This window comes from Serratia sp. CY37869, assembly GCF_052168895.1.
Classification (GTDB): domain Bacteria; phylum Pseudomonadota; class Gammaproteobacteria; order Enterobacterales; family Enterobacteriaceae; genus Serratia; species Serratia ureilytica.
On sequence record NZ_JBJNLU010000003.1, the window covers coordinates 625,362 to 678,020 of the forward strand.

A 52,659-nucleotide genomic window follows, 5' to 3' on the forward strand; every position below is an offset into this window, starting at 1 on the left:
GCGACAGCCAGATGGTCATCGCATTCAGCGTCAACACCAGGCAGAACGAGATCAGCACCAGCACCACGAACAGCACCTTGGCCTCTTTCGCGCTCACCCGGCCGCTCGGCATCGGCCGCCCGGCGGTGCGCTTTACGTAGCCGTCCACCGCGCGATCGGCGTAATCATTCACCACGCAGCCGGCGGCGCGCATCAGGAACACGCCGAGCACGAACACCACCAGAATCGACAGCGGCGGCACGCCTTTCCCGGCCAGCCACAGCGCCCACAGCGTCGGCCACAGCAGCAACAGCGTGCCGATCGGTTTATCAATGCGCATCAAATGGCTGTAAGCCCGCCATTTACTTTGAGTCACGCTTCCCTCCAACGTCTTGCTCTCCTCTCTTATGCGGGAACCGCTGAATACAGCGGCGAAGCCGGTAAAAACAGTTCGGTCAGCAGCAGCGGCTTGCCCGCCAGCCGCAGCCGTGAACGACGCGCCCACAGCGCGTCCTGCCGGCCGATATGGATATAGTCGCGGGTCAGATCGCCGCTGCTGAACAGATAGCGCCCGAGCGGCAGCGTCCCCAGATCCACCAACGCCTGATCGGGGCCGGTCAGCGTATGTTCCGGGATCACCGTGCGCCCCAGCAGCCAGGGCTGGTCGTCGCCCAGCAGCACCACTTCGCGCAGCCAGTAGCGCGGGCTGTCGGGCAGGTGGTTCGCCTCGTCGCCCAGCGCCTCGCGCGTGACGAAGCATTCGCGCTGCGGTTCAACGCGCACCTGGGCGCAATGGCGTTCAAATCGGCGGGTCATGGAGCCTAACTCCATCAGCCAGTCGCTGACGACGGCGGGCGCCGGAGGATCCTGTTCGGATAACCACTCCAGCGGCGGCAGGATGGAATCCCTGATGCCAGACATTGCTTTACTCCTCGCCTGAACCGCAGCCGGTACGGCGCGCCAGACGATACAAACTGTTAACAGGCCCCCATTGTAGCGCAGAAATGCGAAAGCGGCAGGCTGATTCGTGGCGAAAACGGCAGGCCTATCGGCCGGAAAAACCGGGGTTCTGTCATCTTTTTGCCATCCGCATTCTCTATCTTCATTTCCCGGCGCGCTGACGATTCTGTGATCGCCCGCAAAGTTTCAGCTTCCTCGCGTTGTGTTATCTACGCGCGTAGATACCCTGATACAGCAGCGTTGAATCGCCATGCGTCCGACATGATTTGTCGGCACACCTTTGTTGCCGGCACCAGGGAAACCATCTTTAACCGCGCCCCTCCAGGCGCAGAACAAAAGAGGATAGCACTGCCATGAGCGAAACAACGCTTGCCCCTTCACAGACCGCCGACACCGCGCTGGCGGCCGATGAACGCCTGGCGACCAAAGAGGGGCGCAGCCAATTTTGGCGCGCCACCTTCTCCTGCTGGCTCGGCACCGCCATGGAATACGTCGACTTCGCGCTGTACGGCCTGGCGGCCGGCATGGTGTTCGGCGACGTGTTCTTCCCGGAAGCCACGCCGCTGGTGGCGCTGCTGGCCAGTTTCGCCACCTACTCCGTCGGCTTCGTCGCGCGGCCGATCGGCGCGCTGGTGTTCGGCTGGATCGGCGACCGCAAAGGCCGCCGCGTGGTGCTGATCACCACCGTGGCGCTGATGGGCCTCTCCACCACGCTGATCGGCCTGATCCCGTCCTATGCGCAAATCGGCGTCTGGGCGCCCGCCTGCCTGGTGATCCTGCGCTTCGCGCAGGGGTTCGGCGCCGGTGCGGAGCTGTCCGGCGGCGCGGTGATGCTGGCGGAATACGCGCCGGCCAAGCGGCGCGGGCTGGTGGCGTCGATCATCGCCATCGGCTCCAACAGCGGCACCCTGCTGGCGTCGCTGGTATGGCTGCTGGTGCTGCAGCTGGACAAGGAAGACCTGATGAGCTGGGGCTGGCGCATTCCGTTCCTCGCCAGCATTCTGATCGCCGGGGTGGCGCTGTACCTGCGCCGCCACGTGCGGGAAACGCCGGTGTTCGAACGCGAGCTGCAGCAAAACCACCAGCGCATGCTGGACGCCGCCCAGGCCGCGCCGGATACGCGCAGCTACCTGCAACGTACCAAAGCGTTCTGGGTGATGCTCGGCCTGCGCATCGGCGAAAACGGCCCTTCCTACCTGTGCCAGGGCTTTATCGTCGGCTATGTCGCCAAGGTGCTGATGGTCGATAAATCGGTGCCGGCGTTGGCGGTGTTGATCGCCTCGCTGTGCGGGTTCCTAGTGATCCCGCTGGCCGGCTGGCTGTCCGATCGCTTCGGCCGCCGCATCACCTACCGCTGGTTCTGCCTGCTGCTGGTGCTGTATGCCTTCCCGGCGTTCTGGCTGCTCGACAGCCGTGAACCGGCTATCGTCATCTCGGTGATCGTGGTCGGCATGTGCATCGCGTCGCTGGGGATCTTCGGCGTTCAGGCGGCCTACGGCGTCGAACTGTTCGGCGTGAAGAATCGCTACTCCAAGATGGCGTTCGCCAAAGAGCTCGGTTCGATCCTCTCGGGCGGCACCGCGCCGCTGATCGCCACCGCGCTGCTGTCCGGTTTCGGTCACTGGTGGCCTGTCGCCTGCTATTTTGTTGTAATGGCGGCCATCGGCTTAATCACCACCTTCTTTGCTCCCGAAACCCGCGGCCGCGATCTCAACCTGCCGCAGGATGCCGCGTAGCGAGAAGGCGAACAGGACCTCAATTTGGATAATCACTCCGCGCGACGCGTTACCCGCGCCGACGTGGCCCGCGTAGCGGGCACCTCCGTCGCCGTGGTCAGCTATGTGATCAACAACGGCCCGCGCCCGGTGGCGGAAGCCACCCGGCTGCGCGTGCTGGCGGCGATCGAGCAGACCGGCTACCGGCCGAACGACATCGCGCGGGCATTGGCCTCCGGCAGCACGCAAACCTACGGGCTGGTGGTGCCGGATATTTCCAACCCGTTCTTCGCCACGCTGGCGCGGGCGCTACAGCAGGAGGCCTTCAGCCGCGGCCGCGTGCTGCTGCTGGGCGACGCCGGCGATGACCGGCAGCGCGAGTATGAGCTGATCAATAACCTGCTGCGTCGCCAGGTCGACGGCCTGCTGTACACCAGCGTCGATCGCCATCCGTGGTTCGAGCTGATCCGCGCCTCCGGCACGCCCTGCGTGATGATAGACACTATCGACAGCCAGGCCGGCGTCTGCGCCATCCGCGTCGACGAGCGCGACGCCGCCTGCCAGGCGACCCGCCATCTGCTGCAGCACGGCTATCGCGACATCGGCATTTTTATCGGTCCGCTAACCATGCTCAACGCGCAGGATCGCCTGAACGGTTGGCGCGATGCGCTGCTGGAGGCGGGCATTGCGCCGCGCGACGAGTGGATTTTCGAGGCGCCTTACACCCGCCAGGGCGGCTACCAGGCCACCCAGCGCATGGTGCAAGGCCCGCGCCCGCGCGCCGTTTTCACCTCCAACGAGCAGCAGGCGCTCGGCTGCCTGTCGGCGCTGGCGGAGCATGGGTTGCGCGCGCCGGACGATCTGGCGCTGATCTGTTTTAACGGCACGCAGCAATCCGAATTCAGCGTGCCGCCGCTCAGCGCGGTCGAGCAGCCTATCGACGCCATGGCCAAGCGGGCCATCGCCATGCTGGCCGCCGGCGCCGCGCCCGCCGAGCTGCATGAATTCGCTTTTCAACTGCGCATCCGCCGCTCGTGCGGCTGTTAGCGGTTTTTCAGGACACCTTCTATGCGTTTGATCATTGATTGCGATCCCGGCAACGGCGTTCCCGGTGCCAACGTCGACGACGGCCTGGCGCTGGCCCTGGCGCTGGCGGCCAAACCGCAGCTGCAGCTGGAACTGATCAGCATCGTGGCCGGCAACACCCCGCGCGAAGTGGGCTTCGCCGTCGCCAGCGAGCTGCTGGCGCAAAGCGGCTACCAGGTGCCGGTCGCCCTCGGCGCGGCGCGCGCCCTGATCGAGCCGCCGGAGCCATGGCGCGCGCATCTGGACCGCCCGATCGCCGATCCGAAGCTGGCAGCGCTGTGGCGCGACTTGCCCGCGCCCTCACTCGCCAACGCGCCCGCACCGGACGCCGCCATCGCCATCGGCGAGCTGATCTGCCGCCATCCCGGCGAGATAACGCTGGCGGCGATCGGCCCGCTGACCAACGTTGCGCACGCCATGCAGCTGTACCCGCAGATGGCGCAGGCGGTGAAAGAGATCGTGATCATGGGCGGCGTGTTCAACGTCGAGGGATACATCAAGGACACCAATTTCGGCCTGGATCCGGAAGCTGCGCGGCTGGTGCTGAACAGCGGCGCCGCTATCACGCTGGCGCCGCTGGACGTCACCACCCAGACCATGCTGACCCAGGCGGATCTGGCCGCACTGACGCAGCCGGATACGCCGCTGTGCCGCTATTTGCGCGCCACCACGCAGCCGTGGATCGATTATTCGCGCCATACGCGGCGCCTGCCGGGCTGCTGGATCCATGATGCGCTGGTGATCGCCTGGCTGCTGGCACCGCAGCTGGTCACGACCGAGATGTTCCATGTGGATGTGGCGCTGGAAGGGGCGCTGACGCGCGGCAGCTCACGCCGTTGGCGGCCGGACAGCCTGCGCCTGACGGTCGGCATGCCGCCGCCGCAGGGCAAGCCGGTGCGCATCATGCAGCAGGTCGATAACGCCCGTCTGCTGGCATTGATCGGCGCAACGCTGGCCCGCGGATGAAAAAAGGTGCGCCAAGGCGCACCAATCATCGAGCCAGCATCGGCAGCGTCGGGTGTTACCCCTTGCCTTTTACGCTGCTGATAAACGTTTTACGCGCAGTGGTCGAGCCCAGTTTCTCGGCCTCATTCATCAGTTTCAGCGCCTTGTCGATATCGCCCGCCTTCACCGCCTGCTTGATGCCGTTATTGAAGTAGCTTTCGGTATCGTTGAGCATCGGCTCCGCCGGTTTCTCCGGCGTCGGTGCAGGCGCCGCCACGGTGGCCGGTGCGGTTGATCCCACCACCACCGGCGCCACGGTCGGCGCAGGCTGCAGCATGCCGATCATCACGTTGCCGGTGCCCTGTTCCGCGGTCACCTTGAGCTTCAGCGTGCCGGTCGTCGCGTGGCCGGCGATCGGATCCGGGATATCCGGCACTGCGTTGCCCACGCCCTGTGCGTAGGCCTTGGCCGGGTTAGTCAGCTGCGTGGTTTTCGCCAAATCCTGACGGGTGGTGTACACCAGCAGGTAAATCTGTTTTTGACCGAGCGCCGGCGTCAGTTTCAACGTGCCTTCGAGGCGATCGGAGGACATCGCCCCCGGCGGCTGGTAAGGGAAATAGCTGCTCGGGTAATACGCCGCCGGGCGCAGATGCTCGTCCAGCACCAGCACGCTCGGCGCGTACAGCGAATTGTTCTTGGCGAGGCTGCTCAGCGTCACTTCCAGCGAACCGCGATCGGCCGGCAGCGTATAGGCGGCGATCGCCCCCTGAATGTCGCCCTGATTGAGCTGCGGGCTAACGGCGTCGAGCTTCACTTCTTGCGACACCGGCGGTTGCAGCGGCTGCCACGGCAGGCTTTGCAGCGTGGCGGCGCTGATGGCCGGGGCGACGGAAACGTTGGCCGGCGTATCGGCGTTGGCCGCCAAAGGCGCGCCGACGGTCAGCGCCAGCGACAGGCAGAGTGACAGCAGATTCTTTTTCATCGTTATATCCTCTTTCAGCACCGCGGCGGATCAGGCAAGAGATCGGGCCGCGGCGAATGCGGTTGGGGGAGAGCCGGCGGCCCTCCCCGTCCTGTCGTTACCACCAAATTTCCATCTGGGCGCCGAAGGTGACTTCGTCATCCTTGCCGCGGCTGAAGGTATGCATGCTGGTGTCGTTGTAAGCGGTGCCGGCGTTATACCCGGTGTCATCGCCGGTGGCGTAGCCCCACTTCTCGTCCCACTTGGCGTAGGTGGCGAACAGGCGGATGGCCGGACGCGACCAAATGCTGTTGCCCGCCTGCCATTGCTGCGCCAGGGTCACTTTATACTGGCCGTTGCGATCGCCGGTGCGCTGAGATTTGACGTTGTCGTAGCCGGCTTCCAGCAGGGTGCTCATGATCGGCGTCCATTTGTACATCGGGCGCACGCCCACGGTGTACCAGGTGGTGCCGTTGTTGTTGTCGCGGTCAATGTCCTGGAACATGGCGACGTACATCAGCGCCCACTGATCGTTGAAGTCGATGGCGCCGTGATCCAGCACGCGGATCATCTTGCCGTTGTTATCGATGGTGGCGCCTTCGTTGCGGCCGTTGTTCTGCGAGGTCATCGAGTCGGTGGCGTACTGCAGCACGAATTTGTTGTAACCGTTCAGGATGCTTTGCGTGTGTTCGGCGGTGAACATCCAGCCGTCTTTGCTGGCGCCGTCGGCCAGGCGGTAGTTATCCTGCGCATTGGCTCGGCCGTAGTCCACGCCCAGCTCCAGGGTGCCGCCCGGGTTCAGCTCCAGCCCGGCCAAGCGCACGTCGAAGGTATCGTTGACGGTCGGACGCTGTTTCCATTCGTTATCCAGGTAGCCGTAAGAGCCGCCGGATTCCGAGTTGCGGGTCACGGCGGCGGACAGCTTGCCGAAGCCCAGATCGATGTTTTCCAGACCGGCGCCCGGGCCGGAGATATCCCAGTAGTAGAAGTCGATCATGTGAACGTCATGACGCTGATAGAAACGCTTACCGGCCCACAGCGTGGAGCCCGGCAGCCACTCGATCAGGTTTTTACCCTGCACGTTCACTTCGCGGAAGCCCGGGGTCACGTCTTCCCAGTCAGAACGCTGCGAGACCGAGTAGGCCAGGTTGGTGTCGAAATAGAAGCTCTTGTCGCCCTCTTTCCACACTTCCTGCCCCAGTTTCAGTTCGGCGTAGGTTTCGCACTCGTTGCCGAGACGGTATTTGCTCGCGGCGCCGGTGGCCTTGAAGCACTGTTGCTCACCGCCGCTGCCGGTCCAACCGATGCCGGAACGGGCGTAACCGTGGAAATCCACGGCCAGCGCCTGAGTAGAGAGAACACCGGCGGCGACAGCCAGTGCCAGAGGAAGTTTGCGCAGAGTAGTCATCATTATTCTCCTGTTATACCGACTTTGATGCTTTAAACGCCCGGCTCCTGGTGCAGCCGTTTACATGCCGTACCGTCTTCACGGAACAGGTGGCAGCGGTGAGGCGGCAGGCCGATGGCGAATGTGGCACCTTCTTCTACCAGCACCACGTCATTCTGGCGGTACACCAGGTTTTGACGGATGGCCGGGATTTGGATATGGATTTGCGTCTCGTTGCCGAGCTGCTCCACCACCTGCACGTCGCCGGTAAGCCGCACTTCAGAGGCTTCGCCGGGCAGCAGATGTTCAGGGCGAATGCCCAATGACAGGTTGGCGCCGGGTTGGACGCCCGCGCCTTCCACCGGCAGCCAGACCAGCTGGCGGTTGGGCAGTTCGACCTGCACCTGTCGCGGCTCCGCCGCGGTGACCTTGACCGGCAGGAAGTTCATCTTCGGTGAGCCGATAAACCCGGCGACGAAGCGGTTGGCCGGGTAGTGATACAGCTCCAGCGGCTTGCCGACCTGCGCCACGCGACCGGCGTCGAGCACCACGATCTTGTCGGCCAGCGTCATCGCTTCGACCTGATCGTGGGTGACGTAAATCATGGTACGCTGCAGGCGCTTGTGCAGACGGGAGATCTCGATGCGCATCTGCACCCGCAGCGCGGCGTCGAGGTTGGACAGCGGCTCGTCGAGCAGGAACACGTCCGGCTCGGCCACCAGCGTGCGGCCGATCGCCACGCGCTGACGCTGCCCGCCGGACAGCGCCTTCGGCCGCCGATCGAGCAGGTGCGCCAACTGCAGCACCTCGGAAACCTGGTTCACCCGTTGATTGATTTCCGCTTTCCTGGCGCCGGCCAGCTTCAGGCCGAACGACATGTTGTCCGCCACCGACAGGTGCGGATACAGCGCGTAAGACTGGAACACCATGCCGATGCCGCGCTCGGAAGGCGGCACTTCATTCATGCGTTTCTCGCCGATCAGCAGGTCGCCGGAGGTGATGTCCTCCAGCCCGGCGATCATGCGCAGCAGCGTCGATTTGCCGCAGCCCGACGGCCCGACAAACACCACAAACTCGCCGTCTTCGATGGTCAGATTGACGTCTTTGGAAATCACGGCCTCACCGAAGGCCTTATAAACGCTGCGCAGTGTCACGCTAGCCATGCGTTACTCCCCTGCTTTCGCAGTTAACATGTCGTGTGAAAATGGCGGAGGCAAAGCCCGCCAAAACCCATTGATGACCCTCTTGCTGCGCGCCGTGCTGCCATGCCAACGGCAAGGTCGCCTCAGACGGCGCGGCCGCCTGAGTATAAGGCTGCAGGTTTATCAGCGCTTCAAGGCATTGATCCTGATGGGTAATAAGTAAGCGCACCACGCCATCGCGCTGGCTGACCGCGCTCAGCTCGCCGCGCTGGAAAAGCGGCGAACGGCGCAGGGCCAGCAGCGTCTGGCAGTAACGCAAGGTGGAGTGGCTGTCGTGCTGTTGGCGACTGATGGCCAACGCGCGGTGTTCGATCGCCACCTGCTGATACCAGCTGACTTCGCCGGCGGTGACCTGTTCGGGCGCTTCATGCCACGGCATCGGCGTTTGCGCGCCGCGCGGATCCTGCAGGCCGGCGGCGTGCGGCAGCCCCAGCTCCTCGCCCTGGTACAGGCAGATCGGCGCCGGCAACATCGCCAGCAGCGTCAAAAAGGCGGCGCCGGAACGCAGGTCGCCCTGCCCCCAGCGGCTGACCACCCGAGGCTGATCGGCGTCGCCGGTGCTCCACAGGCTGTCCGCCAACGTGGCGCGGCGGGCGTGCAGCACCGCCACCAGCTTTTCCGCGCTGAACGGCATCACGTCGAGCGCCAGCGCGCCGTGGGCGAACCGCTGCACGTCGGCGGCATGACGAACGCGATGGGCTTCGTCGGCGTACCACAGCGTCAGCCCTTCGCCCGTCACCGCCGTTTCGGCCTCCGGCGCCAGCGTCTGCGGCAGCAACAGACCGTCGATCGACAGCGCTTTCAGGTACGGCAGCGCCGCCAGCATGCCGTGCGCGTCGCCCACGCCGTCCCCGTTTCCGTCACGGAAACTGGCCGGATGGATCCGGTACAGGGTGGGCTGAGTGGCGATAGGCATTGACGACATAAATCCGGTATCCCTGCTGCGCGTGGCGTTGAAAATCGATGGGCCGATAGTGCGGGAGTCGCCGGAAAGGGTAATCATCCGTAACAGGATTTTTCATGGGGGAGGAGACGGGAGGATGAGAGAACGACCGCGGCGATGAGAAGTTCCGCGCTTAAGGCAAATCTGTGATCAAGCCGGCAAAAATCGCCCCCCTATTTTGTGCCTGACGCCACAGAATAGAGCGCAACGTTAACTGGATCACACTCCTCATCTCAGGGGCGTAGAGGGGGGGAGGATGAGAATATGTCGCGTTGTGACCCACTATGATCGCGAAACGTCTCTCCTTGATTTATGTGCCCACAAAAAGAAGGACTGGATTATGACTCGCAGCATTACCCTCGCCCGTACGCTGGCGCTCTCGGCACTGGCTACTCTGGTGCTCTCTTCTTCCGCCTTCGCCAAGATAGAGGAAGGCAAACTGGTTATCTGGATCAACGGCGACAAGGGCTATAACGGCCTGGCCGAAGTCGGCAAGAAATTCGAAAAAGACACCGGCATCAAAGTCACCGTCGAGCATCCCGACAAGCTGGAAGAGAAATACCCGCAGGTGGCCGCCACCGGCGACGGCCCGGACATCATCCTCTGGGCCCACGATCGCTTCGGCGGCTATGCGCAGTCCGGCCTGCTGGCCGAAGTCCACCCGTCCAAAGCCTTCCAGGACAAGCTGTTCCCGTTCACCTGGGATGCCGTGCGCTATGACGGCAAGCTGATCGGCTACCCGATCGCCGTCGAAGCGCTGTCGCTGATTTACAATAAAGACCTGGTCAAACAGCCGCCGAAGACCTGGGAAGAGATCCCGGCGCTGGACAAACAGCTGCGCGCCAGCGGCAAAAGCGCCATCATGTGGAACCTGCAGGAACCCTACTTCACCTGGCCTATCATCGCCGCCGACGGCGGTTATGCCTTCAAGTATGAGAACGGCAAATACAACATCAAGGATGTCGGCGTCGCCAACGCCGGTTCGCAGGCCGGCCTGCAGTTCATCGTCGATCTGGTGAAAAACAAACACATCAACGCCGATACCGATTACTCGATCGCCGAAGCCGCGTTCAACAAAGGCCAGACCGCGATGACCATCAACGGCCCGTGGGCCTGGAACAACATCGAGCAGAGCAAAATCAACTACGGCGTGACGCTGCTACCGACCTTCAAAGGCAAACCGTCCAAACCGTTCGTCGGCGTACTGACCGCCGGCATCAACGCCGCCAGCCCGAATAAAGAACTGGCGACCGAGTTCCTCGAGAACTATCTGCTGACCAACGAAGGGCTGGCGAACGTCAACAAAGACAAACCGCTGGGCGCGGTGGCGCTGAAGTCCTATCAGGAAACGCTGGCCAAAGATCCGAAGATCGCCGCCACCATGCAGAACTCGCAAAACGGGGAGATCATGCCGAACATTCCGCAGATGAGCGCTTTCTGGTACGCCGAACGCAGCGCGGTGCTCAACGCCGTCAGCGGCCGCCAAACGGTGAAAGCCGCGTTGGACGATGTGCAGACCCGTATCACCAAGTAATGTCGTCGTGCGGGGCGCCGTGGCGCCCCGCCGTTGCTTCACAGAAAGGAACGCCCTATGCAATTCGCTCACGCCGGGACGCCCGCGCGTAAAAAATCGAAGTGGTGGCAAAGCGACGCGCTGAAATGGCTGGTGGTCGGCCTGTTCAGCCTGGTGACCTGCTACCTGATTGTGTTGATGTATGCACAGGGTGAATACCTGTTCGCCATCCTGACGCTGATCCTGGTCAGCGCCGGGCTTTACGTCTTCGCCAACCGCCGCGCCTACGCCTGGCGCTATGTGTATCCCGGCGTCGCCGGCATGGGATTGTTCGTCCTGTTCCCGCTGATCTGCACCATCGCCATCGCCTTTACCAACTACAGCAGCACCAACCAGCTGACGTTTGAGCGCGCGCAATCGGTATTGATGCAGCGTCAGTTCCAAAGCGGCAAAACGTTCACCTTCGGCCTCTACCCGGCGGAAAACCAGCGGTGGCGCCTGCAGCTGACCTCGCCGGACAGTGAACAGCCGCTGATTTCCGGGCCTTTCCGCCTCGACGCGACGCCGCCGCTCCCCCTGAAATTGACGGCCCAGAGCGCCGCGCCGCAGGGCGAACCCGCCACGCTGCGGGTGATCACCCAGAACCGGCAGGCGCTGAGCCAACTGGTGGCGCAGCTGCCGGACGGCGATGAATTGCGCATGAGCTCCCTGCGCCAGTTCTCCGGCACCCGTCCGCTGTATGCGCTGGACAAAGACGGCAGCACGCTGACCAATAACCAGACTCAGGTGCGCTACCGGCCGAACGGCGACATCGGCTTCTATCAGGCGATCAACGCCGACGGCGGCTGGGCGCAGGAAACCCTGAGCCCAGGCTATACCGTCACCACCGGCTGGAAAAACTTCCTGCGGGTGCTGCAGGACGAGGGCATCAAAAAACCGTTCGTGTCGATCTTCATCTGGACCCTCGTGTTCTCGGTGATGACGGTGATCCTTACCGTGGCGGTCGGCATGGTGCTTGCCTGCGTGGTGCAGTGGGAGGCGCTGAAAGGCAAGGCTATCTACCGCGTGCTGCTGATCCTGCCCTATGCGGTACCGTCGTTCATCTCGATCCTGATCTTCAAAGGCTTGTTCAACCAGAGCTTCGGCGAGATCAACATGATGCTCAGCCACCTGTTCGGCATCAAACCGGCCTGGTTCAGCGATCCGCTCACCGCCAAGAGCATGATCCTGATCGTCAACACCTGGCTCGGCTACCCGTACATGATGATCCTGTGCATGGGGCTGCTGAAGGCCATCCCGGACGATCTGTACGAGGCCTCGGCGATGGACGGCGCCAACCCGTGGCAAAACTTCTTCCGCATCACCTTCCCGCTGCTGATCAAGCCGCTGACGCCGCTGATGATCGCCAGCTTCGCCTTCAACTTTAACAACTTCGTGCTGATCCAGCTGCTGACCAACGGCGGCCCGGACATGATCGGCACCACCACGCCGGCCGGCTATACCGATCTGCTGGTCAGCTACACCTACCGCATCGCCTTCGAAGGCGGCGGCGGGCAAGACTTCGGGCTGGCGGCCGCCATCGCCACGCTGATCTTCCTGTTGGTGGGCGCGCTGGCGATCCTGAATTTGAAAGCCAGCAAGATGAACTTCGATTAGGGAGAATAACGATGGCCATGGTTCAACCCAAATCCCAGCGCCTGCGCCTGTGGATGACCCACATTTTGATGCTGTGCTTTATCGCCCTGATCATGTTCCCGCTGCTGATGGTGGTGGCCATCTCGCTGCGCGCCGGCAACTTCGCCACCGGCAGCCTGATACCGGAAACCCTCTCCTGGGATCACTGGCGGCTGGCGCTCGGCTTCAGCGTCACCCACGCCGACGGCAGCGTGACGCCGCCGCCGTTCCCGGTGCTGCTGTGGCTGTGGAACTCAGTCAAGATCGCGACGATCACCGCCATCGGCATCGTGACGCTGTCCACCACCTGCGCCTACGCCTTCGCCCGCATGCGTTTTCGCGGCAAGAGCACGCTGCTGAAAAGCATGCTGATCTTCCAGATGTTTCCAGCGGTGCTGTCGCTGGTGGCGCTGTACGCCTTGTTCGATCGCCTGGGCCAGTACATTCCGTTTATCGGCCTCAACACCCACGGCGGCGTGATCTTCGCCTATATGGGCGGCATCGCGCTGCATGTCTGGACCATCAAGGGCTATTTCGAAACCATCGACAATTCGCTGGAAGAGGCGGCGGCGCTGGACGGCGCCACGCCGTGGCAGGCGTTCCGGCTGGTGCTCCTGCCGCTGTCGGTACCGATTCTGGCGGTGGTGTTCATTCTGTCGTTTATCGCCGCCATCACCGAGGTGCCGGTGGCGTCGCTGCTGCTGCGCGATGTAAACAGCTACACGCTGGCGGTGGGCATGCAGCAATATCTCAACCCGCAGAACTACCTGTGGGGCGATTTCGCCGCCGCCGCGGTGCTGTCGGCGATACCGATTACCGCCGTGTTCCTGCTGGCGCAGCGCTGGTTGGTGGGCGGCCTGACGGCCGGCGGCGTGAAGGGGTAATTTGTGCCACTGCAGTGCGTTTGATGTTTTTCCGCGATAGCGGCAATCCTGTGTCTTTGGCGGCCTTTGGCCGCCATTTTTATCGCTACTCCCGTTTCAGCCGATCGGTGTTGGCCAGATAGAGCGTCACCACCAGCACCAATATCGCCGCCGCGTAGATCAGGGTGTCGATGGGATTTTTGTGATCCACGATAATCAAACGAATAATCGCGGTAATGCCGATATAAATAAAATAGCGCAGCGGGAAATGATAACCCGACTCAAAATACTTGACGATCAAGGCGATAAATTCAAAGTACAGAAAATAAATCACGATGCCTTCAATCAACAGGTAAGAGGACGACTCTTCGCTGTTGATAAATAACACCTTCGCCAGATGGATGGTTTCCTTGACCAGAAACACCACCAGAATTGCCGCCAGCAGCAGAAGGCCCACGTTCAGCACTCGCTGCAGCCCTTTCGCTATCATTATCGAACGCGACGTTTTTGCCATAAAACCTCTCTCTGAATACCGCTTATATGATTCAACCTTGCCAATATAGGCATTGTCCTAAAAATTACGCCCTTCGCGAAAGCACTTTAAACCCCATTTAATTCATAAAGTTATAATAAGATGTTTCTGACTTATAGATTTGTAGCAAATCGAAATGTCAACTATCATGGGTCACAGAGATCTTTACATAAAACCAATAACCTCGAATTAACAAGGGAATTCTTTATGCGCGCTAAACTTAACGGACTGGTCGCTGCGGGCCTGTTTACCTGTGCATTGTCCGGCCACGCCGCCGGCCTGGTAGCCCCTGACAACGATCTGCGTAACGATCTCGCCTGGTTGTCTGACCGCGGCGTCATCAACGTCAGCCTGTCCACCTGGCCGCTGAGTCAGGAAGAGATCAGTTCCGTTATCGCGCAGGCCAAACCGGTCACCAATACCGAGAAAAACGTCATCGACCGCGTGCAACGCCGCGTTGACGCCCTGAAAGCCAACATCCGCGTCAGCGGTTACGCCTCGACCGATAAACCCGGCACCCCGCAGGGCTTCGGCCAAAACGAGTACGCCGACGATCGCCTGACCATCGGCGCCGGCGCCAACGGCGAGTTCTGGGACGTGCGTCTGCAGGGCTCGGTGGAAGGCGACCAGCGCGTCAGCGACGGCTCCAAATTCAATATGAACGGCTCCTACGGCGCGGTGAAAATCTGGAACCAATGGCTCTCCTTCGGCGAGGTCTCCCAGTGGTGGGGCCCGGGTTACGACGGCAGCCTGATCCGCTCCGACGCCGCGCGCCCGGTCGCCGGCTTTATGCTGCAGCGCGCCGACCAATCGCCGTTTGAAACGCCGTGGCTGTCGTGGATCGGCCGCTGGCAATACCAGTTGTCCGCCGGCCAGCTGTCGCAGTACAGTTCTGTACCGCACACCAAACTGATCGGCGGCCGTTTCACCATGATGCCGACCGACTTCCTGGAATTAGGGGCATCGCGCATCATGATGTGGGGTGGTGAAGGCCGTCCGCAGTCATGGAGCTCGTTCTGGGATGGTTTTACCGGTAAAGATAACGATGATTCAGGTAAAGGCAACGATCCGGGCAACCAGCTGGCCGGTTTCGACTTCAAGCTGAAAATGCAGCCTTTGATCGGCCTGCCGGTCAGCCTGTACGGTCAGTTGGTGGGCGAAGATGAAGCGGGCTATCTGCCGTCGCAAAATACCTATCTGCTCGGTCTGGAAGGCCACCCGGAATGGGGCCCGACCACCATCAACTGGTATATCGAAGGGTCAGACACCCGTTCGGATATGAGCCGTAAAAACTATGTGTACACTCACTACACTTACAAAGGCGGCTACTACCAACAGGGTTACCCGTTGGGCCACGCGATGGGCGGCGACGGCCAGATGCTGTCCGGCCGCGTCGAGCTGGTGCTGGACGACAGCCAGCGTTGGAGCACCCGCGTGGTTTACGCCAAGGTGAACCCACTGAGCCAAAGCATCAACCAGGCGTTCCCGAAATCCGATACGCTGAAGGGCATTCAGCTCGGCTGGGGTTACACCTTCCCGTCACAGGTTAAGTTCGACACCAGCCTGTGGTACACCGACAACGATCACAGCACCGCCGATGACGTGGGCGCCGGCGTCAGCTTCGAAGTGCCGATCAACCTGTAACTTTTTGCAGACGTAAAAAAACCCGCCGCGGCGGGTTTTTTTATTGGCTCAGATCAGGCGATTAGCGCCATTCCTTGAAGCGGTTGATCAGCGCATTGGTCGAGCTGTCGTGGCTGCTGATTTTCTCGCTGCCCGCCAGTTCCGGCAGGATGCGGTTGGCCAGCTGTTTGCCCAACTCCACGCCCCACTGATCGAAGGTGAAGATGTTCAGGATTGCGCCCTGGGTGAAGATCTTGTGCTCATACAGCGCAATCAGGCTGCCCAGGCTGAACGGGGTGATTTCACGCAGCAGGATCGAGTTGGTCGGACGGTTGCCTTCAAACACTTTGAACGGCGCCACGTGTTTGACCTGCTCAGGGGTTTTACCCTGCGCCGCGAACTCGGCTTCCACCGTCTCCAGCGACTTGCCGAACGCCAGCGCTTCGGTCTGGGCGAAGAAGTTGGACAGCAGTTTGGCGTGGTGATCGCCCAGCGGGTTATGGCTGATGGCCGGCGCGATGAAATCGCACGGCACCAGCTTGGTGCCCTGGTGGATCAGCTGGTAGAACGCATGCTGGCCGTTGGTGCCCGGCTCGCCCCAGATGATCGGGCCGGTCTGGTAATCCACCGGATTGCCGTTGCGATCGACGTACTTGCCGTTGGATTCCATGTTGCCCTGCTGGAAGTAAGCGGCAAAACGGTGCATGTACTGATCGTACGGCAGAATGGCTTCGGTTTCGGCGCCGAAGAAGTTGTTGTACCAAATACCGATCAGCGCCAGCAGCACCGGCAGGTTTTTCTCCGCCGGCGTTTCGGCGAAGTGCTTATCCATGGCGTGCGCGCCGCTCAGCAGCTGCTCGAAGTTGTCGTAACCGATGGACAACGCGATCGACAGACCGATCGCCGACCACAGCGAGTAACGGCCGCCGACCCAGTCCCAGAATTCGAACATGTTGTCGGTATCGATGCCGAACTCGGCCACCGCTTTGCCGTTGGTGGACAACGCAGCGAAGTGCTTGGCCACGTGTTGTTGATCGACGGCGCTGCTCAGGAACCAGTCGCGCGCGCTGTGGGCGTTGGTCATGGTTTCCTGAGTGGTGAAGGTTTTGGACGCCACCAGGAACAGCGTGGTTTCCGGGTTCAGCGGCTGCAGCGTTTCGGCGATGTGGGTGCCGTCAACGTTGGAGACGAAGTGCATGTTCAGGTGGTTTTTATAAGGGCGCAGCGCTTCGGTCACCATGTAAGGGCCGAGATCCGAACCGCCGATGCCGATGTTCACCACGTCGGTGATCGGCTTGCCGGTGTAGCCTTTCCACTCGCCGCCGATGACGCGCGCGCAGAACTGTTTGATCTTGGCCAGCACCGCGTTCACTTCCGGCATCACGTCTTTGCCGTCGACCAGGATCGGGCTGTTGCTGCGGTTGCGCAGGGCAATGTGCAGCACCGCGCGATCTTCGGTGCGGTTGATCTTCTCACCGGCGAACATCGATTTGATGGCGCCTTGCAGATCGGTTTCTTTCGCCAACGCCTGCAGCTTCTCCAGGGTTTCCTGCGTGATGCGGTTCTTGGAATAGTCCACCAACATTTGATCGTTGAAGGTCGCGGAGAACCTGGAGAAACGATCGCTGTCCTCGGCGAACAGGTCGGCGATCCGTACGTCTTTCATCTGTGCATAATGTTGCTGCAGGGCTTGCCAAGCAGCGGTTTGACTAGGATTGATATTTTTCATAGCAACACTCTTAGGCTTGAGAATAAAAATGACGCGTTTGTCCGATTGTAGCCTGTTCGACTGTGATTATGATCGCTTTTCTTGCGATAGGCGCTAACTGTCAACGCATTGCCGCCTCGTTTCAGCTTTCACTCTATACTTTTGGCTAACGGCCTGTTATCGGGGTTGCCGAATTGTCATCAGGCTGTGTCATCGTCGCTTATTTCGTCATTTGAAAGGGATCTCGCTTATGGAATTATCCGCCCCACTCATGTTGGTGCTTATCGGCCTGGCGTCGCTGCTGGCGCAGTGGCTGGCCTGGCTGCTGCGCCTGCCGGCCATCTTGCCGCTGCTGCTGTTCGGCATCGTGCTCGGCCCGACGGTGCATCTGGTGCAGCCGGATCTGCTGTTTGGCGATCTGCTGTTTCCGCTGGTGTCACTGTCGGTGGCGATCATCCTGTTCGAAGGGGCGCTGACGCTGCGTTTCGAGGAAATTCGCGGCCTTGGCGGCGTGGTGCGCAATCTGGTCACCGTCGGCATGCTGGTCACCTTTCTGGTCATCAGCCTCGCCAGCTGGTGGCTGCTGGATTTCCCGCCGGAGCTGGCGGCGTTGATCGGCGCGGTGACGGTGGTGACCGGGCCGACGGTGATCGCCCCGCTGATGCGCGTGGTGCGGCCGAACGCCAATATCAACCAGGTGCTGCGCTGGGAAGGGATCGTCATCGATCCGGTCGGCGCCATCTTCACCCTGCTGGTGTTCGAGTTCATCGTGCTGAAGCAGAATGCGGAATCCTATACCCACCTGTTTTGGACGCTGGGCGTGACTGCCGCCGTCGGCCTGATCGCCGGCGCGCTGTTCGGCTACCTGCTCGGCCTGGCGCTGCGCCGCGTCTGGCTGCCGCGCTACCTGCAGAACCTGGCGGTGCTGGCGATCATGCTGACCGCCTTCGGCGTTTCCAACGCCATCGCCGACGAATCCGGTTTGCTGACCGTCACGGTCATGGGCATCTGGCTGGCCAACATGCGCGACGTGGATACCAGCGATATTCTGGCGTTCAAAGAGGAGCTGTCGGCGATCCTGATCTCGGCGCTGTTCATCATTCTGGCGGCGCGGCTCGACATCCAGGCGCTGTGGAACATGGGCTGGCCGCTGCTGCTGCTGCTGCTGGCGGTGCAGTTCATCGCCCGGCCGCTGTGCATCGCGGTGTCGACCTGGCGCTCTTCCCTGCACTGGCGCGATCGGCTGCTGCTGTGCTGGATCGCCCCGCGCGGCATCGTCGCCGCGGCGGTCAGCTCGCTGTTCGCGCTGACGCTGCAGCGCAGCGGCTATCAGGGCGCCGACCGGCTGGTGACCGTGGTGTTCGCCATCATCATCGGCACCGTGGTGTTGCAAAGCCTGACCAGCGGCATGATGGCGCGCTGGCTGCGGGTGCAGCAGCAGAAACCGCGCGGCGTGCTGATCGTCGGCGCCAACAGCGTGGCGCGCATGCTGGCGCAGTCGCTGATCAAGCTGAACGTGCCGGTGATCGTCACCGACAGCAGCTGGGAATACTACCGTCAGGCGCGCATGGACGGCATTCCGGCCTACTATGGCCACGCCTACTCCGAACACGCCGAGAACTATCTCGATCTGAGCAATATCGCCCAGGTGCTGGCGCTGTCGCCCAATCGTCACCAAAACGCGCTGGCCGTCTATCACTTCGGCCACCTCTTCGGCGAGGATCACGTGTTCGCCATTCGTTCGGGGGCGCCGTTGAAAGGGCGCGGCGCCAGCGCGGAAAGTTCGCGTTTCCGCCGGCACGAAATTTTATTTAATCAGGAAGCCACCTACGGCCGTCTGAGCAGCCTGCTCGCCAGGGGGGCCACCATCAAAGCGACCAAATTGAACGAAAATTTCGGTTGGTTGGAGTATTTGGAAAAACATCAGGGCGTTATCCCGTTATTCAGCCAAAAGGAAGACGGTTCTCTGCAACCGATTGGCGCCGGTTCCACGCCTGCGATGCCCTGTACGCTTATCGCGCTGGTGCAAGATGAAAATCCCTCACCGTCTGTACGTTGACAGAATGACGATAACCGGCTATTCCTAACAGCCTACTTGCGCACCCGGTGCGCAAGCCAGAAGAGGCGCGTCGCCCAGGTAGAGTGTCAGAGGAGCCGTTTCTCCGTTGACGGCACCCGAGGGGGAGCGACGCCGAGGTAGGGTAATGGCCGGCCATTATCGTATCGACTACAGGGGCTGAATCCCCTGGGTTGTCACCAGGGGATCGCCCGCAGGGCGATCGACAAGGTGGGGCGCTTCTGGGTGTATCGTAGCCTGACCTCTACGCCTGCCCCCTGTTTACCGCTCTCCCCTTGTGCCAAGGCTATGGAATTACAGTGCTCCCAAACGGGCATCCCTGACACGAGGTTTCTACATGAACCAAGCAGTACCCCAGAATTCCACCGTGGTAGCCAAGTTCGGCGGCACCAGCGTCGCCGACTTTGAAGCCATGAACCGCAGCGCCGACGTCGTGCTGGCCAACCCGCAGGTCCGCCTGGTGGTGTTGTCCGCCTCGGCGGGCGTCACCAACCTGTTGGTCGCCCTGGCCGAGGGTTGCGAGGCCGAGAAGCGCAACTACCAGCTTGATGAAATTCGTCGCATCCAGTACGCCATCCTCGATCGCCTCGCGGCACCTGCGGTGATCCGCGACGAGATAGACCGCCTGCTGGAAAACATCGCCATGCTGTCGGAGGCCGCATCGCTGGCCACCTCGACGGCGTTGACCGACGAGCTGGTCAGCCATGGGGAGCTGATGTCCACCCTGCTGTTCGTTGAAATCCTGCGCGCCCGCAACGTGCAGGCCGAATGGTTCGACGTGCGTAAAGTGATGCGCACCGACGATCACTTCGGCCGCGCCGTGCCGGACAGCGCCGCGCTCAGCGAACTGGCGCAGGCGCAGTTGCAGCCGCGTCTGCAAGAAGCGCTGGTGGTCACCCAGGGCTTTATCGGCAGCGAACCGAAAGGCCGCACCACCACGCTCGGCCGCGGCGGCAGCGACTATACCGCCGCGCTGCTCGGCGAGGCGCTCGGCGTCGGCCGGGTGGATATCTGGACCGACGTGCCGGGCATCTACACCACCGATCCGCGCGTGGTGCCGGCGGCCAAGCGCATCGATAAAATCGGTTTCGAAGAGGCGGCGGAAATGGCCACCTTCGGCGCTAAAGTGCTGCATCCGGCCACCCTGCTGCCGGCAGTGCGCAGCGACATTCCGGTGTTCGTCGGCTCCAGCAAGGATCCGGCGGCCGGCGGCACGCTGGTGTGCAACACCACCGAGAACCCGCCGCTGTTCCGCGCGCTGGCGCTGCGCCGCAAGCAAACGCTGCTGACGCTGCACAGCCTGAACATGTTGCACGCGCGCGGCTTCCTGGCCGAGGTGTTCAACATTCTGGCGCGCCACAATATCTCCGTCGATCTGATCACCACCTCGGAAGTCAGCATCGCGCTGACCATGGACACCACCGGCGCCACCTCCGTCGGCGGCAGCCTGCTGACTACCTCGCTGTTGACCGAGCTGTCGTCGCTGTGCCGGGTGGAAGTGGAAGAAAACCTGGCGCTGGTGGCGATCATCGGCAACCAGCTGTCGCGGGCCTGCGGCGTGGGCAAAGAGGTGTTCGGCGTGCTCGATCCGTTCAACATCCGCCTGATCTGCTACGGCGCCAGCAGCTATAACCTGTGCTTCCTGGTGCCGGGCGAAGAAGCCGAGCAGGTGGTGCGCACCCTGCACCACAACCTGTTCGAATAAGTCATTATCCCTGATTGCGGGCGCAGCATGCTGCGCCCCTGCGTCTAAAAAATCCGTTCAAAACCGGCAGGGGTTCAGCTTGTTGAACCCGCAAAAAACACAACCACACCCACCGTTCTCAATCTGGCTAAGGAAAACCTGCATGCTGGCAATACTCACGCGCTTATTCCCCCTCTGGGCGATACTGCTGTCCGTCGCCGCCTATTACACGCCGAGCACCTTTACCGGCATCGGCCCCTACGTCAGCCCGCTGCTGATGCTGATCATGTTCGCCATGGGCGTCACGCTGCGGCTCGACGACTTCAAACGCGTGCTGGCGCGCCCCGGCCCGGTGGCGGCAGGCATCTTCCTGCATTATCTGATCATGCCGCTGGCGGCCTGGATCCTGGCGATGCTGTTCCGCATGCCGCCGGATCTGTCCGCCGGCATGGTGCTGGTGGGCAGCGTGGCCAGCGGCACCGCGTCCAACGTGATGATCTACCTGGCCAAGGGGGACGTGGCGCTGTCGGTGACCATCTCGGCAGTTTCGACGCTGGTGGGGGTGTTCGCCACGCCGCTGTTGACCCGCCTGTACGTCGATGCCGAAATCAGCGTCGATATCATGGGCATGCTGCTCAGCATCCTGCAGATCGTGGTGATCCCGATCGGCCTGGGCCTGATCGTCCACCATACCCTGACCCAAACGGTGAAGCGCATTGAACCGCTGCTGCCGGCGCTGTCGATGGTGTGCATCCTGGCGATCATCAGCGCGGTGGTGGCGGGCAGCCAAAGCCACATCGCCTCGGTCGGCCTGGTGGTGATCGTCGCGGTGATCCTGCACAACGGCATCGGTCTGTTGAGCGGCTACTGGGGCGGCAAGCTGTTCGGCTTCGACGAATCCACCTGCCGCACGCTGGCGATTGAAGTCGGCATGCAGAACTCCGGGCTGGCGGCCACGCTGGGCAAAATCTACTTCTCGCCGCTGGCCGCGCTGCCGGGCGCGCTGTTCTCGGTTTGGCACAATCTCTCCGGCTCGCTGCTGGCGGGTTATTGGTCCGGACGCCCCATCAAGAAAAAATAAACCGCCTGCGGGGACGCAAACATTTGCGTCCCCGTTCTTCTCTGCGAAATTTCGTATTTCCCACTGGTCGGATTGTCATAATTCCCCCCATCCTCTATCATCCGTGAAAAATAAAAATTCAGATTCTTCCTATCCATGCCGATAATGTTGGCAAGGGGGAGAGATGCTCCACTTTTTTTAATTAATTAAGTCACCAGGGTTGCCCGCCAAAAAAGAAGCAGCCTAATTATTATTTAGATCTATACCCACCGTCTTATTTGCTGCGGCAAATCGAGATACCTCGCAATGTGCATGTCGCTCATTATTTCGGGCCGGCCGTCGGTCGCCCGTGGTTAACCTCATGGATTGGGCTGGCTGCCCCGGCAGCCTCTCATAATGGATTACAATGATAAAAAAAATCACCGCCTTGATGCTGCTGGTCAGCACGGCCCTTTCCGCTGAAACCCTGCCGGATGCCCACATGATGCGGGATATGTCGATGGGGGAATCACGCCGCGCGCTGCAAGACAGCACGCGTGAAGTCAACCAGCTGATTGAACAGCGCCGCTATCAGCAACTGAAGCAACAGCGCCTGCTGGCGGAGCCGGAACCGGCCGCGCCCGCCCTGCCGCAATCCGCGCAGTGCCTGCCGATCGCCGGCGTTTACCTGCAAGGCATTACCCTGCTCTCGCCGGCCGATTTGTCGGCCCTGAGCGCGCTGCCGGAAAACTGCATCAGCAGCAACGATATCAATCGCCTGACCCGCGAATTAACGCGCCTTTATGTGCAAAAAGGCTATATCACCGCGCGCGTGCAAATTGTTCGCCCTAATTCGCAGGGGGAATTGGGGCTGAGCGTGACCGAAGGATTTATCGAGAAAATAGAAGGCGGCGATCGCTGGGTCAACAGCCGATTATTATTTCCTGGGTTGGAAGGCAAGCCGCTGAAATTAACCGAACTCGATCAAGGATTGGATCAGGCCAATCGTTTGCAATCGAATACCACCAAGCTGGATATATTACCCGGCCGCCAGGTTGGCGGTTCGGTCATTCGTTTGCGCAATCAGCACGCCAAGCCCTGGCTGATTACCGCCGGCACGGATAATTACGGCCAGAAAAGCACCGGCCAGTGGCTGGCGCGCGCCACCGCCACGCTGGACAGCCCGTTCGGCCTGTCGGACTTCGTCAGCCTGAACGCCAACAGCACCTTGGAAAACCCGGCTCACCGCTACAATCGCGCCTACACCCTGCTCTATTCGCTGCCGTACGGCGCGTTCACCTTCAGCGGGTTCGCCAGCTTCTCGTCCTATGAGAACCACCAGCAGCTGCCGCACAACGTGGTCAAACTGCACGGTCAGACTCAACAGTACGGGCTGCGCAGCGACTACGTGTTTTATCGCGACCACGATCAGATAGACAGCCTGAGCGGCCAGTTGACCTACAAGCGCATCGACAACTACTTCGAAAGCGTGCGTCTTGAGGTCAGCAGCCCAACGCTGACCCTGGCCGAGCTGAGCGCCAGCCACCTGCAAATTCTGCCCCATGGGGTATTCAGCGCCAACCTCAGCGTCGAGCAGGGCCTGCCCTGGCTGGGCGCCGATCGCCACCCGAGTTCGGTGCACCTCGACAGTCAATTCACCAAGGGCAAGCTGTTCGCCAACCTGAGCCAGCGCCTCAAGCTGGGTGACGCCACCTATCAGCTCAACAACCTGTTCTACGGCCAATACAGCCGCGACCCGCTGCCCGGCGTGGAGTGGCTTAGCCTTACCGATCGCAGCGCCGTGCGCGGCTTCAGCCGCAGCACCCAGTCCGGCGACAACGGCTGGTATCTGCAGAACACGCTGTCGCGCAGCTTCAATTTAGGCGCCGCCACGCTGACGCCGCGCCTTGGCGCCGACGTCGGCCGCATTCTGCCGCGTCAGGACAACTCGGGCTGGCGCAGCAGCGCCGGGGTGAGCAGCGGCGCCACGTTACGCTACCGGCAGGCGCTGGTCGATCTGGAGGTCAGCCGCGGCTGGATTTTGTCGAACCACGCCACGCCTGAAGATCCCGTTCAGGTGCTGGCGCGCTTTTCTTACACCTTTTAATCAGCAGTTTTGCAGGACCCCACGGCAATATACGGAGATACATGGATGAAAAATAATAACTTCAGACTTTCGGCGGCAGGCAAACTGGCCGCCGCGCTGGCGATAATTCTCGCCGCTTCCGCCGGCGCCTACGCCGGTGAGATCGTCGCGGCCAACGGCGCCAACGGCCCCGGCGTTTCCACCGCCGCGACCGGTGCCCAGGTGGTCGACATCGTCGCGCCGAACGGTAACGGGCTGTCGCACAACCAATATCAGGACTTCAACGTCAACCAGCCCGGCGCGGTGCTGAACAACTCCCGCGAGGCAGGGCTGTCGCAGCTGGCGGGCCAGCTGGGCGCCAACCCCAATCTGGGCGGACGTGAAGCCAACGTGATCCTCAACGAAGTGATCGGCCGTAACCCTTCTCTGCTGCACGGCCAGCAAGAGATCTTCGGCATGGCGGCCGACTACGTGCTCGCCAACCCGAACGGCATCAGCTGCCAGGGCTGCGGGTTCATCAACACCAGCCGCTCCTCGCTGGTGGTTGGCAACCCGCTGGTGGAGAACGGCCTGCTGCAGGGCTACAGCACCCTGGGCAACCGCAATACCCTGAGCCTCAGCGGCACACTGAACGCCAGCGGCGTGCTGGATCTGATCGCACCGAAGATCGACAGCCGTGGTGACGTGATCGTACAAGACTTCACCCACCGCAACGGCAGCGTGACGCCGGCGGCGATCAACGCCATCAGCGGCCTTAACCGCGTGGCGCGCGACGGCAAGGTGCTGGCCAGCGAACAACCGACGACCGCGCTGGACAGCTACTACCTCGGCAGCATGCAGGCCGGGCGCATCAACATCATCAACACCGCGCAGGGCAGCGGCGTGAAGCTGGCCGGCACGCTGGCCGCCGGCGACGAGCTCAAGGTGAAGGCCTACGATATTCGCAGCGAAAGCCGCGTTGAGGATGCCAGCAGCAACCGCAACGGCGGCGACAACTACCAGAACTACCGAGGCGGCATCTATGTCAACGATCGCAGCAGCAGCCAGAAGCTGACCCGCACCGAGCTGAAAGGCAAAAACATCAGTCTGGTGGCGGATAACCACGCACACCTTACCGCCACCGATATTCGCGGCGAAGACATCACCCTCCAGGGCGGCAAGCTGACGCTCGACGGTCAGCAGTTGAAGCAGACTCAGGGTCACACCGACGACCGCTGGTTCTATTCCTGGCAATACGACGTCACCCGCGAGCATGAGCAACAACAACAGGCGGGCAGCACCGTCGCCGCCAGCGGCAACGCCAAACTCATCAGCACCCAGGAAGATGTGAAACTGTTGGGCGCCAACGTCAGCGCCGACCGGGCGTTGAGCATCAAAGCGGCACGCGACGTGCACCTCGCCGGGCTGGTGGAGAAGGATAAGTCCACCGAACGCGGCTACCAGCGCAATCACACTTCCAGCCTGCGCACCGGCAGTTGGAGCAGCAGCGACGAAAGCGAAAGCCTGAAGGCCAGCGAACTGCGCAGCCAGGGCGAACTGACGTTGAAAGCCGGCCGCAATGTCGCAACCCAGGGCGCCAGGGTCCACGCCCAGCGCGATCTGACGATCGACGCAGACAACCAGATCCAGATCGGGGTGCAGAAAACCGCCAACGCCAAAGCGGTGCGCGATGACAAAACCTCCTGGGGCGGCATCGGCGGCGGCGACAACAAGAACAACAGCAACCGCCGCGAAGTCAGCCACGCTTCCGAACTGACCAGCGGCGGCACCCTGCGCCTGAACGGCCAGCAGGGCGTCACCATCACCGGCAGCAAGGCGCGCGGCCAGAAAGGTGGCGAAGTCACCGCCACCCACGGCGGCCTGCGCATCGACAACGCGCTGAGCACCACCGTGGACAAAATCGACGCGCGCACCGGCACCGTGTTCAACATCACCAGCAGCTCGCACAAGGCCGACAACAGCTACCAGAGCAGTACCGCCAGCGAACTGAAGTCCGACACCAACCTGAAGCTGGTCAGCCGTAAGGATACCGACGTGATCGGCAGCCAGGTCGCCAGCGGCGGCGAACTGAACGTCACCTCACAGACCGGCAACATCAACGTCAAGGCCGCCGAGCAGCAGCAGAACATCGACGAGCAGAAGACCGCGCTTACCGTCAACGGCTACGCCAAAGAAGCCGGCGACAAGCAATACCGCGCCGGTGTACGCATCGAACACACCCGCGACAGCGAGAAAACTACCCGCACCGAGAACCGTGGCGCCACCCTCAGCGGCGGCAGCGTGAAGCTCGAAGCGGATAAGGACGTGACCTTCAGCGGCTCCAAATTGGTCGCCGACAAAGGCGACGCCAGCGTCAGCGGCAATAAGGTTTCGTTCCTGGCGGCCGACGACAAAACCACCTCGAACACCGAGCAGACCAAGGTCGGCGGCGGTTTCTACTACACCGGCGGCATCGACAAGCTCGGCAGCGGCGTAGAGGCCGGTTACGAGAACAGCAAAACGCAGGCGCAGAGCAGCAAGGCAGTCACCTCCGGCAGCGACGTCAAAGGCAACCTGACTGTCAACGCCCGTGACAAGCTGACCCAGCAAGGCGCGCAGCACAGCGTCGGCGGCGCCTACCAAGAGAACGCCGCCGGCGTCGATCACCTGGCCGCTGCCGACACCGCCAGCACCACCACCACCAAAACCGACGTCGGCGTGAACATCGGCGCCAACGTCGATTACAGCGCAGTGACCCGTCCGGTCGAGCGCGCGGTCGGTAAGGCGGCCAAGCTGGACGCCACCGGCGTCATCAACGACATCGGCAGCATCGGCGCGCCTAACGTCGGCCTGGATATCGGCGCACAGGGCGGCAGCAGCGAAAAACGCAGCAGCAGCTCGCAGGCGGTCGTCAGCTCGGTGAAAGCCGGCAGCATCGACATCAACGCCAAAAGCGAAGTACGCGATCAGGGCACGCAATATCAGGCGAGCAAAGGCGCGGTCACGCTGACGGCGGACAGCCACCGCAGCGAAGCTGCGACAAACCGACAGGAAGAGCAGAACCGCGATACCCGCGGCAGCGCCGGCGTACGCGTCTACACCTCCACCGGCAGCGATCTGACCGTGGACGCCAAGGGCGAAGGCGGCACCCAGCGCAGCAACAGCAGCGCCAGCCAGGCGGTGACCGGCTCGATCGACGCGGCCAACGGCATCAACGTCAACGTGAAAAAAGACGCGGTCTATCAGGGTACCGCGCTAAACGGCGGCAGCGGTAAAACCACCGTCGACGCCGGCGGCGATATCCGCTTTGATCAGGCCAGCGACAAACAGAGTGAGAACCACAGCGGCTTTAACGTCAAAGCCTCGGCGAAGGGCGGCTTCACCGCCGACAGTAAAAACTTCGGCGCCGGCTTCGGCGGCGGCACCAACAACGGCGAAAGCAGCAGCAGCACCGCGCAGGTCGGCAACGTCAGCGGCCAACAGGGCGTTGAGCTGAAGGCGGGCCGCGATCTGACGCTGCAGGGCACCGACGTCAAGAGCCAGGGCGACGTCACTCTGAGCGCGGGCAATAAGGTCGCGCTGCAGGCGGCGGAATCGACCCAAACGCGTAAGGAGAGCCAACTGTCCGGCAATATCGATCTGGGTGCCGGCAGCAGCGACAGCAAGGAAAAAACCGGCGGCAACCTCTCCGTCGGCGGCGCCTTCGACATCGCCAAGGTGAATGAGTCCGCGACCGAGCGCCAGGGCGCCACTATCGCCTCAGACGGCAAAGTCACCCTGTCCGCCAACGGCAAAGGCGATGACGCGCTGCATCTGCAGGGCGCCAAGGTCAGCGGCGGCAGCGCCGCGCTCGAGGCGAAAAACGGCGGCATCCTGCTGGAGTCCGCCAAGAACGAGCAGCACAAGGACAACTGGAGCCTGGGCATCAAAGCCAACGCCAAAGGCGGCCAAACGTTCAACAAGGACGCCGGCGGCAAGGTCGATCCGAACACCGGCAAAGACACCCATACGCTGGGCGCCGGTCTGAAGGTCGGCGTGGAACAGCAGGATAAAACCACCCACGCCAACACTGGCATCACCGCGGGCGAGGTGGCGCTCGACAGCGGCAAAGACACCCGTCTCGCCGGCGCGCGCATCGATGCCGACAGCGTACAAGGCAAGGTGGGCGGCAATCTGCACGTTGAAAGCCGCAAAGACGTTGAGAACGCGGTGAAGGTCGATGTGGATGCCGGTCTGAGTCACAGCAACGATCCGGGCAGCAGCATCACCTCCAAGCTGTCGAAGGTGGGCACGCCGCGCTACGCCGGTAAGGTGAAAGAGAAACTGGAGGCCGGGGTAAACAAAGTGGCCGACGCCACCACCGACAAGTACAACAGCGTGGCGCGTCGCCTCGATCCGCAGCAGGACACCACCGGCGCGGTCAGCTTCAGCAAGGCCGACGGCAAAGTCACGCTGCCGGCAACGCCGGCCGGTGAAAAACCGCAAGGCCCGCTGTGGGATCGCGGCGCACGCACTGTCGGCGGCGCAGTGAAAGACAGCATCACCGGTCCGGCCGGTCGCCAGGGGCACCTCAAGGTCAATGCCGACGTGGTGAACAACAACGCGGTTGGCGAGCAGTCGGCGATTACCGGCAAGAACGGCGTGGCGCTGCAGGTCGGCGGCCAAACCCAACTGACCGGCGGCGAGATCCGCAGCCAGCAGGGCAAGGTGGAACTGGGCGGCGGCAAGGTCAGCCAGCAGGACGTCAGCGGCCAGCGCTATCAGGGCGGCGGCCGCGTCGATGCGGCCGCCACGATCGGCGGGCTGCTAGGCGGCGCGGCGAAGCAAAGCGTCGACGGCAACGTGCCGTTCGCCAGCGGCCATGCTTCAACTCAGCAAGCGGACGCCAAAGCCGGGGTGTTCAGCGGCAAATAACGTGCCCCAACGCAACGCCCCCGGTTAAAACCGGGGGCGTTTTTTTACAGCGTGCTCGGGGTGTCTTCCCAGTCGCGATCGTCGTCCTTAGCATCCTGATCCAACACGTTGTAAGCCACGGCGCAGAACAGCGAGTTCAGGCGCTTCATGTCCCCCAACAATCCCAAATGCAACGAACTGGTCTCGATGCTCTGCACGTTTTGCTGGTGCAAACGATCGACGTGCGCGTGCGCGTAGCGGCGATCCAGAATGCGGAAACGGTGCTTGGAACGGCGCAGGCGCTTGGCGCTGGTGACGTCGCCGGACAGGAACACCGACAGCCCCAGGCGCAGATTGCCGATCAGCCGTTCGTGCAGCCCGTCCAGCTCCGCCAACCCTTCCGCCGAGAAAGCGCGGCGCGCGGCGTGCGACTTGGCGCCCACATCGCCGGCCATGCGCTCGATGATATCGCCCGCCTGTTCCAGGTTGAGCGCCATTTCGATGATCTCCGCCCAGCGGCGCGAGTCTTCCTCGCCCAGATCTTCCTTCTGGATCTGCGCCAGATACAGCTTGATGGCGGTGTACAGCACGTCGACGTCATCGTCGAGGCGCCGCACCTCTTTATCGACCCCCTGCTTACCGTGCAGCACCTCACGTTGCAGGATCATCATGTGTTCCACCACGTCGCCCATACGCAGCGTTTCGCGCGCCGCGTTGGCCAACGCCAGCGTCGGCGTGTCCAGCGCGCTGGCGTCCAGATGGCGCGGCCGCATGCGCGGATCGTCGGCCGCTTCGTCGACGATCAGCCGTTCGCACAGCGTCGCCATCGGCCCGGCCAGCGGGATCATCACCAGGCAGCGGATCAGGTTGTAGAACACGTGGAAATAGATCACCAGCTCTTCGCTGCCGCCCGGCAGTTGAGCCATCAAATCCGCCAGATAGGAGACGAACGGCAGCACCAGTATGCAGCCCACCAGCTTGAACAGCAGGCTGCCGAGCGCCACGCGCCGCCCCGCGGCGTTCTGGCCGCTGGCGTTGATCATCGCCAGCAGGCCGCTGCCGAGGTTGGCGCCGATCACCAGACAGAGCGCCACCTTCAGCGAAATCACGCCGGATGCGGTCAGAGTGGCGGTCAGCAGTACCGCCGCCAGGCTGGAATAGCTGACGATAGCGAACAGCGCGCCGGTCAGGGCATCCAGCATCACGTCGCCGGTCAGCGACGAGAACAGCACTTTCACCCCGGCCGCCTGGGTGATCGGCGTGGCGGCGGCGACGATCAGCTCCAGCGCCAGCACGATCAGCCCAAGGCCGATCAGGACGCGTCCGATCTGGCCGATCCGCATTTGCTTGCGGCTGAGGAACAGGAAGACGCCGACCAGGATCAGCAGCGGCGACAGCCAGGAAAGATCGAAGGTCAGCACGCGCGCCATCAGCGCGGTGCCGACGTCGGCGCCCAGCATGATCACCAGCGCAGGCGCCAGCCCCACCAGCCCCTGTGCGACGAAAGAGGTCACCAGCAGCGCGGTGGCGTTGCTGCTTTGCACCAGCGCGGTCACGCCGATGCCGGAAACGAACGCCAGCGGTTTTTTCTCAACGCTGTCGCTCAACACGCGCCGCAGATTGGCGCCGTAAACCCGCATGATCCCGGTGCGCACGATGTGGGTGCCCCACACCAACAGCGCCACGGACGAAAGCAGGTGAAGAAGGGTCAGCACGGAAGATACGCTCCATTAACGCCCGGCCAAAGGAGGCTGATACCCGATGCTTGTCACGCGACGCAGAGAGGCGAGCCAAAGGATGACGGATACAGCGCGCGGTCCCGCCTGCCGGGCGTGGGTCTGGCAGGACAGCGGGCGGGCGGCAGACCGCAGAAGAGAAGGGTTAATGCGGCGGCGGGAAGGCCCCGGCGCCGCGCTGCGAAGTCATGCAACTTCCCGCAATACAACAGGTTCCAAGTGTAGCCCAATTTCCGCGCCGTCGGGCCGCAGGTCGGCCACCGAACGGTTGAGCACGTCAACCAGCAATTCTACCTCGCAAACCTGAATCCGATACCGTACCACATTCCCGAGCAAACTGTGACCCAGGATCACCCCGCCGATCCCCTGTCCGGCCGGCAACAGGCCGATCGATTCGGGGCGGATCGCCACCTTGCCGACATAGCTGCGCCCGGTCAAGCGGCCGGCCTGTTCGGCGCTCAGCAGGTTGTAGTTGCCGATAAACCCGGCGGCGAAGGCATCCGCCGGCTGGGTATACAGGGTTTCCGCATCGCCGCTCTGCACGATCTGCCCCTTGTTCATCAGCACGATGCGATCCGACAGGGTCAGCGCCTCTTCCTGATCGTGGGTGACGAAGATCGCCGTCAGGTTCAGCTCGCGCTGAATGCGCCGGATCTGCTCGCGCAGGTGTTTGCGAATACGCGCATCCAGCGCCGACAGCGGTTCGTCGAGCAGCAGCAGACGCGGGCGAGTGACCAGCGATCGCGCCAACGCTACGCGCTGACACTGGCCGCCCGACAGCTGATGCGGATAGCGCTTCGCCAGATCGGTCAGCTCCACCAGCGCCAGCGCCTCCTGCACCCGCTGGCCGATCTGTCCGGCCGCCAGCTTCTGCATTTTCAGGCCGAAGGCCACGTTGCCTTCCACCGTCATATTGGGAAACAGCGCATAACTTTGAAACACCATGCCGATGCCGCGCTTTTGCGGCGCCAGCGGCACCAGATCCTGGCCCTGCAGCAAAATTTGTCCGCTGTCGACCGGGGTCAGGCCGGCCAGACAGCGCAGCAGCGTCGATTTGCCGCAGCCGCTAGGCCCCAGCAGGGTGACGAACTCCCCCTCTTCGGCGGTGAAATCGATATCCTGAAACACCTGGGTCTGGCCATAGTGTTTGTTCAGGCGGGTGACGTTGAGATAAGCCATCGGGTTAGCCCTTGTTTTTATTCAGCAGGTTCGCCAGCCAGGTGACGAGCAGCACCACGGCGAAATAGGAGATGACCAGTGCGCTGGTAAAGTGCCCGCTGCCGTTGCGCATATTGAACAGATAGACCTGCAGCGTTTCATACTGGCTGCCTACCAGCAGGTTGGCGAACACGAACTCGCCGATCAGGAACGAAAACGACAGCAGCACGGCGATCGTTCCGCCCTTGCGCAGGTTCGGCAGCACCACCCACAGCGCCGCCTGCCAGGTGCTGGCGCCGAGCAGGTGCGCGGCGTCCATCAGATCGCGCAGGTTGATCGCCTGCATGTTGTTGCTGATGGCGCGGTAGATAAACGGCAGCGCGATGGTGAAATAGCAGCCCACCAAAATCCAGGGGGTGCCGAGCAGCGGCAGCGGATCGGCGGCGAACAGCTGCATCAGCCCCACCGCCGACACCACCGGCGGCACGGCGAACGGCAGCAGGATCAGCACGTTCATCACCGCGTCCAGCTTGGGGAAGTAGTAAGCGATCACAAACATCGCCGGCAGGATCACCACCACTGACAGCAGCAACGTGCCAAAGCAGATTAGCAGCGAGTGCCACAGCGCTAGCAAAAAGCGCGAATCGCTCCACAGCGCCGTCAGCCACTTCAGGGTAAAGCCGTCCGGCAAAATGGTGGCGCCCCACTGGGTGGCCAGCGCGTAAACCAGCGTCGCCGCCAGCGGCAGCAGCAGAATCAACAGCAGCAGGCCGGTCACCGTGCGGTGGTACAGGCGTTCAACACGCGACATGAGCATTCTCCATCCGATTATGAGCGCGCATTGAGGTAACTCCTGCGCAGCATCCATTGGTGGATCACCGTGATAAACGCCATCATTACCACCAGCAGCATCGCCAGCGCGCTGGCCAGGTTCGGATCGAGGGAGATGTCCCCCGCCACCAGCGCCGAGATGCGGATCGGGATCACGTTGAAGTTGCCGGTGGTCAGCGCGTACACCGTGGCGTAGGCGCCCAGCGCGTTGGCCAGCAGGATGACGAAGGTGCCCATCAGCGCCGGCGCCAACACCGGCAGGCCGATATGCCGCCAGTAGCGCCAGGGGCCGGCGCCGAGCAGCGCCGCCGACTCGCGCCAATCGGCGCGCAGCGCATCGAACGCCGGATACAGCAGCAGCACCCCGAGCGGGATCTGGAAGTAGGTATACAACACGATCAGGCCGCTCTTGGAATAGAGGTTGAAGCTCTCCATCAAACCGTATTTGCGCAGCAGCAGCGTCAGGCAGCCGTTCAACCCCAACAGAATGACGAAGGCGAACGCCAGCGGCACCCCGGCGAAGTTGCTGGTCATGTTGGTGAACGACATCACGAAGTCATGAAAGCGGGTCTGGCCGAGCTGGCGAAGTGAGTAACTGCCCACTAATGCAATCAGCAAGCCGTAGACGCTCGACCACAGCGAGATCTCCAGCGAGAACTGAAAGGCCTGCAGGTAGAACGGCGACGTGAGGATATCGACATAGTTGCCCCATCCCCAGCCGCTGCTCTCGCTGAAAAAGCTGTGAACCGCGATCCACACCAGCGGGGCGATCTGAAACGCGCCGAACAGCACGATAAACGGCAGCAGGCACAGCGCGGCGATCCATTTGGTTTTGCTGTTCATCGCGCATCCTGCGCCAGCAGCGCCCGGCAGCGCGGCTTGTCGTGCGGCGCCTGCAACAGATCGCAGATCGTGCCGCACAGCTCGGTTTGCTGCGGATCGGCGTCGTCCAGGCTGAAGCCCGCGCCGAACACGAACAGCGGCACCTGGCGCTCTTCCGGCAACACCCCGCCGTGGCTGCGATCGTCGTTCATGCCGTGGTCGGCGGTAACCAGCACCTGATAACCGGCCGCCAGCCACTCGGGCAGGTAGCGCGACAGCGAGCCGTCGGCGCGGCGCGCCGCGTTGCGGTACTGCGGCGAAGAGAGGCCGAAGCGGTGCCCGGCGTCGTCGATGTTCATCGGGTGGATCAGCAGAAAATCCGGCTGATGACGCTGGCGCAGACTTTCGGCGTCGTCGAACAGATGGCTGTCGGGATAGCCGTCGTCGTAATAAAAATGCCCGTGCTGGATCGGCAGCTCGGGGGCGTCGGTATGGCGGTCGCGCGCGGCGTCGAACGGCGTACGGTTATACAATTCGCTGAACCAATGATACGCGGCGGCGGCGGTGGTCAGCCCGGCGGCGCGCGCGTAATGAAACACGCTTTGTTGATGAGAAAGGCGCGAGACGTGGTTGTGCACCACGCCGCTCTCCACCGGCGTGACGCCGGTGAGGATGCATTCATACAGCGGCCGGGAGAGCGAGGGCAACTCGCTCTCCAGCAGGTACAACCGCCCGCGTCCCGCCGCACATTCGGCCTGCAGATACCCCATGGCGTCGTGCGCCACCCGGTAGTTGAGGCCGTCCAGCAGCACGAGGATCGTTTTCATGGTGCGTTAACTCACTGCTGCATAAACATAATGACGTTTTCCTGCCACAGGCGCGGCAGCGCTTTGGCGCTCTGTTCCCAGGCCGCCGGATCGGCGATCGGGTGCGCATTCTTGTACTGCTCGGCCGGCAGCAGCTTGGCCTTGACGTCGTCCGGCAGCGTCAGATGCTCGGCGCGGATCGGACGCGCATAGCCGCGCGCCAGGTTGATCTGGCCGGCGTCGGAGAAGATGTATTCGCGCGCCAGCTTGGCGGCGTTCGGGTGCTTGGCGTATTTGTTAATGATGGTGGTGTAGCCGGAGGTGATCGAGCCGTCCGACGGGATCAGCACTTCAAAACGGGTTTTGTCGATCTGATCGCGGTAGTTCAGGCCGTTGAAGTCCCACACCACGCCAACCTGCACTTCCCCTTTCTCCAGCGATGCGATCACCGGGTTACTCAGGCTCAGGCGACCGGCCTTGGCCAGCTTGCCGAAGAATTCCAGGCCCGGCTTGAGGTTTTTCTCGTTGCCGCCCATGGCGTAGGTGGCCGCCAGCACGCCGCTGGCCGCCTGCGACGCGGTGCCGACGTCGCCGATGGTGACCTGATAGCTGCCCTTGAGCAGATCGGCCCAGCTGCGCGGGATGTCTTTCACCTGCTGCTTGTTGATGATGAAGGCGATGGTGCCGGTGTAAGCCAGCGCCCAGTGGCCGTCTTTGTCTTTCGCCCACTCCGGCACCTGATCCCAGGTAGACGGTTTGTAGGGCTGCGTTACGCCCTTCTGCACCGCCACCGGGCCAAAGGCCGCGCCGACGTCACCGATGTCCGCCGTGGCGTTGTTCTTTTCCGCATCGAATTTGGCGATCTCCTGCGCGGAGCTCATGTCGGTATCGACATGTTTCAGGCCGTACTTGCTCAACAGATCTTGCCAGGTGCCTTTCCAGTTGGCCCAGCTGTCCGGCATGCCGACGCTGTTGACTTCGCCTTCTTTCTTCGCGGCCTGCTCCAGCGCCGCCAGATCGGTATCCGCGGCCCAGCTCATCTGGCTGGATAACACGATGGCACTGGTTAACACAGAAGCGCACAAACGTTTCATAACTGATGCTCCAGGTGGTAGTGTGGGGATGGCTGGACTAGTCCAGCAAGGACCAAACCAATCTAACGGACGAATGTGATAATTATATGTCAGCTTAAAAAAGCGACAGTTTTATCCCCCATTGCAACGGCGAAAACGCGACGCTGGTCTACCTTAAGGAAGGCCAAACGCACTGAAACGGGACACCCGCTGTATGAGTGAAGCACCGACGACCGTCGCCACCATCTGCCAAACGCTGAGCGCCCGCATCACCGCCGGCGAGTTCGCCGCGGGCGGCAAGCTGCCCTCCGAACGCGCCCTGAGCGAGCAATTCGCCACCACCCGCATTACCTTGCAGGAGGCGCTCGGCCAGTTGGAGGCGCAGGGCGTCATCTACCGCCAGGTGCGGCGCGGCTGGTTCATCTCGCCGCCACGTTTGATCTACAACCCGCTGCAGCGCAGCCATTTTCACGCTATGGCGCAGCAGCAGGGCCGCGCCGCGCATACCGAAGCGATCGATAGCGCGGTCGTCACGCTCGACGCGCCGCTGGCTGGCCGCCTGGCGCTGCCTCCCGGCGCGCAGGCCTATCGCATTCGCCGGCTGCGCTACATCGACGGACGCGCGGTGCTGTACTGCGAGCACTACCTCAATCCGGCCTATTTCCCCGGCATTCTGGACGAAGATCTGACCCAGTCGCTGACCGCGCTGTACGCCGCGCGCTACGGCATTCACTACGGCCGGGTGCGTTTCGACATGCTGCCCACCCTGCTGCCGCAGCAGGCCGCCGCCATGCTGAAGGTGACCTACGGCAGCCCGGCGCTGTTCATTACGCGGGTGAATCGCGATCAGCACGACAGGGTGATCGATTGTGACCTGGAGTATTGGCGGTACGACGCGCTGCACATCGATGTGGAAGCGCTGTAAATGACAAGGGCGCATCGCTGCGCCCTTAAAGAGGAAAGTCAGTCGGCGTCGTAGCCGAGGTTTGGCGCCAGCCAGCGCTCGACCTCGCTCACGCTCATCCCTTTACGCGCCGCGTAGTCTTCCACCTGATCGCGCTGGATCTGCGCCACCGCGAAGTACTTGCTCTCGGGGTGACTGAAGTACCAGCCGGATACCGCCGCCCCCGGCCACATGGCGAAGGACTCCGTCAGTTCCATACCGGTGTGGCGGTTGACGTCCAACAGCTGCCAGATGGTCGCTTTTTCGGTGTGCTCCGGGCAGGCCGGGTAGCCCGGCGCCGGCCGGATGCCCTGATAGTTTTCCCGGATCAGCTCCTCGTTGCTCAGGCTCTCGTCGGCGGCATAGCCCCAGTGCAGCTTGCGCACCTGTTCGTGCAGGTATTCGGCAAAAGCCTCCGCCAAACGATCCGCCAGCGCCTTGACCATGATTTTGTTGTAATCGTCGTGCTGCGCGTCGTACGCCGCCGCCAGCGCGTCTTCCTCCAGCCCGCCGGTCACCGCGAAGGCGCCGAAGTAGTCGGCTTTGCCGCTGCTTTTCGGCGCCACAAAGTCCGCCAGGCAGTAGTTCGGGAAGTCGGTTTTTTCCGTCTGTTGCCGCAAGTGGCGGCTCACCGCCAGCACCTCGTCACGCCGTTCGTCGCGGTATACCTCCACGTCGTCGCCGACGCGGTTGGCCGGGAACAGGCCGTAAACGCCGCGCGGGTTGAGGCTACGCTCGGCGGCCAACCGATCCAGCATCTGATTGGCGTCATGGAACAGGCGCTTGGCCTCTTCCCCCACCACCTCATCCTCGAGGATGCGCGGGTATTTGCCCGCCAGCGACCAGGTCATGAAGAACGGCGTCCAGTCGATATAGTGGCGCAGCGTCTCGATGCCGGCCGACACCGGAAACACGCCAAGCTGCCGCGGCGCCGGCGGCTGATAGTCGGCCCAGTTCAGCGCCATGGCGTTGGCGCGCGCCTTGTGCAAATCGACCGGCGGCGTGCGCGGCTTTTTGCGCGCGTGTTGAATGCGCACCGTTTCATACTCTTTGCGGGTGCGCGCCACAAACTCGTCGCGCTGGGTGGCGGACAGCAGCGCCGACACCACGCCCACGGTGCGCGAGGCGTTTTGCACGTAGGTGGTCGGGCCGCTGTAGTTCTGCTCGATTTTCACCGCGGTGTGCGCCTTGGAGGTGGTGGCGCCGCCGATCAGCAGCGGCAGCGTAAAGCCCTGGCGCTCCATCTCTTTGGCCACGTTGACCATCTCGTCCAGCGACGGCGTGATCAGCCCCGACAGGCCGATGATGTCGACATTCTCCTCGCGCGCGGTGCGCAGGATTTTCTCCGTCGGCACCATCACGCCAAGATCGACGATTTCATAGTTGTTGCACTGCAGCACCACGCCGACGATGTTCTTGCCGATGTCGTGCACGTCGCCTTTCACCGTCGCCAACAGGATTTTCCCCGCGGAGGTGCCCTGCTGCTTGCTGGCCTCGATGTACGGTTCCAGGTAGGCCACCGCCTGCTTCATCACGCGGGCGGATTTCACCACCTGCGGCAGGAACATCTTGCCCTCGCCGAACAGATCGCCGACCACGTTCATCCCGGCCATCAGCGGCCCTTCGATCACTTCGATCGGGCGTTCGGCCTGCTGCCGCGCTTCTTCGGTGTCCAGTTCGATAAACTCGGTGATGCCCTTCACCAGCGAGTATTCCAGCCGCTTCTCCACCGGCCAGCCGCGCCATTCCGCCTGCTGCACCGCCGCTTCGCCGTCTTTGCTGCCGCGGTACTTTTCCGCCAGTTCCAGCAGGCGTTCGGTGCCGTCCTCGCGACGGTTGAGGATCACGTCTTCTACCGCCTCGCGCAGCTCGCCAGGCAGATCGTCATAAATCGCCAGCTGCCCGGCATTGACGATGCCCATGTCCATGCCGTTGCGAATGGCGTGATACAGAAACACCGCATGGATTGCTTCACGCACCGGATCGTTGCCGCGGAACGAGAACGACACGTTGGACACCCCGCCAGAGATCATCGCGTGCGGCAGGTGGGTTTTGATGTCGGCGCAGGCTTCGATAAAGTCGACGGCGTAGTTGTTGTGCTCATCGATGCCGGTGGCGACGGCGAAGATGTTCGGGTCGAAAATGATGTCTTCCGGCGGGAAGCCAACGCGTTCGGTCAGAATGTTATAGGCGCGGCGACAGATCTCGAACTTGCGCTCGCGGGTGTCCGCCTGGCCCACTTCGTCGAACGCCATCACCACCACCGCGGCGCCGTAGCGGCGCACCAGTTTGGCGTGGTGGATAAAGGCCTCTTCACCCTCCTTCATCGAGATCGAGTTGACGATGCCCTTGCCCTGAATGCACTTCAGGCCTTTCTCGATAACGGACCACTTGGAGGAGTCGATCATGATCGGCACCCGGGCGATATCCGGCTCGCCGGCGATCAGGTTGAGGAAACGCACCATCGCCGCTTCGGCGTCGAGCATCCCCTCGTCCATATTGATATCGATGATCTGCGCGCCGCTCTCGACCTGCTGACGCGCCACGTCGAGCGCCTCGTTGTATTTCTCTTCTTTGATCAGGCGCTTGAATCGCGCCGAGCCGGTGACGTTGGTGCGCTCGCCGACGTTGACGAACAGGGTGTTGCCGTCGATGGTCAACGGCTCCAGACCGGCCAGGCGGCAGGCGACCGGGATATCCGGCAGCCGGCGCGGCGGCACGCCCTCGACCGCCTTGGTCATCGCGGCGATATGTTCCGGCGTGGTGCCGCAGCAGCCGCCGATAATATTGAGGAAGCCGGCCTGCGCCCACTCCCCGACCTGGCGCGCCATCTCGGCCGCATCCAGATCGTACTCGCCGAAGGCGTTCGGCAAACCGGCGTTCGGGTGTGCGGTGACGTAGGTCTCCGAGATGCGCGCCAGCTCGGCGACGTACTGACGCAGCTCATCCGGCCCCAGGGCGCAGTTCAGGCCGAAGGTCAGCGGCTTGACGTGGCGCAGCGAATTGTAAAACGCTTCGGTGGTCTGGCCGGACAGGGTGCGGCCGGAGGCGTCGGTGATGGTGCCGGAAATCATGATCGGCAGTTCCACCCCCAGCGCTTCGAATTCGGTTTCCACCGCAAAAGCGGCGGCCTTGGCGTTCAGGGTGTCGAAGATGGTTTCGATCATGATCAGATCGACGCCGCCTTCCACCAGCGCGCGGGTCGATTCACGGTAAGCCGCCACCAGTTCATCGAACGAGATGTTGCGGAACGCCGGATCGTTGACGTTCGGCGAGATGGACGCGGTGCGGTTGGTCGGCCCCAACACCCCGGCGACATAGCGCGGTTTTTCCGGCGTGCGCGCCGTCCATTCGTCGGCGCAGGCGCGCGCCAGGCAGGCGGCCTGATAGTTAATCTCGGCGGACAGCGACTCCATATGGTAGTCGGCCATGGCGATGGAGGTGGAGTTGAAGGTATTGGTCTCAAGGATATCGGCGCCCGCCTCGAGATAGGCGTAATGAATGGCGGTGATCACTTCCGGCTTGGTCAGCACCAGCAGATCGTTGTTGCCTTTCAGATCGCTGCGCCAGTCGGCGAAACGCTCACCGCGGAAATCGCGCTCATCCAGACGGTAGCTCTGGATCATGGTGCCCATGCCGCCGTCCAACACCAAAATGCGCTGCGCTAACTGGCGGCGCAGTTGTTCTACTCGATTCGTCACTGTAACCCCTTCCATTGCCATCCAGCCCATTGCTCAACTGCCGCAAAAACCAACGAGTCATCCTAGCACAGCTTGTAAGGACAAAGGGCCAGGCGACAATTGAGAGTTTTTCAGGTTGTGCGCCAACACCTCCGATGAGCTGACGGCGGCTTGCAATTCATCGACAAAAAACGAAAATGAATTCCATCATACGGAAAAAGGAATCTCACCCATGGCCACCCCTGCTCCCGCCAAGCGCGGCAAGAAGCCCCGCGCAGCAGCCCCCGCCGCCAGTGCGGCGACCGGTCAGGTACAATCGTTGACCCGTGGCCTGAAACTGTTGGAATACATTTCGGAAGCCCAGGGCAACGTGGCGCTGACCGATCTGGCCCAGCAGGCCGGCCTGCCGAACTCCACCACTCACCGCCTGCTCACCACCATGCAGCAGCAGGGATTCGTGCGCCAGGTCGGCGATCTCGGCCTCTGGACCATCGGCTCGCACGCCTTTGTGGTCGGCAGCAGCTTCCTGCAAAGCCGCAACTTGCTGGCGATGGTGCATCCGACGCTGCGCCGCCTGATGGAGGAATCCGGCGAAACCGTCAACCTGGCGGTGCTGGATACCAGCGAGTACCAGGCGATCATCATCGATCAGGTGCAGTGCACGGCGCTGATGCGCATGTCGGCGCCGATCGGCGGCAAACTGCCGATGCACGCCTCCGGTGCCGGCAAAGCGTTCCTCGCCACCCTGCCGGACGATCAGGTGACCAAACTGCTGCACAAGAAAGGCATGCACACCTACACGCCGCATACCCTGACGCCGCACAACCTGAAAGAGGGGCTGGCGCAGATCCGCAAACAGGGCTTCTCCTTTGACGACGAAGAGCACGCGCTCGGCCTGCGCTGCGTGGCGGCCTGCATCTTCGACGAGCACCGCGAAGCCTTCGCCGCCATTTCCATCTCAGGCCCGGTGTCGCGCATCACCGACGATCGTGTGATCGAGCTGGGCGCGCTGGTGATCCACGCGGCGAAAGAGATCAGCCTGGCCTACGGCGGCGTGCGCTAATCCTGCTCATCCGAGGGGCGCCCCAGTGCGCCCCTGCTCCCCTGCCATGCTCTGTTGTCAGCATGTAACAGGCTGTCGGCATCCTGTTTAGCGCACAGGAAAAAAGCTTGAAGCCGATCACAGTTAACGATCCTCACGGCGAAAGCCCATTGCAACCGCTCAAACTTCCTTCGACAATGTTACCGATAACATGTTACCGGTAACAATCAAGCTGAACGAAGGTAACGTCACCCGGTGTTTTGGAGCCAAGCCATGACCAACAATCAAAATCGCATTTACGTCGTTATGGGCGTTTCCGGCAGCGGCAAGTCCGCCGTCGCCGCCGCCGCGGCCCGCCAACTCTCTGCCGGCTTCCTCGACGGCGACTTCCTGCACCCGCGCAGCAACATCCTGAAGATGGCCGCCGGCGAAGCGTTGAACGACGACGATCGCGCGCCGTGGCTGGCCGCGCTCAACGACGCCGCCTTCGCCATGCAGCGCACCAACAACGTGTCGATCATCGTCTGTTCGGCGTTGAAAAAGCAGTATCGCGACCGCCTGCGCGCCGGCAACGGCAACCTGTCATTCATCTATCTGCACGGCGAGTTCCCGGTGATCGAATCCCGCCTGGCGGCGCGCAACGGCCACTTCTTCAAGCCGCAGATGCTGGTCACCCAGTTCGCCGCGCTGGAGCAACCGGGCGCCGACGAGAACGACGTGATGGCGATCGACATCAATCAGCCGCTGGACGCGGTGATCGCCGATACCGTGCGCCATATCCAGAGCTTCCTGCCGCAGGACGTGTGCGCGTGAGTACCGTAACGCTGGTCGGTACCGCAGTCGGCTCGGTTTTACTGCTGTTATTCCTGGTGATGAAGGCGCGCATGCACGCCTTCGTCGCGCTGATGCTGGTGTCCATCGCCGCCGGCATTTTCTCCGGCATGCCGCTGGAACACATCGCCGACACCATGCAAAAAGGCATGGGCGACACGTTGGGCTTCCTGGCGATCGTGGTGGCGCTCGGGGCGATGTTCGGCAAGATCCTGCATGAGGTCGGCGCACTCGACCAAATTGCGGCGCAATTGCTGAAACGATTCGGACAAAGCAAGGCGCACTACGCGCTCGGCATCGCCGGGCTGATCTGCGCGCTGCCGCTGTTCTTCGACGTGGCGGTGGTGCTGCTGATCGGCATCGTGTTCGCCGTGGCACGCCGCACCGACGGCAATATCGTCAAGCTGGCCATCCCGCTGTTCGCCGGCGTGGCCGCCGCCGCCTCCTTCCTGCTGCCGGGGCCGGTGCCGATGCTGCTGGCGTCGCAGATGAAGGCCGATTTCGGCTGGATGATCGCCATCGGCCTGGTGGCGGCGGTGATCGGCATGCTGATCGCCGGCCCGCTGTACGGCAGCTTTATCAGCCGTTTCGTCAACTGGCCAATGCCGCCGGAAGAGAATGAGCCGACGCTGGCCAAGGGCAATCTGCCGTCGTTCGGCTTCAGCCTGGCGCTGGTGCTGTGCCCGCTGGTGCTGGTCGGCATGAAAACCATCGGCGCGCGGCTGGTCACCCCCGGCTCGCAGCTGCAGCAGTGGCTGGAGTTTATCGGCCACCCGTTCACCGCCATCCTGCTGGCCTGCCTGATCGTGATTTACGGTCTGGCGAAGCCGCGCGGCATGAGCAACGAACAGACCCTGGCCATCTGTTCCGCTGCGGTGCAGCCGGCCGGGATCATCCTGCTGATGACCGGCGCCGGCGGGGTGTTCAAGCAGATCCTGGTGGATTCCGGCGTAGGGCCGGCGTTGGGTGACGCCATGATCGGCGCCGGCCTGCCGATCGCCGTGGCCGCCTTCGCGCTGTCCGCCATGGTGCGGGTGATTCAGGGCTCGGCCACCGTCGCCTGCCTGACCACCGTCGGTCTGGTGCTGCCGGTCACCAGTCAGCTCGGTCTGAACGGCGGGCAACTGGCCGCGCTGGCCATCTGCATCGCCGGCGGCTCCATCGTGCTGAGCCACGTCAACGACGCCGGCTTCTGGCTGTTCGGCAAATTCACCGGCGCCAACGAACTGCAAACGCTGAAAACCTGGACGGTGATGGAAACCCTTCTGGGCAGCGTCGGCGGCGCCATCGGCATGATTGCATTCACGATGTTTTAAATCCTAAATCGCCCCCGGCCTTGCACACCAGGGCTGCAAATCACCCCCGGGGGCACCGCCACAGGCGGCGACTATAACAACAGCAATGTGAGGAAGGCATGATTAATCCAACCTTGTCCCGTGTCACACAGCGCATCATCGACCGTTCCCAGGCCAGCCGCGCCGCCTATCTGGCGCGTATCGAGGCGGCCCGCTCCCAAACCGTCCACCGCGCGCAGCTCGCCTGCGGCAACCTGGCCCACGGCTTCGCCGCCTGTCAGCCCGATGACAAGGCGTCGCTGAAAAACATGGTGCGCAGCGATATCGCCATCATCACCGCTTACAATGACATGCTGTCGGCCCACCAGCCGTACGAACACTACCCGCAGCGGCTGAAGCAGGCGCTGAAGGCGGTCGGCGCCGTGGGCCAGGTGGCCGGCGGCGTGCCGGCGATGTGCGACGGGGTGACGCAGGGGCAGGACGGCATGGAGCTGTCGCTGATGAGCCGCGACGTGATCGCCATGTCGGCCGCCGTCGGCCTGTCGCACAATATGTTCGACGGCGCGCTGTTCCTCGGCATCTGCGACAAGATCGTGCCGGGGCTGGTGATGGCCGCCCTCTCCTTCGGCCACCTGCCCGCGCTGTTCGTGCCGGCCGGCCCGATGAGCAGCGGCCTGCCGAACAAGGAAAAAGTGCGCGTGCGCCAGCTGTACGCCGAGGGCAAGGCCGACCGTTTGGCGCTGCTGGAGGCCGAGGCGGCCTCTTATCACGGCATCGGCACCTGCACCTTCTACGGCACCGCCAACACCAACCAGATGGTGATGGAAGTGATGGGTCTGCATCTGCCGGGCGCCTCCTTCGTCCATCCGGACACGCCGCTGCGCGACGCGCTGAACGATGCCGCCGCGCGCCAGGTGACCCGACTGACCGATACCGCCGGCAACTACCTGCCGATCGGCCGCCTGGTGGACGAGAAAGTGGTGGTGAACGGCATCGTCTCGCTGCTGGCCACCGGCGGCTCCACCAACCTGACCATGCATCTGGTGGCGATGGCGCGGGCGGCGGGCATCATCATCACCTGGGACGATTTCTCGGAGCTGTCGGAGGCGGTGCCGCTGCTGTGCCGCATCTACCCGAACGGCCCGGCCGACATCAACCAATTCCAGGCCGCCGGCGGCGTGCCGCTGGTGGTGCGCGAGCTGCTGCAACACGGCCTGCTGCACGAAGACGTGCACACCGTGGCCGGTTTCGGCCTGCGCCGCTACACCCAGGAACCGTGGCTGGACAACGGCCAATTGATATGGCGCGAAGGCGTGGCCGGCTCGCTCGACGCCAGCGTGATCGCCAGCGTGGCCCAGCCGTTCGAACATCATGGCGGCACCAAAGTGATGGCCGGCAATCTGGGCCGCGCAGTGATGAAAACCTCGGCGGTGCCCGCCGATAACCAGATCATCGAAGCGCCGGCGGTGGTGTTCGACAGCCAGCACGATATCGTGCCGGCGTTCGAAGCCGGCAAGCTGGATCGCGATTGCGTGGTGGTGGTGCGCTTCCAGGGGCCGCAGGCCAACGGCATGCCGGAGCTGCACAAGCTGATGCCGCCGCTGGGCGTGTTGATGGATCGCGGCTTCAAAGTGGCGCTGGTGACCGACGGCCGCCTGTCCGGCGCCTCCGGCAAGGTGCCTTCCGCCATTCACGTCACCCCGGAAGCCTATACCGGCGGCCTGCTGGCGAAAGTGCGCGACGGCGATCCGATCCGCGTCAACGGCCGCAGCGGCGAGCTGCAGGTGCTGGTCGACGCTGACGAGTTGGCGCGGCGCACGCCTTGCCAACCCGATCTGAGCGCCGAACACATCGGCTGCGGCCGCGAGCTGTTCGGCGCGCTGCGCAGCCAGCTGTCAGGCGCCGAGCAGGGCGCCTGCTGCATCAAATTTTAATCGATAGCCTGGCCGCATCGCCGCCTGGCGGCGGCCACAGAGGAGAACGTCAGCATGAACAAGTGGACAACAAGCGCCGAGCAGATCCTGACGGCGGGGCCGGTGGTGCCGGTCATCGTGATCAACAAGCTGGAACATGCGGTGCCGCTGGCGAAAGCGCTGGTCGCCGGCGGCGTGCGGGTGCTGGAGGTGACGCTGCGCACCGCCTGCGCCATGGACGCCATTCGCGCCATCGCCCAAGAGGTGCCGGAAGCGATCATCGGCGCCGGTACGGTGATCAATCCGCAGCAGCTGCGGGAAGTGACCGAGGCCGGCGCGCAGTTCGCCATCAGCCCGGGGCTGACCGACGAGCTGCTCAAAGCCGCCACCGCCGGTTCCATTCCCCTTATACCGGGCATCAGCACCGTTTCCGAGCTGATGCAGGGCATGGATTACGGCCTGCGCGAATTTAAATTCTTCCCGGCGGAAGCCAACGGCGGCGTAAAAGCGCTGCAGGCGATCGGCGGCCCATTCCCGCAGGTGCGTTTCTGCCCGACCGGCGGCATCTCGCCGGACAATTACCGCAGCTATCTGGCGCTGAAAAGCGTGCTGTGCATCGGCGGCTCCTGGCTGGTGCCGGCGGACGCGCTCGAAAGCGGCGACTACGCGCGCATTACCGAACTGGCGCGCGCCGCCGTCGCGGGCGTCCAGGCCTGATTTACATCGCAGCGGTGGCGGCCGGCAGCGCCGCCCCGCTGCGCTGGCTGAACCGCTGCTTCTTGCGATAAGCGAACACGTCTTCCACATGCCCCTCGCGGATGCGCTGCTGCAACCCGCGCCAATACTCCGCGGTAAACAGATCGCTGTGCAACTCTTCAAACACCTGCCGAATGCGCCGATCGCCGCACAGGAAGTGGCGGAACTCTTCCGGGAACACATCGTTGGGCGCGATGCTGTACCACGGCTCGCTGGCCAGCTCGTCCTCCGGATAACGCGGCGGCGGAATGTCGCGGAAGTTGACCTCGGTCATGTAGCAAATCTCGTCGTAGTCGTAGAACACCACACGCCCGTGGCGCGTCACGCCGAAGTTCTTGAACAGCATATCGCCGGGGAAAATATTGGCGGCGGCCAACTGCTTGATCGCGTTGCCATACTCTTCAATCGCATCGCGCATTTGCTGGTCGTTGGCCTGCTCCAGATACAGGTTCAGCGGCGTCATGCGCCGTTCCATATACAGATGTTTGATCACGATGCGATCGCCGAGATCTTCCAGTTTGCCCGGCACTTCGCGCCGCAGCTCCGCCAACAGCTCCGGGCTAAGGCGCGCCTTGTCGACGACGAAATTCTCGTACTCCTGGGTATCCGCCATGCGACCGACGCGATCGTGCTCTTTCACCAGCTGATAGCAAGCCATCACCTGCGCCTGCGTCACCTCTTTTTGCGGGGCGAATTCGTCTTTGATCACTTTAAACACCCGATCGAAGGACGGCAGAGTGAACACCAGCATCACCATGCCCTTCACCCCCGGCGCGATGATAAATTGCTCCTGCGACTGCGCCATAAAGGTCAGGTATTCGCGATAGCATTCGGTTTTACCGTGCTTCTGGCAGCCGATCGCCATGTACAGCTCGGCGGTGGTTTTGCCCGGCAGGATCTCGCGCAGCCACTCCACCATCGCCGCCGGCAGCGGCGCGTAGACCATGAAATAAGAGCGGGCGAAGCCGAAGACGATGCTGGCCTCGGCCTTGCCGGTCAGGCAGGCATCGATAAACAGCGCGCCCGACTCGCTGTGGTGGATCGGGAGCAAGAACGGATAAACACCGTCGGCCAGGCGCAGCTTGCCGACCAGCCAGGCGGCCTTGTTGCGATAGAACAGTTCGTTGGCTATCTGGAAGGTTGCGCCCGCCAGCTGCGGTGCGCTGAAGACGCGTTGCAGCGCCTGAGTGATGTCGCGAATATCGCGCGCCAAGTCCTCCCACGGCAACCGCAGCGGCAGATCGCTCAGCACGCTGCGCAGCATCGCCGGCAGATCGCCATTGGGGGTGAAATCGCGTGCCAGCGGACGCGGTATGTCGCGAAAGCGCCGTTCCGGCTGCGAACTGAAGACGAACAGCTTGTCCGGCGTCAGATCGCGGTGCTTGAACAGCCGGCAATAGACCGAGTTAAAGAAGCTTTCGGCGATCTCGAAACGCGGATAGTCCGGCAGCAGGTCGATATAAACCGCTTTAACCCGGCTGGGGAAGTCGGCGTCGAAGTATTTCTGCCCGGTGATGCATTTGAGCTGCTCCACCACCAGGCCGACGTGATGGTCATACAGATGGATGCGCTTTTTCATCGCCTGCTGCACCGCCGGCCAGTCCGCCTGCTCGAAGCGCTGCTGCGCGCCGGCGGTCACTTCCAGAAAGCGGCCGTACTGCGCATCGAAGCCCTGCAGGATCGTCTGTGCGATCAACAACTCCAGTTTTGCCGCCATCCTTACCCCCGCCAGAAAAAGAAGCCTGCGCATGCAGGCTTCGGGTGAAACGTCTTCAAGCTTGCCGCATCAGAACTGCTGTTCTTCCGTCGAACCGGTCAGCGCGGTGACCGAAGAGGCGCCGCCCTGAATGACGGTGGTGACCTTGTCGAAGTAGCCGGTGCCCACCTCCTGCTGGTGCGACGCGAAGGTGTAACCGCGATCCACCGCGGCGAACTCCGCCTGCTGCACCTTCTCGACGTAGTGTTTCATCCCCTCGCCCTGTGCATAGGCGTGCGCCAGGTCGAACATGTTGAACCACATGCTGTGGATGCCCGCCAGCGTGATGAACTGATACTTGTAGCCCATGTCCGACAGCGCCTGCTGGAAGCGAGCGATGGTCTGATCGTCGAGGTTCTTCTTCCAGTTGAACGATGGCGAGCAGTTGTAGGCCAACAGCTTGCCTGGGTATTTGGCGTGGATGGCATCGGCGAAGCGCTGAGCGGCATCCAGATCCGGCGTTGAGGTTTCGCACCACACCATATCCGCGTAAGGGGCATAGGCCAGGCCGCGGCTGATCGCCTGCTCGACGCCGGCATGGGTGCGGAAGAAGCCTTCCGCCGTGCGCTCGCCGGTGATGAAGGCGCTGTCATACGGATCGCAATCGGAGGTCAGCAGGTCGGCCGCATCGGCGTCGGTGCGGGCGATCACCAGCGTCGGCACGCCGAGCACGTCGGCCGCCAGGCGTGCGGCGACCAGCTTCTGGATCGCTTCTTGCGTCGGCACCAGCACTTTGCCGCCCATATGGCCGCACTTCTTCACCGCCGCCAGCTGATCTTCAAAGTGCACCCCGGCGGCGCCGGCGGTGATCATCGCTTTCATCAGCTCGAAGGCGTTCAGCACACCGCCGAAGCCGGCTTCCGCATCGGCGACGATCGGCAGGAAGTAATCGGTGTAGCCTTTGCTGCCCGGCTCAATTCGGTTCGCCCATTGGATCTGATCGGCGCGGCGGAAGGTGTTGTTGATGCGCTCGACGACCTTCGGCACGGAGTCCACCGGATACAGCGACTGGTCAGGGTACATGGCCGCCGCGCTGTTGGCATCCGCCGCCACCTGCCAGCCGGACAGGTAGATAGCCTCGACGCCGGCTTTGGCCTGCTGCAGCGCCTGGCCGCCGGTCAGCGCGCCCAGGCAGTTCACGTAGCCTTTGCGCGCCTTGCCGTTCAACAATGCCCACAGTTTGGCGGCGCCGTTTTGCGCCAGGGTGCATTCCGGGTTGACCGAACCGCGCAGGTTGATCACGTCTTCGGCGCTATAGGGGCGGGTAATGCCTTCCCAACGGGCCGATTTCCATTCCTGTTCCAGCTGCTGGATCTGTTGAGAGCGGGAGGTAGACATAATTTTTATCCTTTCAGTCATGTAGGGTTGATTGGGAAAATTCAGGCCAGCAGCGCATAGCCGGGCAGCGTCAGGAAATCGATTAATTCATCTTGCGTGGTGATGCGCTCCATCAGGCGCGCCGCCTCTTCGAACCGGCCGGCGTTAAAGCGTGCTTCCCCTACTTCTTCACGCACCACCAACATCTCTTCTTGCAGCATCTGGCGGAACAGCGCCTTGGTGACCGGGCGCCCGTCGTTCAGGCTCTTCTCGTGGTGGATCCACTGCCAGATAGACGTACGGGAGATCTCCGCCGTCGCCGCATCCTCCATCAAACCGTAAATCGGCACGCAGCCGTTGCCGGAGATCCAGGCTTCAATGTACTGCACCGCCACGCGGATATTGGCGCGCATCCCTGCTTCGGTGCGCTCACCGTCGCACGGTGCCAGCAGCTGTGCGGCGCTGATCGGCGCGTCTTGCTCACGCAGCACCTCCAGCTGATTTTGGCGATCGCCCAATGCTTTGCCGAACACCTCCATCACCGTATCCGCCAGCCCCGGGTGTGCCACCCAGGTGCCGTCGTGGCCGTTGCTGGCCTCCAGCTCTTTGTCCGCCCGCACCTTGTTCAGCACCCAGGCGTTTTTCTCGGCGTCTTTGCTCGGGATAAACGCCGCCATGCCGCCCATGGCGAACGCGCCGCGCTTATGACAGGTTTTGATCAGCAGGCGCGAATAGGCGCTGAGGAAAGGTTTCTCCATGGTCACCGACTGACGATCCGGCAGCACGCGATCGCCGTGATTCTTCAGCGTTTTGATGTAGCTGAAGATGTAATCCCAGCGGCCGCAGTTCAGACCGACGATGTGGTCGCGCAGGTGGTAGAGGATCTCGTCCATCTGGAACACCGCCGGCAGGGTTTCGATCAGCACGGTCGCTTTGATGGTGCCGCGCGGCAGATCGAAACGATCCTCGGTAAAGCTGAAGACATCGCTCCACCAGGCCGCCTCTTCCCAGGACTGGGTTTTCGGCAGGTAGAAATACGGGCCGCTGCCCTTGGCCAGCAGTTGGCGATAGTTGTGGTAGAAGTACAGCGCGAAATCGAACAGGCCGCCGGGAATGGCCTCATCACGCCACAGCACGTGCTTCTCCGGCAGATGCAGACCGCGTACGCGAGCGATCAATACCGCCGGGTTCGGTTTCAGCTGGTAGATTTTGCCGGCTTCATTGGTGTAGGAAATGGTGCCGTTAACCGCATCATGCAGGTTGATTTGGCCGTCGATGACTTTGTCCCAGCTTGGCGCCAGCGAATCTTCGAAGTCGGCCATAAACACTTTTACGTTGGCGTTCAGCGCATTGATCACCATCTTGCGCTCGACCGGCCCGGTGATCTCGACCCTGCGGTCACGCAGGTCTTGCGGAATGCCGCGGATTTGCCAGTCACCTTCACGAATGGAAGCGGTTTCCGAAATAAATCCCGGCAATTCACCGCGATCGATATTTTGTTGCCAGCGGACACGCGCCGCCAGCAGCTCGTTGCGCCGCGGCGTGAATTTCCCCACCAGGTCCGCCAGGAATTCAACCGCTTCATCCGTTAACACCTGGCGCTCCGCTGCGGCGAAACCCTGCGTAAACCTTAATTCCGTGCCTGCTATCTGTTGCGTCATGACCTTGCTCCTTCCCATCGTTGCGCCCGCGCGACCGGCGCATTTTCATCAGAAATCACTGTGGATCAGGGCGGATGAAACGATCCTCAACTGGTCAGATCTCATCCCGATAGAGTTAAGAATACTCAACAAAAAATAAAAATCAAAAACCATTTCCATTTTATTATTAAATATTTTATTAACACTTTATTATCAATTGGTTAGACAAAATAACAACAATGACGGGTAAGGAAACTGGTTCCAATAATTTAATAAAGACGTGCTAACGCCTTGTCGGGAAATGGTTTTTTGGATAAAAGGACGGATAAAAAGAGGATCGTGCAGAGGATCAACGGCGCGGCGGCCTCGATTCAGCCGCCGGCAGACAGAAAAGATCAGTCGAGCGTGGGATTCATATGGCGCAGATCGTAAGGTGTGATCTGGTAGACGTAATAGTTGAGCCAGTTGGAAAACAGGAGGTGGCCATGGCTGCGCCAGGTGGCTTTCGGTGTCAGTGCGGGGTTGTCATCGGGGAAATAGTTGAGCGGTACGGCAGGATCGAGGCCAGCTTCGTTGTCGCGACAATACTCTCCCGCCAGCGTCATTGTATCGTATTCCGGATGGCCGGTGACGAACGCCAGGCGCTTATCCCTGCTGGCGAACAGGTAGGCGCCGGCCTGCTCGGATTCGGCCAGGATGTCCAGGTCGGTATATTGGCGAATCACCTCGGTCGGGAAATCGGCATAGCGTGAATGCGGCGCCAGGAAGCTTTCGTCGAAGCCGCGCGTCAGCAACGCATGCTGCTGCAGCGTTTGGTGCGGATAAACCCCGGAGAGTTTCACCTCGCGCGTCATCTTGGGAATGCCGTACAGAATATTCAACGCCGCCTGTACCGCCCAGCACACGAACAGCGTGGAGGTAACGTGGTTCTTAGCCCAGTCGATCACACGCTCGATCTGCGGCCAGTAGGCAACATCGCAGAAATCGACCAGCCCCAGCGGCGCGCCGGTGACGATCAGGCCATCGAAGTTCTCGTTCTGAATATCCTCGAAGTCGCAGTAGAAGTTGTTCAGATGCTCGGCCGGCGTGTTCTTCGATTCGCGGCTGTCGATGCGCAGCAGCTGGATATCAATCTGCAGCGGCGAGTTGGACAGCAGGCGCAAAAACTGGTTTTCCGTTTCGATCTTCTTTGGCATCAGGTTGAGGATCAGCACTTTCAGCGGCCTGATTTCCTGTGTTTTTGCCCGCGAGGATGTCATCACGAAGACATTCTCACCGCGCAAGAAATTGACCGCAGGTAACTCATCAGGAACACGAATCGGCATTGCTTAACCCTCACACATCCATTTATACGTTTAGACTTCTAGATGCCCGAAGATAGCGTTTTTTTCCGTCGATGTCGAGCGTTCAGCGGAAAGGTGAAAATGTTTCATTGCCGATCTGCGTCAGGATCTTGGCAGGGAGGATGAGAGGCACGGAAAGCAAAAAGGCCATCCTTTCGGATGGCCTCTTGGCTTATTTGATGCTTGGCAGTGTCCTACTCTCGCATGGGGAGACCCCACACTACCATCGGCGCTACGGCGTTTCACTTCTGAGTTCGGCATGGGGTCAGGTGGGACCACCGCGCTATTGCCGCCAAGCAAATTCTTTTTTCTGCCGAACTTCTAAACCCACTTTAAATAAAGTGGTGCTGATACCCAGAGTCGAACTGGGGACCTCACCCTTACCAAGGGTGCGCTCTACCAACTGAGCCATATCAGCACGCTTAATTTGATGCCTGGCAGTGTCCTACTCTCGCATGGGGAGACCCCACACTACCATCGGCGCTACGGCGTTTCACTTCTGAGTTCGGCATGGGGTCAGGTGGGACCACCGCGCTATTGCCGCCAGGCAAATTCTGTTTCATTCCAACCGCCTCACTTCCATGAAGCCATCAGAACCAATCTTGGAACGTCGCTGAAAATCTCTCTAAAAACACCTTCGGTGTTGTAAGGTTAAGCCTCACGGATCATTAGTACTGGTTAGCTCAATGCATCGCTGCACTTACACACCCAGCCTATCAACGTCTTAGTCTTAAACGTTCCTTCAGGGGCCTTAAAGGCCCAGGGAAGACTCATCTTGAGGCAAGTTTCGCGCTTAGATGCTTTCAGCGCTTATCTTTTCCGCACTTAGCTACCGGGCAATGCCATTGGCATGACAACCCGAACACCA

At 62.1% G+C, this 52,659-nt stretch carries 37 protein-coding genes, 1 tRNA gene, 3 rRNA genes and 1 riboswitch (1 of these 42 cut by a window edge); of the genes, 18 read left to right on the forward strand and 23 right to left on the reverse strand.

What is annotated here, in order from left to right:
• Positions 1-367 carry the 5' end (the start) of a 4-hydroxybenzoate octaprenyltransferase gene (gene ubiA, locus ACJ8J1_RS18515; RefSeq protein WP_025304455.1) on the reverse strand. The gene continues 506 nt to the left of window position 1, outside the view, so only the first 367 of its 873 coding nucleotides appear in the window; it begins with the start codon at positions 365-367; its stop codon lies off the left edge, out of view.
• A 17-nt stretch (positions 368-384) separates the two neighbouring features.
• Positions 385-900: a chorismate lyase gene (gene ubiC, locus ACJ8J1_RS18520; RefSeq protein ID WP_033644404.1), complete on the reverse strand. Its 516-nt coding sequence runs from the start codon at positions 898-900 to the stop codon at positions 385-387.
• A gap of 392 nt (positions 901-1,292) precedes the next feature.
• Here ubiC and ACJ8J1_RS18525 point away from each other — a divergent pair, with 392 nt between their 5' ends.
• Genes ACJ8J1_RS18525 through ACJ8J1_RS18535 form a run of 3 tightly spaced genes read left to right on the forward strand, consistent with a single transcriptional unit; the run spans position 1,293 to position 4,706 of the window.
• On the forward strand, positions 1,293-2,675 hold the full coding sequence (locus ACJ8J1_RS18525) for an MFS transporter (protein ID WP_033644402.1): 1,383 nt from the start codon (positions 1,293-1,295) through the stop codon (positions 2,673-2,675).
• Between the two features lie 24 nt (positions 2,676-2,699).
• Complete coding sequence (locus ACJ8J1_RS18530) at positions 2,700-3,701, forward strand: LacI family DNA-binding transcriptional regulator (protein ID WP_033644401.1); 1,002 nt, start codon at positions 2,700-2,702, stop codon at positions 3,699-3,701.
• A 21-nt stretch (positions 3,702-3,722) separates the two neighbouring features.
• A complete protein-coding gene (locus ACJ8J1_RS18535) occupies positions 3,723-4,706 on the forward strand; it encodes a nucleoside hydrolase (RefSeq protein WP_033644400.1) in 984 nt (327 codons plus the stop codon).
• 55 nt (positions 4,707-4,761) lie between these two features.
• Here ACJ8J1_RS18535 and malM read toward each other — a convergent pair whose 3' ends face one another.
• The 4 genes from malM to ACJ8J1_RS18555 form a co-directional block, all read right to left on the reverse strand.
• A complete protein-coding gene (gene malM / locus ACJ8J1_RS18540; RefSeq protein ID WP_033644398.1) occupies positions 4,762-5,667 on the reverse strand; it encodes a maltose operon protein MalM in 906 nt (301 codons plus the stop codon).
• A 97-nt stretch (positions 5,668-5,764) separates the two neighbouring features.
• Positions 5,765-7,054 (reverse strand): maltoporin, encoded by a 1,290-nt coding sequence (locus tag ACJ8J1_RS18545; RefSeq protein ID WP_025304461.1) that lies wholly within the window; start codon positions 7,052-7,054, stop codon positions 5,765-5,767.
• Between the two features lie 32 nt (positions 7,055-7,086).
• Positions 7,087-8,196: a maltose/maltodextrin ABC transporter ATP-binding protein MalK gene (gene malK / locus ACJ8J1_RS18550; RefSeq protein WP_033639259.1), complete on the reverse strand. Its 1,110-nt coding sequence runs from the start codon at positions 8,194-8,196 to the stop codon at positions 7,087-7,089.
• Complete coding sequence (locus tag ACJ8J1_RS18555; protein ID WP_033644904.1) at positions 8,189-9,160, reverse strand: alpha-amylase family glycosyl hydrolase; 972 nt, start codon at positions 9,158-9,160, stop codon at positions 8,189-8,191. Before ACJ8J1_RS18555 ends, malK begins: the two co-directional genes overlap by 8 nt.
• A gap of 358 nt (positions 9,161-9,518) precedes the next feature.
• Here ACJ8J1_RS18555 and malE point away from each other — a divergent pair, with 358 nt between their 5' ends.
• Genes malE through malG form a run of 3 tightly spaced genes read left to right on the forward strand, consistent with a single transcriptional unit; the run spans position 9,519 to position 13,249 of the window.
• Positions 9,519-10,712, forward strand: a complete 1,194-nt coding sequence (malE, locus tag ACJ8J1_RS18560) for a maltose/maltodextrin ABC transporter substrate-binding protein MalE (RefSeq protein ID WP_033644397.1) — start codon at positions 9,519-9,521, stop codon at positions 10,710-10,712.
• Positions 10,713-10,769: 57 nt separating this feature from the next.
• Positions 10,770-12,347, forward strand: coding sequence for a maltose ABC transporter permease MalF (gene malF / locus ACJ8J1_RS18565; protein ID WP_033644396.1), 1,578 nt, complete (start codon positions 10,770-10,772; stop codon positions 12,345-12,347).
• A gap of 11 nt (positions 12,348-12,358) precedes the next feature.
• Entirely contained in the window at positions 12,359-13,249 is an 891-nt protein-coding gene (malG, locus tag ACJ8J1_RS18570; protein ID WP_033644395.1) for a maltose ABC transporter permease MalG, read from the forward strand.
• 85 nt (positions 13,250-13,334) lie between these two features.
• Here the strand turns inward: malG and psiE are convergent, their stop codons facing one another.
• Positions 13,335-13,742 carry a phosphate-starvation-inducible protein PsiE gene (gene psiE, locus ACJ8J1_RS18575; protein ID WP_015379238.1) on the reverse strand — a complete coding sequence of 136 codons (408 nt, stop codon included), beginning with the start codon at positions 13,740-13,742 and terminating at the stop codon, positions 13,335-13,337.
• A 225-nt stretch (positions 13,743-13,967) separates the two neighbouring features.
• Here psiE and ACJ8J1_RS18580 point away from each other — a divergent pair, with 225 nt between their 5' ends.
• Positions 13,968-15,404: a capsule assembly Wzi family protein gene (locus ACJ8J1_RS18580; protein WP_033644394.1), complete on the forward strand. Its 1,437-nt coding sequence runs from the start codon at positions 13,968-13,970 to the stop codon at positions 15,402-15,404.
• A 61-nt stretch (positions 15,405-15,465) separates the two neighbouring features.
• Here the strand turns inward: ACJ8J1_RS18580 and pgi are convergent, their stop codons facing one another.
• Entirely contained in the window at positions 15,466-17,112 is a 1,647-nt protein-coding gene (pgi, locus tag ACJ8J1_RS18585) for a glucose-6-phosphate isomerase (RefSeq protein WP_033644392.1), read from the reverse strand.
• Positions 17,113-17,341: 229 nt separating this feature from the next.
• On the opposite strand from pgi, the gene ACJ8J1_RS18590 reads away from it, so the two are divergent.
• The 5 genes from ACJ8J1_RS18590 to ACJ8J1_RS18610 all read left to right on the forward strand — a co-directional run bounded on the left by ACJ8J1_RS18590 (position 17,342) and on the right by ACJ8J1_RS18610 (position 28,870).
• Positions 17,342-19,150, forward strand: a complete 1,809-nt coding sequence (locus tag ACJ8J1_RS18590) for a cation:proton antiporter (RefSeq protein ID WP_033644391.1) — start codon at positions 17,342-17,344, stop codon at positions 19,148-19,150.
• Between the two features lie 52 nt (positions 19,151-19,202).
• A riboswitch (Lysine riboswitch) is annotated at positions 19,203-19,397 on the forward strand.
• A gap of 108 nt (positions 19,398-19,505) precedes the next feature.
• On the forward strand, positions 19,506-20,873 hold the full coding sequence (gene lysC / locus ACJ8J1_RS18595; protein WP_033644389.1) for a lysine-sensitive aspartokinase 3: 1,368 nt from the start codon (positions 19,506-19,508) through the stop codon (positions 20,871-20,873).
• A 142-nt stretch (positions 20,874-21,015) separates the two neighbouring features.
• Positions 21,016-21,933 carry a ketopantoate/pantoate/pantothenate transporter PanS gene (gene panS, locus ACJ8J1_RS18600; protein ID WP_033644388.1) on the forward strand — a complete coding sequence of 306 codons (918 nt, stop codon included), beginning with the start codon at positions 21,016-21,018 and terminating at the stop codon, positions 21,931-21,933.
• A 385-nt stretch (positions 21,934-22,318) separates the two neighbouring features.
• Positions 22,319-23,998, forward strand: a complete 1,680-nt coding sequence (locus ACJ8J1_RS18605; protein WP_033644387.1) for a ShlB/FhaC/HecB family hemolysin secretion/activation protein — start codon at positions 22,319-22,321, stop codon at positions 23,996-23,998.
• Positions 23,999-24,043: 45 nt separating this feature from the next.
• Positions 24,044-28,870: a hemagglutinin repeat-containing protein gene (locus ACJ8J1_RS18610; protein ID WP_033644386.1), complete on the forward strand. Its 4,827-nt coding sequence runs from the start codon at positions 24,044-24,046 to the stop codon at positions 28,868-28,870.
• A 44-nt stretch (positions 28,871-28,914) separates the two neighbouring features.
• Here the strand turns inward: ACJ8J1_RS18610 and ACJ8J1_RS18615 are convergent, their stop codons facing one another.
• The 6 genes from ACJ8J1_RS18615 to ACJ8J1_RS18640 form a co-directional block, all read right to left on the reverse strand.
• Positions 28,915-30,564: a Na/Pi cotransporter family protein gene (locus ACJ8J1_RS18615; protein WP_033644385.1), complete on the reverse strand. Its 1,650-nt coding sequence runs from the start codon at positions 30,562-30,564 to the stop codon at positions 28,915-28,917.
• Between the two features lie 207 nt (positions 30,565-30,771).
• Positions 30,772-31,764: an ABC transporter ATP-binding protein gene (locus ACJ8J1_RS18620; RefSeq protein ID WP_033644384.1), complete on the reverse strand. Its 993-nt coding sequence runs from the start codon at positions 31,762-31,764 to the stop codon at positions 30,772-30,774.
• A 4-nt stretch (positions 31,765-31,768) separates the two neighbouring features.
• The gene (locus tag ACJ8J1_RS18625) at positions 31,769-32,554 is read right to left on the reverse strand and encodes an ABC transporter permease (RefSeq protein WP_033644383.1); all 786 of its coding nucleotides are present in this window, start codon (positions 32,552-32,554) and stop codon (positions 31,769-31,771) included.
• Between the two features lie 17 nt (positions 32,555-32,571).
• A complete protein-coding gene (locus tag ACJ8J1_RS18630) occupies positions 32,572-33,417 on the reverse strand; it encodes an ABC transporter permease (protein WP_016930298.1) in 846 nt (281 codons plus the stop codon).
• The gene (locus ACJ8J1_RS18635) at positions 33,414-34,223 is read right to left on the reverse strand and encodes an alkaline phosphatase family protein (RefSeq protein WP_016930299.1); all 810 of its coding nucleotides are present in this window, start codon (positions 34,221-34,223) and stop codon (positions 33,414-33,416) included. Before ACJ8J1_RS18635 ends, ACJ8J1_RS18630 begins: the two co-directional genes overlap by 4 nt.
• Before the next feature lie 11 nt (positions 34,224-34,234).
• Positions 34,235-35,296, reverse strand: coding sequence for an ABC transporter substrate-binding protein (locus ACJ8J1_RS18640; protein ID WP_033644381.1), 1,062 nt, complete (start codon positions 35,294-35,296; stop codon positions 34,235-34,237).
• Positions 35,297-35,489: 193 nt separating this feature from the next.
• Here ACJ8J1_RS18640 and ACJ8J1_RS18645 point away from each other — a divergent pair, with 193 nt between their 5' ends.
• Positions 35,490-36,200 carry a UTRA domain-containing protein gene (locus ACJ8J1_RS18645; protein WP_015379250.1) on the forward strand — a complete coding sequence of 237 codons (711 nt, stop codon included), beginning with the start codon at positions 35,490-35,492 and terminating at the stop codon, positions 36,198-36,200.
• A gap of 38 nt (positions 36,201-36,238) precedes the next feature.
• Here the strand turns inward: ACJ8J1_RS18645 and metH are convergent, their stop codons facing one another.
• Positions 36,239-39,934 carry a methionine synthase gene (gene metH / locus ACJ8J1_RS18650; protein ID WP_103681887.1) on the reverse strand — a complete coding sequence of 1,232 codons (3,696 nt, stop codon included), beginning with the start codon at positions 39,932-39,934 and terminating at the stop codon, positions 36,239-36,241.
• Positions 39,935-40,130: 196 nt separating this feature from the next.
• Here metH and iclR point away from each other — a divergent pair, with 196 nt between their 5' ends.
• The 5 genes from iclR (at position 40,131) to ACJ8J1_RS18675 (ending at position 45,696) form a co-directional block, all read left to right on the forward strand.
• A complete protein-coding gene (gene iclR, locus ACJ8J1_RS18655) occupies positions 40,131-40,961 on the forward strand; it encodes a glyoxylate bypass operon transcriptional repressor IclR (RefSeq protein ID WP_004936648.1) in 831 nt (276 codons plus the stop codon).
• Positions 40,962-41,213: 252 nt separating this feature from the next.
• On the forward strand, positions 41,214-41,753 hold the full coding sequence (gntK, locus tag ACJ8J1_RS18660) for a gluconokinase (protein ID WP_004936645.1): 540 nt from the start codon (positions 41,214-41,216) through the stop codon (positions 41,751-41,753).
• On the forward strand, positions 41,750-43,087 hold the full coding sequence (gntU, locus tag ACJ8J1_RS18665; RefSeq protein ID WP_033644903.1) for a gluconate transporter: 1,338 nt from the start codon (positions 41,750-41,752) through the stop codon (positions 43,085-43,087). The genes gntK and gntU overlap by 4 nt, the downstream gene beginning before the upstream one ends.
• A 98-nt stretch (positions 43,088-43,185) precedes the next feature.
• Entirely contained in the window at positions 43,186-45,000 is a 1,815-nt protein-coding gene (gene edd / locus ACJ8J1_RS18670) for a phosphogluconate dehydratase (protein WP_033644379.1), read from the forward strand.
• Between the two features lie 54 nt (positions 45,001-45,054).
• A complete protein-coding gene (locus tag ACJ8J1_RS18675; protein ID WP_033644378.1) occupies positions 45,055-45,696 on the forward strand; it encodes a bifunctional 4-hydroxy-2-oxoglutarate aldolase/2-dehydro-3-deoxy-phosphogluconate aldolase in 642 nt (213 codons plus the stop codon).
• A 1-nt stretch (position 45,697) separates the two neighbouring features.
• Here the strand turns inward: ACJ8J1_RS18675 and aceK are convergent, their stop codons facing one another.
• The 8 genes from aceK to ACJ8J1_RS18715 form a co-directional block, all read right to left on the reverse strand.
• Positions 45,698-47,452: a bifunctional isocitrate dehydrogenase kinase/phosphatase gene (gene aceK, locus ACJ8J1_RS18680; protein WP_033644377.1), complete on the reverse strand. Its 1,755-nt coding sequence runs from the start codon at positions 47,450-47,452 to the stop codon at positions 45,698-45,700.
• Positions 47,453-47,521: 69 nt separating this feature from the next.
• The gene (gene aceA / locus ACJ8J1_RS18685; protein WP_033644376.1) at positions 47,522-48,829 is read right to left on the reverse strand and encodes an isocitrate lyase; all 1,308 of its coding nucleotides are present in this window, start codon (positions 48,827-48,829) and stop codon (positions 47,522-47,524) included.
• 41 nt (positions 48,830-48,870) lie between these two features.
• The gene (gene aceB, locus ACJ8J1_RS18690) at positions 48,871-50,469 is read right to left on the reverse strand and encodes a malate synthase A (RefSeq protein ID WP_033644375.1); all 1,599 of its coding nucleotides are present in this window, start codon (positions 50,467-50,469) and stop codon (positions 48,871-48,873) included.
• Between the two features lie 374 nt (positions 50,470-50,843).
• Positions 50,844-51,773: a homoserine O-acetyltransferase MetA gene (gene metA / locus ACJ8J1_RS18695; protein ID WP_033644374.1), complete on the reverse strand. Its 930-nt coding sequence runs from the start codon at positions 51,771-51,773 to the stop codon at positions 50,844-50,846.
• A 199-nt stretch (positions 51,774-51,972) separates the two neighbouring features.
• Positions 51,973-52,088: ribosomal RNA gene (gene rrf / locus ACJ8J1_RS18700) — 5S ribosomal RNA — on the reverse strand.
• A 45-nt stretch (positions 52,089-52,133) separates the two neighbouring features.
• Positions 52,134-52,209 (reverse strand) — tRNA-Thr (locus tag ACJ8J1_RS18705).
• A gap of 14 nt (positions 52,210-52,223) precedes the next feature.
• Positions 52,224-52,339: ribosomal RNA gene (gene rrf, locus ACJ8J1_RS18710) — 5S ribosomal RNA — on the reverse strand.
• Between the two features lie 99 nt (positions 52,340-52,438).
• A 23S ribosomal RNA gene (locus tag ACJ8J1_RS18715) occupies positions 52,439-52,659 on the reverse strand; the annotation flags it as partial.

Bases quoted from the DNA above. Each gene is read 5' to 3' on its own strand.
- ubiC (WP_033644404.1), bottom strand. From the start codon at position 900: ATGTCTGGCATCAGGGATTCCATCCTGCCGCCGCTGGAGTGGTTATCC.
- ACJ8J1_RS18525 (WP_033644402.1), top strand. From the start codon at position 1,293: ATGAGCGAAACAACGCTTGCCCCTTCACAGACCGCCGACACCGCGCTG.
- ACJ8J1_RS18535 (WP_033644400.1), top strand. From the start codon at position 3,723: ATGCGTTTGATCATTGATTGCGATCCCGGCAACGGCGTTCCCGGTGCC.
- malM (WP_033644398.1), bottom strand. From the start codon at position 5,667: ATGAAAAAGAATCTGCTGTCACTCTGCCTGTCGCTGGCGCTGACCGTC.
- ACJ8J1_RS18545 (WP_025304461.1), bottom strand. From the start codon at position 7,054: ATGACTACTCTGCGCAAACTTCCTCTGGCACTGGCTGTCGCCGCCGGT.
- malK (WP_033639259.1), bottom strand. From the start codon at position 8,196: ATGGCTAGCGTGACACTGCGCAGCGTTTATAAGGCCTTCGGTGAGGCC.
- ACJ8J1_RS18555 (WP_033644904.1), bottom strand. From the start codon at position 9,160: ATGTCGTCAATGCCTATCGCCACTCAGCCCACCCTGTACCGGATCCAT.
- malE (WP_033644397.1), top strand. From the start codon at position 9,519: ATGACTCGCAGCATTACCCTCGCCCGTACGCTGGCGCTCTCGGCACTG.
- malF (WP_033644396.1), top strand. From the start codon at position 10,770: ATGCAATTCGCTCACGCCGGGACGCCCGCGCGTAAAAAATCGAAGTGG.
- malG (WP_033644395.1), top strand. From the start codon at position 12,359: ATGGCCATGGTTCAACCCAAATCCCAGCGCCTGCGCCTGTGGATGACC.
- psiE (WP_015379238.1), bottom strand. From the start codon at position 13,742: ATGGCAAAAACGTCGCGTTCGATAATGATAGCGAAAGGGCTGCAGCGA.
- ACJ8J1_RS18580 (WP_033644394.1), top strand. From the start codon at position 13,968: ATGCGCGCTAAACTTAACGGACTGGTCGCTGCGGGCCTGTTTACCTGT.
- pgi (WP_033644392.1), bottom strand. From the start codon at position 17,112: ATGAAAAATATCAATCCTAGTCAAACCGCTGCTTGGCAAGCCCTGCAG.
- ACJ8J1_RS18590 (WP_033644391.1), top strand. From the start codon at position 17,342: ATGGAATTATCCGCCCCACTCATGTTGGTGCTTATCGGCCTGGCGTCG.
- lysC (WP_033644389.1), top strand. From the start codon at position 19,506: ATGAACCAAGCAGTACCCCAGAATTCCACCGTGGTAGCCAAGTTCGGC.
- panS (WP_033644388.1), top strand. From the start codon at position 21,016: ATGCTGGCAATACTCACGCGCTTATTCCCCCTCTGGGCGATACTGCTG.
- ACJ8J1_RS18605 (WP_033644387.1), top strand. From the start codon at position 22,319: ATGATAAAAAAAATCACCGCCTTGATGCTGCTGGTCAGCACGGCCCTT.
- ACJ8J1_RS18610 (WP_033644386.1), top strand. From the start codon at position 24,044: ATGAAAAATAATAACTTCAGACTTTCGGCGGCAGGCAAACTGGCCGCC.
- ACJ8J1_RS18620 (WP_033644384.1), bottom strand. From the start codon at position 31,764: ATGGCTTATCTCAACGTCACCCGCCTGAACAAACACTATGGCCAGACC.
- ACJ8J1_RS18625 (WP_033644383.1), bottom strand. From the start codon at position 32,554: ATGTCGCGTGTTGAACGCCTGTACCACCGCACGGTGACCGGCCTGCTG.
- ACJ8J1_RS18630 (WP_016930298.1), bottom strand. From the start codon at position 33,417: ATGAACAGCAAAACCAAATGGATCGCCGCGCTGTGCCTGCTGCCGTTT.
- ACJ8J1_RS18635 (WP_016930299.1), bottom strand. From the start codon at position 34,223: ATGAAAACGATCCTCGTGCTGCTGGACGGCCTCAACTACCGGGTGGCG.
- ACJ8J1_RS18640 (WP_033644381.1), bottom strand. From the start codon at position 35,296: ATGAAACGTTTGTGCGCTTCTGTGTTAACCAGTGCCATCGTGTTATCC.
- ACJ8J1_RS18645 (WP_015379250.1), top strand. From the start codon at position 35,490: ATGAGTGAAGCACCGACGACCGTCGCCACCATCTGCCAAACGCTGAGC.
- metH (WP_103681887.1), bottom strand. From the start codon at position 39,934: ATGGAAGGGGTTACAGTGACGAATCGAGTAGAACAACTGCGCCGCCAG.
- iclR (WP_004936648.1), top strand. From the start codon at position 40,131: ATGGCCACCCCTGCTCCCGCCAAGCGCGGCAAGAAGCCCCGCGCAGCA.
- gntK (WP_004936645.1), top strand. From the start codon at position 41,214: ATGACCAACAATCAAAATCGCATTTACGTCGTTATGGGCGTTTCCGGC.
- edd (WP_033644379.1), top strand. From the start codon at position 43,186: ATGATTAATCCAACCTTGTCCCGTGTCACACAGCGCATCATCGACCGT.
- ACJ8J1_RS18675 (WP_033644378.1), top strand. From the start codon at position 45,055: ATGAACAAGTGGACAACAAGCGCCGAGCAGATCCTGACGGCGGGGCCG.
- aceK (WP_033644377.1), bottom strand. From the start codon at position 47,452: ATGGCGGCAAAACTGGAGTTGTTGATCGCACAGACGATCCTGCAGGGC.
- aceA (WP_033644376.1), bottom strand. From the start codon at position 48,829: ATGTCTACCTCCCGCTCTCAACAGATCCAGCAGCTGGAACAGGAATGG.
- aceB (WP_033644375.1), bottom strand. From the start codon at position 50,469: ATGACGCAACAGATAGCAGGCACGGAATTAAGGTTTACGCAGGGTTTC.
- metA (WP_033644374.1), bottom strand. From the start codon at position 51,773: ATGCCGATTCGTGTTCCTGATGAGTTACCTGCGGTCAATTTCTTGCGC.